At 72.1% G+C, this 57,671-nt stretch carries 46 protein-coding genes and 2 pseudogenes; 25 read left to right on the top strand and 23 right to left on the bottom strand.

Translation table 11 applies throughout. The features are described 5' to 3' along the window. The first annotated feature begins 142 nt into the window (after positions 1-142). The 7 genes from V5O40_RS13210 (at position 143) to V5O40_RS13180 (ending at position 8,784) form a co-directional block, all read left to right on the top strand. A complete protein-coding gene (locus V5O40_RS13210) occupies positions 143-1,207 on the top strand; it encodes a BMP family lipoprotein (RefSeq protein WP_332905723.1) in 1,065 nt (354 codons plus the stop codon). Between the two features lie 160 nt (positions 1,208-1,367). Next, positions 1,368-3,113 (top strand): ABC transporter ATP-binding protein, encoded by a 1,746-nt coding sequence (locus V5O40_RS13205; RefSeq protein WP_332905722.1) that lies wholly within the window; start codon positions 1,368-1,370, stop codon positions 3,111-3,113. A gap of 60 nt (positions 3,114-3,173) precedes the next feature. Then, positions 3,174-4,502, top strand: coding sequence for an ABC transporter permease (locus V5O40_RS13200; protein ID WP_332905699.1), 1,329 nt, complete (start codon positions 3,174-3,176; stop codon positions 4,500-4,502). Between the two features lie 3 nt (positions 4,503-4,505). After that, a complete protein-coding gene (locus V5O40_RS13195; RefSeq protein WP_269739885.1) occupies positions 4,506-5,786 on the top strand; it encodes an ABC transporter permease in 1,281 nt (426 codons plus the stop codon). 15 nt (positions 5,787-5,801) lie between these two features. Beyond that, positions 5,802-6,506: a cytidine deaminase gene (locus V5O40_RS13190; protein WP_332905698.1), complete on the top strand. Its 705-nt coding sequence runs from the start codon at positions 5,802-5,804 to the stop codon at positions 6,504-6,506. A gap of 210 nt (positions 6,507-6,716) precedes the next feature. Continuing rightward, the gene (locus V5O40_RS13185; RefSeq protein WP_332905697.1) at positions 6,717-7,997 is read left to right on the top strand and encodes a thymidine phosphorylase; all 1,281 of its coding nucleotides are present in this window, start codon (positions 6,717-6,719) and stop codon (positions 7,995-7,997) included. A 106-nt stretch (positions 7,998-8,103) separates the two neighbouring features. Continuing rightward, positions 8,104-8,784, top strand: a complete 681-nt coding sequence (locus tag V5O40_RS13180) for a DUF4272 domain-containing protein (protein WP_269739882.1) — start codon at positions 8,104-8,106, stop codon at positions 8,782-8,784. Here V5O40_RS13180 and V5O40_RS13175 read toward each other — a convergent pair. Then, on the bottom strand, positions 8,781-9,689 hold the full coding sequence (locus V5O40_RS13175; RefSeq protein WP_332905696.1) for a putative RNA methyltransferase: 909 nt from the start codon (positions 9,687-9,689) through the stop codon (positions 8,781-8,783). The genes V5O40_RS13180 and V5O40_RS13175 overlap by 4 nt on opposite strands. Before the next feature lie 143 nt (positions 9,690-9,832). On the opposite strand from V5O40_RS13175, the gene V5O40_RS13170 reads away from it, so the two are divergent. Then, positions 9,833-10,912, top strand: coding sequence for an adenosine deaminase (locus V5O40_RS13170; RefSeq protein ID WP_332905695.1), 1,080 nt, complete (start codon positions 9,833-9,835; stop codon positions 10,910-10,912). An 18-nt stretch (positions 10,913-10,930) separates the two neighbouring features. On the opposite strand, the gene V5O40_RS13165 is transcribed toward V5O40_RS13170, so the two are convergent. Next, positions 10,931-11,275, bottom strand: a complete 345-nt coding sequence (locus V5O40_RS13165; protein ID WP_332905694.1) for a hypothetical protein — start codon at positions 11,273-11,275, stop codon at positions 10,931-10,933. Between the two features lie 460 nt (positions 11,276-11,735). On the opposite strand from V5O40_RS13165, the gene V5O40_RS13160 reads away from it, so the two are divergent. From V5O40_RS13160 to V5O40_RS13145, 4 genes are all read left to right on the top strand, one after another. Then, positions 11,736-15,200 (top strand): nitrate- and nitrite sensing domain-containing protein, encoded by a 3,465-nt coding sequence (locus V5O40_RS13160; RefSeq protein WP_332905693.1) that lies wholly within the window; start codon positions 11,736-11,738, stop codon positions 15,198-15,200. After that, complete coding sequence (locus tag V5O40_RS13155) at positions 15,197-15,601, top strand: roadblock/LC7 domain-containing protein (RefSeq protein WP_013731521.1); 405 nt, start codon at positions 15,197-15,199, stop codon at positions 15,599-15,601. Before V5O40_RS13160 ends, V5O40_RS13155 begins: the two co-directional genes overlap by 4 nt. A gap of 100 nt (positions 15,602-15,701) precedes the next feature. Continuing rightward, positions 15,702-16,079 carry a DUF742 domain-containing protein gene (locus tag V5O40_RS13150; protein WP_091634396.1) on the top strand — a complete coding sequence of 126 codons (378 nt, stop codon included), beginning with the start codon at positions 15,702-15,704 and terminating at the stop codon, positions 16,077-16,079. A gap of 1 nt (position 16,080) precedes the next feature. Continuing rightward, entirely contained in the window at positions 16,081-16,674 is a 594-nt protein-coding gene (locus V5O40_RS13145; RefSeq protein ID WP_155215169.1) for a GTP-binding protein, read from the top strand. 96 nt (positions 16,675-16,770) lie between these two features. On the opposite strand, the gene V5O40_RS13140 is transcribed toward V5O40_RS13145, so the two are convergent. The 3 genes and pseudogenes from V5O40_RS13140 to V5O40_RS27940 all read right to left on the bottom strand — a co-directional run. Continuing rightward, positions 16,771-17,988, bottom strand: coding sequence for an ABC transporter substrate-binding protein (locus V5O40_RS13140; protein WP_332905692.1), 1,218 nt, complete (start codon positions 17,986-17,988; stop codon positions 16,771-16,773). A gap of 149 nt (positions 17,989-18,137) precedes the next feature. Next, positions 18,138-20,456: a transposase gene (locus V5O40_RS13135; RefSeq protein ID WP_332905691.1), complete on the bottom strand. Its 2,319-nt coding sequence runs from the start codon at positions 20,454-20,456 to the stop codon at positions 18,138-18,140. Between the two features lie 634 nt (positions 20,457-21,090). Further along, positions 21,091-21,543 (bottom strand): annotated as a pseudogene (locus V5O40_RS27940) (hypothetical protein); the annotation flags it as partial. Positions 21,544-21,622: 79 nt separating this feature from the next. On the opposite strand from V5O40_RS27940, the gene V5O40_RS13125 reads away from it, so the two are divergent. After that, the gene (locus V5O40_RS13125) at positions 21,623-21,964 is read left to right on the top strand and encodes a PadR family transcriptional regulator (protein ID WP_332905689.1); all 342 of its coding nucleotides are present in this window, start codon (positions 21,623-21,625) and stop codon (positions 21,962-21,964) included. Between the two features lie 2 nt (positions 21,965-21,966). On the opposite strand, the gene V5O40_RS13120 is transcribed toward V5O40_RS13125, so the two are convergent. From V5O40_RS13120 to deoC, 10 genes and pseudogenes are all read right to left on the bottom strand, one after another. Next, on the bottom strand, positions 21,967-22,638 hold the full coding sequence (locus tag V5O40_RS13120; RefSeq protein WP_332905688.1) for a permease prefix domain 1-containing protein: 672 nt from the start codon (positions 22,636-22,638) through the stop codon (positions 21,967-21,969). 66 nt (positions 22,639-22,704) lie between these two features. Beyond that, positions 22,705-24,525, bottom strand: a complete 1,821-nt coding sequence (cydC, locus tag V5O40_RS13115) for a thiol reductant ABC exporter subunit CydC (RefSeq protein ID WP_332905687.1) — start codon at positions 24,523-24,525, stop codon at positions 22,705-22,707. A 156-nt stretch (positions 24,526-24,681) separates the two neighbouring features. Continuing rightward, entirely contained in the window at positions 24,682-26,355 is a 1,674-nt protein-coding gene (gene cydD / locus V5O40_RS13110; protein WP_332905686.1) for a thiol reductant ABC exporter subunit CydD, read from the bottom strand. Continuing rightward, complete coding sequence (gene cydB / locus V5O40_RS13105; protein WP_332905685.1) at positions 26,352-27,359, bottom strand: cytochrome d ubiquinol oxidase subunit II; 1,008 nt, start codon at positions 27,357-27,359, stop codon at positions 26,352-26,354. The genes cydD and cydB overlap by 4 nt, the downstream gene beginning before the upstream one ends. A 10-nt stretch (positions 27,360-27,369) precedes the next feature. After that, a complete protein-coding gene (locus V5O40_RS13100) occupies positions 27,370-28,623 on the bottom strand; it encodes a cytochrome ubiquinol oxidase subunit I (protein WP_332905684.1) in 1,254 nt (417 codons plus the stop codon). A gap of 116 nt (positions 28,624-28,739) precedes the next feature. Beyond that, positions 28,740-29,645, bottom strand: coding sequence for a M56 family metallopeptidase (locus tag V5O40_RS13095; RefSeq protein ID WP_332905683.1), 906 nt, complete (start codon positions 29,643-29,645; stop codon positions 28,740-28,742). Between the two features lie 222 nt (positions 29,646-29,867). Then, positions 29,868-30,219 (bottom strand): annotated as a pseudogene (locus V5O40_RS13090) (BlaI/MecI/CopY family transcriptional regulator); the annotation flags it as partial. Positions 30,220-30,895: 676 nt separating this feature from the next. Beyond that, positions 30,896-31,720: an aldehyde dehydrogenase family protein gene (locus V5O40_RS13085; RefSeq protein WP_332905682.1), complete on the bottom strand. Its 825-nt coding sequence runs from the start codon at positions 31,718-31,720 to the stop codon at positions 30,896-30,898. Beyond that, the gene (locus V5O40_RS13080; RefSeq protein ID WP_332905681.1) at positions 31,713-33,170 is read right to left on the bottom strand and encodes an aldehyde dehydrogenase family protein; all 1,458 of its coding nucleotides are present in this window, start codon (positions 33,168-33,170) and stop codon (positions 31,713-31,715) included. Before V5O40_RS13080 ends, V5O40_RS13085 begins: the two co-directional genes overlap by 8 nt. Before the next feature lie 5 nt (positions 33,171-33,175). After that, positions 33,176-34,135: a deoxyribose-phosphate aldolase gene (gene deoC / locus V5O40_RS13075; protein WP_332905680.1), complete on the bottom strand. Its 960-nt coding sequence runs from the start codon at positions 34,133-34,135 to the stop codon at positions 33,176-33,178. Between the two features lie 134 nt (positions 34,136-34,269). Between deoC and upp the strand changes: the two genes are divergently transcribed. Beyond that, positions 34,270-34,902, top strand: a complete 633-nt coding sequence (gene upp / locus V5O40_RS13070; protein ID WP_332905679.1) for a uracil phosphoribosyltransferase — start codon at positions 34,270-34,272, stop codon at positions 34,900-34,902. A gap of 53 nt (positions 34,903-34,955) precedes the next feature. Further along, complete coding sequence (locus V5O40_RS13065) at positions 34,956-35,645, top strand: GOLPH3/VPS74 family protein (RefSeq protein ID WP_269739865.1); 690 nt, start codon at positions 34,956-34,958, stop codon at positions 35,643-35,645. 51 nt (positions 35,646-35,696) lie between these two features. Here V5O40_RS13065 and V5O40_RS13060 read toward each other — a convergent pair whose 3' ends face one another. Further along, on the bottom strand, positions 35,697-37,388 hold the full coding sequence (locus V5O40_RS13060) for a phospho-sugar mutase (RefSeq protein WP_332905678.1): 1,692 nt from the start codon (positions 37,386-37,388) through the stop codon (positions 35,697-35,699). Positions 37,389-37,436: 48 nt separating this feature from the next. Next, positions 37,437-39,569: a serine/threonine-protein kinase gene (locus tag V5O40_RS13055; RefSeq protein ID WP_332905677.1), complete on the bottom strand. Its 2,133-nt coding sequence runs from the start codon at positions 39,567-39,569 to the stop codon at positions 37,437-37,439. Positions 39,570-39,777: 208 nt separating this feature from the next. Here V5O40_RS13055 and V5O40_RS13050 point away from each other — a divergent pair, with 208 nt between their 5' ends. Both V5O40_RS13050 and V5O40_RS13045 read left to right on the top strand, forming a co-directional pair. Then, a complete protein-coding gene (locus V5O40_RS13050) occupies positions 39,778-41,361 on the top strand; it encodes an acyl-CoA mutase large subunit family protein (RefSeq protein WP_269739862.1) in 1,584 nt (527 codons plus the stop codon). A 466-nt stretch (positions 41,362-41,827) separates the two neighbouring features. Further along, on the top strand, positions 41,828-43,087 hold the full coding sequence (locus V5O40_RS13045; RefSeq protein WP_332905676.1) for an amidohydrolase: 1,260 nt from the start codon (positions 41,828-41,830) through the stop codon (positions 43,085-43,087). On the opposite strand, the gene V5O40_RS13040 is transcribed toward V5O40_RS13045, so the two are convergent. Then, positions 43,044-44,006, bottom strand: a complete 963-nt coding sequence (locus V5O40_RS13040; protein ID WP_332905675.1) for a DUF4349 domain-containing protein — start codon at positions 44,004-44,006, stop codon at positions 43,044-43,046. The genes V5O40_RS13045 and V5O40_RS13040 overlap by 44 nt on opposite strands. Positions 44,007-44,120: 114 nt before the next feature. On the opposite strand from V5O40_RS13040, the gene V5O40_RS13035 reads away from it, so the two are divergent. The 3 genes from V5O40_RS13035 (at position 44,121) to V5O40_RS13025 (ending at position 46,504) form a co-directional block, all read left to right on the top strand. After that, on the top strand, positions 44,121-44,753 hold the full coding sequence (locus tag V5O40_RS13035; protein WP_332905674.1) for an MBL fold metallo-hydrolase: 633 nt from the start codon (positions 44,121-44,123) through the stop codon (positions 44,751-44,753). Between the two features lie 3 nt (positions 44,754-44,756). Next, entirely contained in the window at positions 44,757-45,680 is a 924-nt protein-coding gene (locus V5O40_RS13030) for a hypothetical protein (RefSeq protein WP_332905673.1), read from the top strand. Between the two features lie 86 nt (positions 45,681-45,766). Further along, positions 45,767-46,504 carry an SCO6745 family protein gene (locus V5O40_RS13025; protein WP_332905672.1) on the top strand — a complete coding sequence of 246 codons (738 nt, stop codon included), beginning with the start codon at positions 45,767-45,769 and terminating at the stop codon, positions 46,502-46,504. A gap of 93 nt (positions 46,505-46,597) precedes the next feature. Here V5O40_RS13025 and V5O40_RS13020 read toward each other — a convergent pair whose 3' ends face one another. Then, a complete protein-coding gene (locus V5O40_RS13020; RefSeq protein WP_269739856.1) occupies positions 46,598-47,053 on the bottom strand; it encodes a gamma-glutamylcyclotransferase in 456 nt (151 codons plus the stop codon). Positions 47,054-47,159: 106 nt separating this feature from the next. On the opposite strand from V5O40_RS13020, the gene V5O40_RS13015 reads away from it, so the two are divergent. Further along, positions 47,160-48,563, top strand: coding sequence for an NAD(P)H-quinone dehydrogenase (locus V5O40_RS13015; protein ID WP_164446144.1), 1,404 nt, complete (start codon positions 47,160-47,162; stop codon positions 48,561-48,563). Here the strand turns inward: V5O40_RS13015 and V5O40_RS13010 are convergent. Next, positions 48,497-49,141, bottom strand: coding sequence for a DUF998 domain-containing protein (locus V5O40_RS13010; RefSeq protein ID WP_332905671.1), 645 nt, complete (start codon positions 49,139-49,141; stop codon positions 48,497-48,499). The two genes, V5O40_RS13015 and V5O40_RS13010, sit on opposite strands and share 67 nt — an antisense overlap. 531 nt (positions 49,142-49,672) lie before the next feature. Here V5O40_RS13010 and thrS point away from each other — a divergent pair. Then, positions 49,673-50,893: a threonine--tRNA ligase gene (gene thrS / locus V5O40_RS13005; RefSeq protein ID WP_332905670.1), complete on the top strand. Its 1,221-nt coding sequence runs from the start codon at positions 49,673-49,675 to the stop codon at positions 50,891-50,893. 12 nt (positions 50,894-50,905) lie between these two features. Here thrS and V5O40_RS13000 read toward each other — a convergent pair whose 3' ends face one another. Both V5O40_RS13000 and V5O40_RS12995 read right to left on the bottom strand, forming a co-directional pair. Then, positions 50,906-52,345: a GuaB1 family IMP dehydrogenase-related protein gene (locus V5O40_RS13000; protein ID WP_332905669.1), complete on the bottom strand. Its 1,440-nt coding sequence runs from the start codon at positions 52,343-52,345 to the stop codon at positions 50,906-50,908. A 14-nt stretch (positions 52,346-52,359) separates the two neighbouring features. Next, the gene (locus tag V5O40_RS12995) at positions 52,360-52,956 is read right to left on the bottom strand and encodes a LysE/ArgO family amino acid transporter (RefSeq protein ID WP_332905668.1); all 597 of its coding nucleotides are present in this window, start codon (positions 52,954-52,956) and stop codon (positions 52,360-52,362) included. A gap of 70 nt (positions 52,957-53,026) precedes the next feature. Between V5O40_RS12995 and V5O40_RS12990 the strand changes: the two genes are divergently transcribed. Continuing rightward, entirely contained in the window at positions 53,027-53,923 is an 897-nt protein-coding gene (locus V5O40_RS12990; protein WP_332905667.1) for a LysR family transcriptional regulator ArgP, read from the top strand. 14 nt (positions 53,924-53,937) lie between these two features. Here V5O40_RS12990 and V5O40_RS12985 read toward each other — a convergent pair whose 3' ends face one another. After that, positions 53,938-55,692, bottom strand: coding sequence for an acetyl/propionyl/methylcrotonyl-CoA carboxylase subunit alpha (locus tag V5O40_RS12985; protein WP_332905666.1), 1,755 nt, complete (start codon positions 55,690-55,692; stop codon positions 53,938-53,940). 185 nt (positions 55,693-55,877) lie between these two features. On the opposite strand from V5O40_RS12985, the gene V5O40_RS12980 reads away from it, so the two are divergent. Then, complete coding sequence (locus V5O40_RS12980) at positions 55,878-56,837, top strand: ATP-binding cassette domain-containing protein (RefSeq protein WP_332905665.1); 960 nt, start codon at positions 55,878-55,880, stop codon at positions 56,835-56,837. 17 nt (positions 56,838-56,854) lie between these two features. Then, positions 56,855-57,610, top strand: a complete 756-nt coding sequence (locus V5O40_RS12975) for an ABC transporter permease (protein WP_281566010.1) — start codon at positions 56,855-56,857, stop codon at positions 57,608-57,610. Positions 57,611-57,671: the final 61 nt, after the last annotated feature.

Below are 57,671 nucleotides of genomic sequence, written 5' to 3'. Positions count from 1 at the left end.
TCGGTCGGCAGGTGGGCGCGGGCGTACGCTCTGCTCCCGTAACGTGGGACGCCGGCGGCAAGGCGCAGGCCGGCTCAAGGGCTGCCACCGCGTACCACGCGGTGTGCAATGGGAAGGAGACGTCTTGCGCTCGGTGCGTGGGATGCGGATCGCCTCGATCATCGCGGCGGGTGGGCTCGTACTGAGCGCCGCCGCCTGTGGCGAGGCTCCGGATGAGGACAACAACGCCGGCTCCGGCGGCGAGGCGTACAGCGCCTGTATGGTCACCGACGTCGGCGGCATCGACGACAAGTCGTTCAACGCCTCGGCCTGGCAGGGCCTGGAGGACGCCAAGGCGGAGAACGACAACATCGAGATCAAGTACGTCGCGTCCAAGGCCGAGGCGGACTACGAGCCGAACCTCACCCAGTACGTCAACCAGGACTGCGACTTCATCCTGGCCGTCGGTGGCCTGATGGGCGACGCGACCAAGAAGATCGCCGAGGCGAACCCGGACCAGCAGTTCGGCATCGTCGACGCCGACCCGGCGGTCGCCAACGTCTACCCGATGCAGTTCGACACCGCCCAGGCCGCCTTCCTCGCCGGCTACGTCGCCGCCGGCATGAGCGAGAGCGGCAAGGTGGGCACCTACGGCGGCCTGAAGATTCCGCCGGTGACCATCTTCATGGACGGCTACGCCGACGGGGTCGCCTACTACAACGAGGCCAAGGGCAAGGACGTCCAGGTCCTCGGGTGGAACAAGGAGACCCAGAACGGCTCCTTCACCAACGACTTCGTCAAGCAGGACGAGGGCAAGAAGGTCAGCGACGCGCTGGTCGCCCAGGGCGCGGACATCATCATGCCGGTGGCCGGCGGCGCCGGCCTCGGCACCACCGGGGCGGCCCAGGCCTCCGGCGGTAAGTACAACACCATCTGGGTGGACGTCGACGGCTGCGAGAGCACCCCGAACTGCCCGGCGATCATCACCACCGTGGTGAAGAACATCCCGGGCGCGGTCAAGGAGGCCGTGCTCAAGGCCGCCGGTGGCGAGCAGCTCCAGGCGGACCCGGGCTTCATCGGCACCCTGGCCAACGACGGCGTCTCGCTGGCCCCGTACCACGAGTTCGACGACAAGGTCCCGGCCGAGCTGAAGGCCGAGGTCGACAAGTTGAAGGCGGACATCGCCGCCGGCACCGTCAAGGTCGAGTCGGCCGCCCAGCCGAAGTGACCCGTCGCCGGCCGCCCCCGGTGAGACGATCACCAGGAGCGGCCGGCGAGCAGAGCACACCTGATCCGGCCGCTGCGGCGCGGGGGAGACCCGCCGTGCCGCAGCGGCCGGTCCGCGCCACCGGTCCGGCCGACGCCGCGCCCGCTCGCCAGCAGCTACGCTGCACCATCGCTTCGCACTCCAGGAGGTTGCGCTGAGACTCGAACTGCGCGGCATCACCAAGCGGTTCGGTGATCTGGTCGCCAACGACCACATCGACCTGACGGTGGAGCCTGGAGAGATCCACGCCCTGCTCGGCGAGAACGGCGCGGGCAAGTCGACCCTGATGAACGTGCTGTACGGGCTCTACCAGCCCGACGAGGGCGAGATCCTGGTCGACGGCAAGCCACTGAAGCTGCGCGGCCCCTCCGACGCCATCGCGGCCGGCATCGGCATGGTGCACCAGCACTTCATGCTGGTGCCCGTCTTCACCGTCACCGAGAACATCATGCTCGGCGCCGAGCAGGTGCGTGGCGGGATCGCCGGGTTCCTGGACCGGCGCCGTGCCCGGCGCGAGGTCGCCGAGGTCTCCGAGCGGTACAACCTGCGGGTCGACCCGGACGCGGTGATCGAGGATCTGCCGGTCGGCATCCAACAGCGGGTCGAGATCGTCAAGGCGCTCACCCGCGACGTCGACCTGCTCATCCTGGACGAGCCCACCGCCGTGCTCACCCCACAGGAGACCGAGGAACTGCTGACGGTGATGCGGTCGCTCAAGGCCGCCGGCAAGTCGATCGTCTTCATCACCCACAAGCTCGGCGAGGTCAAGGCGATCGCCGACCGGATCACGGTGATCCGGCGCGGGAAGACCGTGGGCACCGCCTCGCCCGAGGCCAGCCGGGACGAGCTGGCCGCGCTGATGGTCGGCCGCACCGTCCGGCTCACCGTGGACAAGGCCCCGGCCACCCCGGGCGAGCCCGTCCTGGAACTCTCCGGCCTGGTCGTCGACGACGACCGGCAGGTCCGTGCGGTGGACGGCGTCGACCTGACCGTACGCGCGGGCGAGGTGCTCGGTGTCGCGGGTGTGCAGGGCAACGGACAGACCGAACTGATCGAGGCGATCATGGGCCTGCGTCCGGTGCTCGCCGGCACGATCACCCTCGACGGGCAGCGGATCGACGGCTGGTCGACCAAGAAGGTGCTCCGGGCGGGCGTCGGCTACGTGCCGGAGGACCGCAGCGTCGACGGCCTGGTCAAGGAGTTCACCGTCGCGGAGAACCTGGTGCTGGACGTGTACGACCGGCCACCCTTCGGTCGGGGTCTGTCGCTGCGGCCGGACGAGATCGCCAGGGCCGCGCGGGAGCGGATCGAGCAGTTCGACGTACGCACCTCGTCGGCGGAGGCGCCGGTCGGCACCCTCTCCGGCGGTAACCAGCAGAAAGTGATCGTGGCGCGGGAACTGTCCCGACCGCTGAAGCTGTTCATCGCCGCCCAGCCCACCCGGGGGGTGGACGTCGGCTCGATCGAGTTCATCCACAGCCGGGTCGTCCACGAGCGCGACGCCGGCACCGCCGTGCTGGTGGTCTCCAGCGAACTCGACGAGGTGATCGGACTGGCCGACCGGATCGCGGTGATGTACCGCGGACGGATCATCGGCGTGGTCGGCCCGGACACTGCCCGCGAGGAGATCGGCCTGCTGATGGCCGGCATCACCCCGGACCAGGAGGGTGGCTCCCCCGGCGCCGGACCCGCCGCCGAGGGCGGACCGACGGCGACCGTCAACTCGGACCCGGCCGCCACCACCGATGCGGACGCGGTTTCCGGTACGGGCACTCCGGCGACCACCGATCGTGACGTCGCGGCCACCACCGACGGCGTGGCGCCGGCCGCCGAGGGCCCCGGCAGCGAGGACGAGAAGAACCGATGAGCGAGCGAAACACCAGGTACGGCGGCCTCGTGGCGGCACGGAGCGAAGCGGAGTCCCGCCATGAGTGACCCGAACGCCGCGCAGCAGGGATCCCCGGACAAGGAACCGGCGAGTGAGGACCAGGCCACCCGGACCGCGCGCGGCAACACGGAGCGCGCCGAGGCGGCCACCACGCCCGGCGATTCCGGGCCTCGTCCCACGCTGGGGCGGCTCTTCCTGGAGAACCTCTGGGCCGCCAACACCTTCACCGTGACCCTGCTCTCGCTGGTCCTGGCGATGGTCGTGGGCGCCGTCCTGATGATCATCTCCGATCCGGAGGTGCTGGCCACCTACGGCTACATCACCGCCCGCCCGTCGGACGCGATAAACGCCAGTTGGACGCTGGTCAGTGAGGCGTACGCGAACCTGTTCAAGGGTTCGGTGTTCGATCCGGCGGCGACCACCGTCAACGCGGCGTTGAGCCCGATCTCGGAGACACTCACCTACACGGCGCCGCTGGTCTTCACCGGTCTGTCGGTGGCGCTGGCCTTCCGTGGCGGCCTGTTCAACATCGGTGCGCAGGGGCAGGCGACGATGGGTGTCATCCTGGCCGCGCTGGCCGGCTTCCTGCTGCCGCTGCCGCCCGGGCTGCACCTGCTGGTCGCCGTCCTGGCCGGTGCGCTCGGCGGGGCGATCTGGGGTTTCATCCCGGGCATCCTGAAGGCGCGGACCGGTGCCCACGAGGTGATCAACACGATCATGCTCAACTACATCGCGGTCTACTTCCTCACCTGGCTGATCGTGCAGAACGGGGTGCAGGACCCGAGCCGCACCGACGCGATCAGCCGGCCGGTGGACGCCTCCGCCCAACTGCCTCGACTCTTCGGCGACGGGCTACGCGCCCACGCCGGCATCATCCTGGCCGTGCTGGCCACCTGGGCGGTCGCCTGGCTGCTCAACCGCTCCACGCTCGGCTTCGAGCTGCGGGCGGTGGGCGCCAACCCGGACGCCGCCCGTACCGCCGGCATCAGCGTCACCCGGACGTACGTCCTGGTCATGGTCTTCGCCGGGGCGCTGGCCGGTCTCGGCGGCTCGCAGATGGTGCTCGGCACCACCGCCGCGGCCCTGACCCCACTGGTGGTGGCCCAGATCGGCTTCGACGGCATCCTGGTCGCCCTGCTCGGCCGGGTGAAACCGTGGGGGGTGGCGCTGGCCGCGCTGCTGTTCGGTGCGTTGCAGGCCGGCGGCAACCGGATGCAGTCGTACTCGGGAATCTCACTGGAGTTGGTCACCGTGCTCCAGGCCCTGATCGTCATCTTCATCGCCGCGCCGGCACTGGTGAAGGCGATCTTCCAGCTCCGGGCCGCGCGCACCGCCCGGTTGCAGACGAGCCTCGCGAAGGGCTGGTGAGGCATGTCCACCACGGCTGTTCCCGACGTCGCGGTCGCGGCGGTCGACGAGGGCTTCTGGACCCGTAACCGCAAGGTCGGGCTGGTGCTGCTGACCCTCGGTCTGCTGGCCACCGTGCTGTTCGGTGCGCTCGCCACCGGCGAGCAGGCCCGCTTCACGCTCAGCGAGGACGCCGCGGGCGCCGCACTGGAGGTCAACGGCACCGTCGGTGCGATCGTCTTCGGCCTGATCGCGCTCGCCGCCGGCGGCTCGATGCTCGCCGGCCTGCCGAAACGCTGGTTCGTGCCGGTGCTCGCCGTCGGCCTGGTCGCGTTCGTGCTGTCGTTCCTGTGCTGGCAGGTCTCCGCCGCACCGACCGGACAGAACTTCATGCCGCTGGTCAACATCGTGCGGGGCACCTTCCTGCTCGCCCTGCCGCTGATCTTCGGATCGCTGGCCGGTGTGCTGTGCGAGCGGTCCGGCGTGGTGAACGTCGCCATCGAGGGGCAACTGCTGATGGGCGCCTTCAGCGGCGCGCTCTTCGGCAGCATCTCCGGCAGCGTCTGGGTGGGACTGCTCGCCGCGGCCGTCGGCGGCTCACTCATCTCGCTGCTGCTCGCCGTGTTCAGCATCCGCTACCTGGTCGACCAGGTGGTCATGGGCATCGTGCTGAACCTGCTGGCGGTCGGCATCACCGGTTTCCTCTACGAGCGGCTGATGCAGACCGACGCTGCCCGCTACAACAGCGCACCGCGTTTCAGCAACTGGGAGATCCCGCTGCTGTCGGACATCCCGCTGCTCGGGCCGGCGCTGTTCCGGGGCAACATCTTCCTCTACCTGGCGCTGCTCCTGGTGCTCGTGATCCACATCGCGCTCTTCCGGACCCGGTGGGGCCTGCGGACCCGGTCGGTCGGTGAACACCCGACCGCGGCCGACACCCTCGGCGTGCGGGTGCTCGGCCTGCGCTACCGCAACGTGATCATGGCGGGTGCCGTCGCCGGCATCGGTGGCGCCTCCTACACACTGGCCCTCTTCTCGTTCACCAAGAACATGATCGGCGGCAAGGGCTTCATCGCCCTGGCGGCACTGATCTTCGGCCGGTGGAGCCCGACCGGCGCGCTGCTCGCCGCGCTCTTCTTCGGCTTCGCCGACCAGTTGGCCACCTACCTCGGCGCGATCAACAGTGTGATTCCCGGCCAGTTCCTGGCCATGCTGCCCTACCTGGCGACGATCCTGGCCGTGGCCGGGCTGGTCGGCCGGGTCCGGGCACCGGCCGCCGACGGCAAGCCGTACATCAAGGGCTGACCCAGGGAGCGGACCATGGAAATCGACTGGGAGCGGCTGCGGGCCGCCGCGACCGAGGTGATGCGGCACGCGTACGTGCCGTACTCGAAGTTTCCGGTCGGTGCCGCGGCGCTTGTCGACGACGGCCGGGTCGTGGTCGGCTGCAACGTCGAGAACGCCGCGTACGGCGTGGTGCTCTGCGCCGAGTGCGGGGTGGTCTCCTCACTGCACGCCACGGGCGGCGGCCGGATCGTCGCGCTGTCCTGCGTCGACGCGACCGGCGAGCCGCTGATGCCGTGCGGACGCTGCCGTCAGTTGTTGTGGGAACAGGGCGGGCCGGAATGTCTCGTCGAGGCCAGGGGCGGGCCGCTGCGGATGGCCGAACTGCTGCCGCACGCCTTCGACGTGGCCGACATCGAGGCGGTCACCGGGGAGCGGCCGGTGCCGGTGGTACCCGACCGGCTGGCCGCCTGGCGCGGCCGGGGCACCGTCTTCGTGCACCCCGACCTCTCCGCGGGCCAGCAGGTCTGGACGGCCTACTGGGAACGCTCGGCCGGTGACGACGCGGGCGCCGAGACCGGGGTGCTGGAGGAGGGCCCGAGCTGGGACGACCCGGCGGAGGCGATCGGCTGGGGGCTGGCACGTACGCCTCGGGTGGTGGTGGTCGACGCGTCCGGCACGATCTTCTGGGCCGGTGAGGGTGAGCCGCCTACGGAGATTCCGGTTCGGTGGTCTTCTTGATCTTTGGTTGCGGCCCGGGCCGGGGCCGACCGTACCCGGCTCCGGGCGGTCAGGCTTGATCCCTCCGCCGGGCACGGTCGGCCCCGGCCCGTGCGTGGTGCGGTCCGTGCGTCCATTGCTGCGGGTGTCGCCTCCACATCGTGCGCTACGTGCGTCCGTTGCGACCGGTGGGCGGCTTGCCGGCTGCGTGAATAGTGATTGGACTCAAAGGTGAGTGGTTTTGCGGCGGTTGACGTTATTCGGGTCAAGCGGGACGGGGGGGTGTTGTCGGACGGGCAGATCGACTGGGTGGTGGACGCGTACACCCGGGGGGCGGTGGCCGACGAGCAGATGTCGGCGCTGGCCATGGCGATTCTGCTGAACGGGATGACCGGCCCGGAGATCGCCCGTTGGACGGCCGCGATGATCGCCAGTGGCGAGCGGCTCGACCTCTCTTCGGTGGCGCGGCCGACCGTCGACAAGCACTCGACGGGTGGGGTCGGTGACAAGATCACTCTGCCGCTCACCCCGCTGGTGGCCGCCTGCGGAGCCGCGGTTCCCCAACTGTCCGGGCGCGGTCTCGGCCACACCGGCGGCACGCTGGACAAGCTGGAGTCGATCCCGGGCTGGCGGGCGGCGCTGAGCAACGAGGAGTTCACCGCCCAACTGCGGGACATCGGCGCGGTGATCTGCGCGGCCGGCTCCGGGCTCGCTCCGGCCGACCGCAAGCTGTACGCGTTGCGTGACGTGACCGGCACCGTCGAGGCCATCCCGCTGATCGCCAGCTCGATCATGAGCAAGAAGATCGCCGAGGGAACCGGGGCGTTGGTGCTCGACGTCAAGGTGGGCTCCGGCGCGTTCATGAAGTCGGTCGACGACGCCCGGGAGCTGGCCCGGACCATGGTGGATCTGGGCGGCGCGCACGGTGTGAAGACCGTCGCCCTGCTCACCGACATGTCCACCCCGCTCGGCCGGGCGATCGGCAACGGCATCGAGGTGACCGAGTCGGTGGAGGTGCTCGCCGGTGGCGGACCGGCCGACGTGGTGGAACTGACCCTGGCGCTGGCCCGGGAGATGCTCGACGCGGCCGGGCTGCCCGATGCCGACCCCGCCGCCGCGCTTCGCGACGGGCGGGCGATGGACGTCTGGCGGTCGATGATCCGGGCGCAGGGCGGTGACCCGGACGCCCCGATGCCCGAGGCGACCGAGGTCGAGGTGGTCCGCGCCGACACGGACGGTCACGTCGCCGCGGTCGACGCGTACGCCATGGGGGTGGCCGCCTGGCGGCTGGGCGCGGGTCGGGCGCGCAAGGAGGACCCGGTGAGCGTGCCGGCCGGGGTGCTGCTGCACAAGCGCCCCGGCGACCCGGTGCGAGCCGGTGACCCCCTCTACGAGCTGCGGGCCGAGCGGTCGGAGCTGATCCCGGCGGCGCTGGCGGAGGCCGCGCGGGCGGTGACCGTCGCCGCTGGACCACCGGCCGCGACGCCGTTGGTGATCGAACGCGTCGAGTGACGAAACCCGGGCCCCGGCCATGGTGTCGGAGCGTGATGACCGCTATTGTCGCAGGCCAGGGGGGACCGTCGGCGCCGAGACGTCGTTATCAGACAGGGATGTTGCCGTGATCGTGCCTGCCCCCGACCCCCGCGAGGTGCGTGAGGCGAGCCTGGAGGAGCTGGCCCGGTTGCGGCTGCCGTTGCCGCCGCCGCAGTTTCCGTTGGTCTGGGAACCGGGCGATGACATCGAGCTACGACCGACGGCGGAGATCGAGGCGCGGATCGCGGTGCTGCACCTGATCCTGGCCCGGTGCTTCGGCATGCCACCGCAGGCTGCGATGAGCTGGCTGCTCGCCTCGCATCTGGTGGAGATGGTCACCCCACCGGAGTTCCAGTTCGTCACCGGCGCCAAGGGCGACCACCGCTCCTTCGTGCTGCATCACGACGCCCTGTTCTCGCTGGCCTGGGTGCTCGGCCTGACCAAGCAGCTGGACCCCACCATGCCGGCCGACGACCGGTTGGTGGAGCGGCTGCCGCACATCGCCGAGGGGGAGACCTTCCGGCAGTGGCGGTCCCGGATCCTGGCCGCGCCGCAGCATCCGGCGGACGCCGCGGCCCTGCTCGACCTGCACTACTGCCTGGACTGGTCGTACCTGGAGGTGAGCCGCGCCGGCCGCAGCCTGCCCGGGTTGGTGGACGCCAACGCGATCGGTCAACGTCGGTGGGCGCTTGAGTGGGCGGTGATCCTGCGCGGGCCGTACCACGACGAGCCTCCCGGGTGGGAAGAGGTCGACCTCTCCACCTAGGGCCGGTACGTCCCCAGCCGCACCGCGACGGTCACCCGGACCGGCTCGCCGAGGGTGTCGATCCGGGCGGCCAGCCCCGCCGGGTCGGTGTGCCAGGCGCTCGGACCCATGCCGACCAGGGTGGTCACCTCCGTGCGGGACAGCGTCAGCTCCCGCCGGTGCACGGTCGTCGACTCCTCGGTGAAGTGCCCGGCCAGGCTGGCCGCCACCCGGTCCGCCTTGGCCGGGTCGACCCGGAGCAGATCCAGTGCGGCGACCAGTTCGGTGAGATGGTCGTCGGCCGGGGTCACCACCAGCAGCCGTCCGCCGGGGGCGATGACCCGGCGGAACTCGGCGCCGTTGCGGGGTGCGAAGACGTTCAGCAGCAGTGCCGTCGAGGCGTCCGCCAACGGGAGTCGCTGCCAGGTGTCGGCCAGCGCGGCGGTGATCCCCGGGTGGGCGCGGGCGGCCCGGCGCAGCGCCGGTTTGGCGATGTCCAGCGCGAGACCGACGGTCCCCGGCACGGCGGTCAGCACCGCCGCCAGGTGCCGGCCGGTGCCCGCGCCCGCGTCCACCACCAGCGGGTACGCGCCGGCAACCGGGTCGGGGGCGGCGTCTGCGAGGCCAGCGTCGGCGGCGGTGGCGAGGGCGGCGTCGGCGAGGCCAGCGTCGGCGGCGTCGGCGAGGGCGGTGGAGATGACGTCGTAGTGCCCGGTGGACAGGAATTCCGCCCGAGCGGCGACCATCTCGGCGGTGTCGCCGCTGTGTGGTGCCCGGCCGGTGAGCAGATTGACGTAGCCCTGCCGGGCGATGTCGAAGCTGTGCCGGCGCGGACAACGCAACGACCGGGATCCGCCGACCACGGCCTCGGTGAGCGGGTCGTGGCAGACGGGACAGCGCAGCCGGGCCACGACGCGGGAATCCATCACGGCTGTCTCACGCGTCGAGTCTAGGGCGTACGTCGTGGCCGTCCCGGTGGCCGAGAGCCCCGACACACGCCCTGCGCGGGTCGCCGACCGGACGGGGCGACTAGGGTCGGGAGCATGGGTTGTGAGCGGGACGAGTGGCGATGAGCACGGTAGTCGGGTACGAGGACATCGTCCGGGCACCGAAGGCGTTGTTGCACGATCATCTGGACGGCGGCCTGCGCCCGGCGACGATCGTCGACCTGGCCGCAGAGATCGGACACGTTCTGCCCAGCACGGATCCGGCGGAGTTGGGGCGCTGGTTCGTGGCGGCGGCCGACTCGGGCTCCCTGGAGCGCTACCTGGAAACCTTCGCGCACACCGTCGCCGTGATGCAGACCGGTGCCGCACTGCGCCGGGTGGCTCGGGAGTGCGCCCTCGACCTGGCCGCCGACGGGGTGGTCTACGCCGAGGTGCGGTTCGCTCCGGAGCAGCACCTGGAGCAGAACCTGACCCTCGACGAGGTGGTCGAGGCGGTGCTGGCCGGCTTCGTGGAGGGCAGCACGCTCGCCGCCGAGGCCGGTACGCCGATCCGGGTGGGCACGCTGCTCACCGCGATGCGGCACGCGGCTCGTTCGCAGGAGATCGCCGAGCTGGCCGTACGGCACCGCGACCACGGTGTGGTGGGCTTCGACATCGCCGGTGCGGAGGCGGGCTTCCCGCCCACCCGCCACCTGGACGCCTTCGAGTACCTCCAGCGGGAGAACTTCCACTTCACCATCCACGCCGGTGAGGCGTTCGGGCTGCCCTCCATCTGGCAGGCGATCCAGTGGTGTGGCGCCGACCGCCTCGGCCACGGGGTCCGCATCGTCGACGACATCACCCCCGGCCCGCGGCCCCAGCTCGGCCGGCTGGCCGCGTACGTGCGGGACAAGCGGATCCCGCTGGAGCTGTGCCCGTCGTCCAACGTGCAGACCGGTGCCGCCGCGTCCATCGCGGAGCATCCGATCGGGCTGCTGCGGGATCTGCGTTTCCGGGTGACCGTCAACACCGACAACCGGTTGATGAGCGGCACCTCGATGTCCCGGGAGATGGCGCTGCTCGTGGACGCGTTCGGCTACGGCTGGCGCGAGCTCCAGTGGTTCACGATCAACGCGATGAAGTCTGCCTTCATCCCCTTCGACGAGCGGCTACGGATCATCGACGAGGTGATCAAGCCGGCGTACGCGAAGTTGCTGGGCTGAGCGGACGTCCGGACCGGGTCAGCCGGCCTGTGGCGGATGGCCGGCGGCGAGCAGACCCGCCACCCGGCGCAGCACGTCCCGTCCCCGGGCGGCCTCCGCACCGAGCCCGGTCTGCCGACGCAGCACGGCCGGCTCGGCGCGTAGCAGCGCCAGGCCGCGCAGCAGCAGGACCCGGGGGCCCTTGCGCTGCTCGGCGAGATCCCGGGCCAGCCGGCGGAGGAAGGTCGCGCTGCGCGGCCGACGCAGGGCGTACGCCCCGGCGAGGAGCCCGCGTCGCCGGCACTCTCCGACGATCTCGGCGGCGAAGATCCCTTCGGCCACGAAAAGTGGCGAACTGGTCAGCTCGAAGCGCCGAGTGGCCACCCGCCGATCCTCATTGATGGCGTACACCGGCACGTCCGCCCGGCCGTGCCGGACCAATTGGTCAATAACCTCCACCGCTGCCTGGGCGTCCCACGAATCGGGCGACTCCCAATCGATCTGACCGTTCCGTCTCGGTAACGTTGGGTCATCGCCGTCCTTGTAGAAATCGTCCAAACAGAGCACTGGCAGCCCGGTTTGCTGCGCTATATACGACTTTCCGGAGCCGGAAGGACCGGCCAGGAGGACGACTCGGTGCGGACTGCTCATTACTTCTAGTAACTCCGAACAGACGGAACGCGATCAAATTGCATCAACATCTCATCACACCTCCGGCTGGGGCCAACCTGGGCTTTCTCTTTCCGTGGCGGCGTGATGGAATCTCGGATGGTCCGACCCGCCGGGTCGGCTGCTGGGCGTTGTCCGGGGGCAACGCGGACGCTGCAATCACGAGGGCGGTGACGTGAGCAAACGGCCGAAGACGGCAGGTTCTCTCCTGTCGCGTCTGCGCCGGCCCGCAGGTCGGCTCCGCGACATGCCGATCTGGTCCAAGCTCGGTCTCATCATGATCGTGCCGACCATCGCCACGGTCGTCGTGGGTACCAGCGGTCTGGTCGACCACCTGGACGCGCTCAACGACGCGAACCGCGCCGGCGACCTGGCCGAACTCATCAGCCACTCCGGTGAGCTGGTGGACGGCCTGCAGGACGAGCGGACAGCGGCCGTGCTGTTGCTGGGTCTGGATCCGCAGCGGAGCACCGCGGCGCAGAAGGAGGCGGCGGCCACCCGTTACAACGAGGTCGCGGCGCGGGTCGACCAGGACAAGGCGCCCTACTCTCGGCAGCGGTCCGACCTCACTGACCTGCCGGTCAGCCTGAACGGGCTGCTCGGCCAGATCGACGACGGGCTCGGTGACCTGCCGGGTGCTCGCAGCCAGGTGCTGAACGGCAAGTTCCGGATCACCGACGCGCTCCAGTCCTACGACGAGCTGATCAACCAGCTGCTCACCATTCGTGACTCGGCCAGTCAGCTGGCCGGTGACAACGACCTGAGCGACCGGATGCGGGCCGCCGCCGCGGTCGCCCGGGAGAAGGAGTGGCTCTCCGTCCGCCGGGTGGTCGTGCACCGCGCGCTGATCGCGGGCGGCATGAGCTCGACCCTGCGCACCGACTACATCTCCAGCGAGACCGGTCAGCAGCAGGCACAGCAGAGCTTCGACGCGGTGGCCACCGAGGCGGAGGCCGAGTTCCACGCCCAGACCATCGGCGGTGGCGACCGCCGGCAGGCGACGATCTACATCAGCCAGGTCAACGCCGACAACTCGCAGAACCTCGCCGGCATCTCGTTCACCCCTCAGCAGTGGGACGAGGCGTTGGTCGCCAACGGCAAGCTGATCCGCTCGGTCGAGTCGAAGTTCGACTCCGACGTGGTGGAGCAGGCCGGCGAACTGCGTTCCGAGGTGCAGCGCACGGTCTTCCTGGAGACCGGCCTGCTGCTCACGATGCTGCTGCTGGCCATCTTCCTGGCCTTCCTGGTGGCCCGGTCGATGGCCCGTTCGCTGCGTGAGCTGCGTCAGGGTGCGCTCTCCATCGCCCAGTACGGGCTGCCCCAGGCCGTGGCCCGGTTGCGTGATCCGCAGGTCACCGGGCAGCTCTCGCCGGTGCAGCTGGCCAACCAGATCGCCGAACCGCTGCCGGTGCGCAGCAAGGACGAGTTCGGCCAGGTGACCGAGGCGTTCAACGCGGTCCACCTGGAGGCGGTCCGGACCGCTGCGGAGCAGGCCGCGCTGCGCTCGTCGGTCGCGACGATGTTCGTCAACCTGGCCCGTCGGTCGCAGATCCTGGTCGACCGTCTGATCGGCCACCTCGACCGGTTGGAGCGCGGCGAGGAGGACCCGGACCGGCTCGCGGAGCTGTTCCAGCTGGACCACCTCGCCACCCGGATGCGCCGTAACGACGAGAACCTGCTGGTCCTCGCCGGCGCCGACTCGACCCGCGTGCAGCGCGAACCGGCCGCCCTGATCGACGTGCTGCGGGCCGCTCAGTCCGAGGTCGAGCACTACACCCGGATCGAGTTCGGGGTGATCGACCGGGACATCGAGGTCGCCGCGCACGCGGTGAACGATCTCGTCCACCTCGTCGCCGAGCTGTTCGACAACGCGACCGCGTTCTCGCCGCCGGACTCCCAGGTGCTGGTGGAGGCTCGCCGGGTCGGCGACCGTGCCTCGCTGTACGTCGAGGACCGGGGCATCGGCATCAGCGGCGAGCAGTTGGTCGAGCTGAACGAACGGCTGGCCACGCCACCGCAGGTGGACGTCGCCGTCTCGCGGATGATGGGTCTGGTCGTGGTCGCCCGCCTGGCCTCCCGGCACGGCGTCAAGGTCGAGCTGCGTCCGGGCAGCGACCGGGGCACCGTCGCCGAGGTCACGCTGCCGCCGACCGTGCTGGTGCCTCGGGCACTGTCCGGCCGTGGGCAGCAGCAGCCCGCCGCGCTGCCGGCCGCTGCCGGCCCCTCGTCCGGCCCGACCCCGGCGTTCGGTGCGCTGGCGGCGCTCGGCAACGGCGCGCACCCGCCGGTCCCGCCCGCCGCGCGTACTCCCGGCAGCTCGGGTAACCAGGTGACCCTCGGCGGTCGGCCCTTCGATCCGGCCAGCCGCAACGGCTCCGGAACGCCGACCACCGTGGGCGGCGGCAACCTGCCCGCCTGGTCGGACCTGACCGGTGCCAGCGGCACCGGCGGCAACGGCAACGGCAACGGCTTCGCCCCGCTCACCTCGAACGGTCACCCGATCGACCCGCTGCCGCAGCGTCGGTCCACCGACGAGCCGGGTGGTCAGCCGCCGTCCATCCCGCGTCAGCTGCCGAGCAGCCCCGAGGCCGGGCCGTACGCTCCGCCGGTGCCCCCGGTGTCGTCGCCCCCGGTCTCCGGTACGCCGTACTCGGCCCCGCCGGTCTCGGCGGCCCCGGTCTCCGGTCACCCCGTGTCGGCCTCGCCGGTCTCCGGCTCACCCGTGTCGACTCCGCCCGGCAACCCGCTGCCGCAGCGGCCGGTCTCGGCGGCACCCGGCGCCGGCACGTCCTCGGCTCCTCCGGCGTGGCCGCCGGTGGCCGGGGAATCGGCTGCCCCGCCCGTGCCCGAGCGGCTGGCCGCCGCCCTGGACATGACCACCGAACTGCCTCGGGTGCAGCGTCAGACGCCGGCTGCGCGTCCCGCCCCCACGCAGAACCAGCCGACCACGCCGACGCCGCCGCAGGCCCAGAACCGGCAGCGGTACGCCGACGAGACGATGGAACTGCCGATCTTCCGGGAGCTGGAGTCGGCGTGGTTCCGTACCCGCCGGCCGGGTCCGGAGGAGTCGGCGGGTGCGCGTCAGTCGGCCACGGCCGGCGCGACGACCCAGCAGCTCTCCACGGTCGACGTCGTCAATCGGCCAGCCCAGCAGACCCAGACCGGGACGACAGGTAACGCACCGATGGCACAGACTCCGACGGGGGCGGGCGCGTCCGGCGGGAACGGCGCGGCAGCGGGTGGCGGGCCTCGGCCCGGCGCTGCCGACAGCGCGCCCGCGCACGGCCCGACACCGCAGGAGAACATCTGGCGGACCGCTGCCGACGACGGCTGGCGGGCGGCCACCGCCGCCAGCCAGGCGCCACCGGCTGGCACCACCGAGACCGGGCTGCCGAAGCGTACGCCGATGGCACAGCTCGTACCGGGCGCGGTGGAGAAGCCCACCACCTCGGTGCAGCGCCGTAACCCGGAATCGGTACGCGGTCTGCTCTCCGCCTACCACCGGGGTGTCCAACGGGGACGTAGTCACCCCTCGGACAGCAACCCGACCGGCCCGGACGGAACTCCGGGCGGGCAGCAATCCTCGCAGTCTGGCTCTGGCCCGGTGGCCGGGAGCGGGCAGAAGGAGCAAGAAGGATGACTAGTACGCAGGATCTCGGTTGGCTGCTCGCCAACTTCGCCGATCGGGTGCCCGGTGTCGCGCATGCGGTCGCCGTCTCCGCGGACGGCCTGCTCCTGGCGTCGTCCCGAGACCTTCCGCGGGACCGGGCGGACCAGCTGGCGGCGATCGCCTCCGGCCTGGTCAGCCTGACCCAGGGCGCGGCCCGTTGCTTCGAGGGAGGCGCCGTTCTGCAGACCGTGGTCGAGATGGACAATGGCTTCCTGTTCCTGATGTCGATTTCCGACGGCTCGTCGTTCGCGGTGCTCGCCGCGCGTAGTTGCGACGTGGGACAGGTTGGTTACGAGATGGCCCTGCTCGTCGACCGGGTGGGCGACGCCCTGACCCCACAGCCGCGTACGGCTGTGGGGATGATGGGCTGATCGTCGCGCCGGCCGGTGGGGGCAGGCGGGGCGAGAACATTGCATACGACGGGTAGCACCGGTCCAACCGGTGCCGGGTACGAAGGAGGTGAACGGCAACATGGCTGATCGTGACGAGCCGACCGGCGCGCTGGTCCGTCCATACGCCGTGACCCGCGGTCGTACCCGTCCCCGCCTCGACATCGCCCTGGAGGCGCTGGTCGAGACGACGGTGCGCGGTCGGGCCGCTGCCACTGGCAATGGTGGCCAAGGCCGTGAGCACCAGTACATCGCCGCGCTGTGTGACGGACGCGTGCAGTCGCTCGCGGAGATCGCGGCGCGCATGCAGCTTCCGCTCGGCGTGGCCCGGGTGCTCATCGCCGACATGGCGACGGACGGCCTGGTCGCGGTCCACGAGCCGACCATCCTGGACGACTCGGACGACGCGGTGGGCACTGAATTGCTGGAGAGGGTGCTGAGTGGACTTCGCAGGCTCTGACATGTCGCACCGGCCGCCGGCCCCGAGCGGGCGCGTGACGTCGGCGAAGATTGTTATCGCCGGTGGATTCGGCGTCGGCAAGACGACGCTGGTCGGCTCGGTCTCGGAGATCACGCCGCTGACCACCGAGGCCATCATGACCTCCGCCGGAGTCGGCGTCGACGACACCCGGCAGGTGCCGGGCAAGACGACGACCACGGTGGCCATGGACTTCGGCCGTATCTCGATCGATCGCGACCTGATCCTGTACCTGTTCGGTACGCCGGGTCAGACCCGCTTCTGGTTCATGTGGGATGAGCTGGTCCGGGGTGCGATCGGCGCGGTCGTGCTGGTGGACACCCGTCGGCTGGCCGACTGCTTCGCGGCGATCGATTTCTTCGAGCACCGGCGGCTGCCGTACCTGGTGGCCATCAACTGCTTCGACGGGATGCAGTACCACGACCCGCAGGACGTCCGGGAGGCGCTCGCCATCTCCAGCGACGTGCCGGTGGTGGCCTGCGACGCCCGGAACCGGGAGTCGACCAAGCACGTGCTGATCTCGCTTGTCGAGTACGTGCTCACGATGCGTCGCTCCCGGGCCGTCGCGCCCGCCTGATGATCGGCACCAGCGCCCGGTGACGGCTACCGCCGACGCCGGGCGCTGGTTGGTGACCGGATGACGACGGTGGACGCCGCAGGGCGCGCACCGTCGTCAGCTGAACCGGTTCCAGGCCCCGCCGTCGACGCGGTAGACCCCCAGCGAGTGGCGGTCCATGCCGCTGTGTCGGATGGGGGTGAACGAGTACATGCCGGCCAGCCCGTCGGTGACCTGGTTCTGCAGGTACGCCCGCAGCCGACCACGGTCCACACTGTCCGCCAACCGGGCCGCCGTGCTGATCAGCAGCAGCGCGTCCGAGGCGTACGGAGCGAAGCCACGGTAGCTTCCGTGCGCGCGGATGTACGCCGAGACGAGGTCGCGGTAGGCGCGTCCGGTGGCGCTGCTGTTGGCGATGGTGGAGCCACCCAGCGAGGACGGATGGATGGCGTAGGCACCCTCGACGGCGGCCAGATTGGCAGTCTCGAGGGTCTCCTCGGCCACCGCCCCGGCGTCGAAGAACAATTCACCGTCGTGTCCGGCGGCGCGTAGCGCCCGCGCGGCGGCACCGGACGTGGGCGCGGTAGCCCACACCACCACACCGTCGGCGCGGGCCGCGACGGCCTCTTCCGCGGCTCGGGCCAGGCCAGTCTTGCCGGTCGGCAGCCGCACGGTGCGGGCCAGACCCACCTCCGCGGTCCGCAGCGCGCCCCGCATGGCCCGGACACCCGAATCGCCGTGCAGCCCGTCCTCGGCCAGCAGCACCACCTGGCGTAGCCCTTCGGCGCTGACCAACTGGGCGAGCCGCCGTGCCACGTCCCCGGCGTCCGGAGTGACCTTGTAGACGTAGGCCCGCTGGGCCAGCGGCACCGCGATGGAGTCGCCGAACGCCAGCGACACGAACGGTAGCCGGAGCTTCTGCGCCACCCCGATCACCGACATCGAGGTTTCCGCCAAGGTGGCTCCGAGCAGGGCGTGCACGTCGTCCCGGCGGCCCAGTTCGGTCGCCTGCTGGGCGGCCAGCCGGGGGTTGCTGCGATTGTCCAGCACCTCGACGCGGACCGTCCGGCGGAGGTTGCCGACCGCCACGCCCTTCTCGTTGAGGGCCGCCGCGCTGATGGCCAGCGCGCGTTGCTGGAGCACCCCCAGCGCGGCACCTGGACCGCTCAACTCAAGCGTGGCACCGACGACCAGCTCGTGACCGGGAGTGGGCCGGGTGACGGCGTTCTCCCGCCCGCCGTCCCGCCCGCAGGCTCCCAGCAGCAGCGTGCCCGCCGCTGCGGCCAGTACGCCGCGTCGAGTGACCACGCAGGGGCCGGTTACCGGTGTCGCCATGAGTCGCCTTCCCGCCCGGCGACCTGCCGCCGGCTGTTCCGCGGGTATGCTTCCGGCCCCGACGACCCGGCGTCAAATTATCCGGCTGTGGGCAGAAACACGCAGGTGAAGGGCCATGAGCCTGCACCGTTGTCGCCGCCGTGCGGACGTCAGGAGCGGTATCCGGCGGAGCGGTACTCGTACTCCCGATCGTCGTCGCGATCGCCGGTGTCGCGGCTGAAGTCCCAGCCGCCCGCGGCCTCCCGCCCGGGGCGTCCGCCGACCGCGAACCCACCGATCTCCTGCCCCCGGCGCCAGCCCCGGAAGTAACCGGTCGTGTTCTCGGCCAGGCTGGCGGCGTCGCGGACTATCCGCAGCGGACGCTCCTCCCGCAACGGCGAGCCGGGCACCAGGTTGGCCTGGGGCACCCGCTTGGGTAGCCCGGCGTTCGTCTCGGCACCCACCGCCGGGCGTGCGGCCTGCTCGGCGGCCTGCCAACCGGTGTCGGCCATTGTCGACCAGTCCAGGTCGGCTTCCTCGCCGTGGCCCACGAACCACGCGGAGCGGGCCTGCGCGAAGATCAGTAGATCACCGTCGCCCTCGTCGGAGACCGGTGGCGGCCGGTGCTCGATCGGCGGTTCCGCCGCACGGCGGGCCGGTGGGAGGTCCAACCGCTCCGCCCCCCGGTTGCCGCGTTCGGCGCCGCCCCGGTCGACGAGCCGTAGCGGCGGTTGCTCCGGTGGCTGCGGGGCTCCGTTGCGCAACGCCCGGTCGGCCAGCGGCGGCGGCTCGACGAGCCGCAGGACCGGCGGTTCCGGCGGTAGATCGTCGGCGAGCCAGGGCGGGGTGACCCGGCGGTCGGCGCCGTGGTCGACGGGGGCCTCGGGCGCGCCACGCCGACCCCGGTCCTCGTAGGAGCCGACGACCGGGTTGCGGGGCGTGGTGTCGGCCGGGTTGTCCGGGTTGTTCACCAGCGGCCAGTTCGAGCGGGATCCCGGAGGAGCGGTCTTCTCCTGCTCGGGGCGGGCCGCCGGCACCGGAACGCTGAGGTCGGTGGCGCTGAAGCCGCCGGTCGGTGGTTCGCCGTTCGTCTTCGGCCGGGGCGGGATGACCGTCCGCTGACGCTCGGCCCGGGCGTTGTTGATCGCCGCGGTGGTGAGGGTCGGCCGGAACGGCTCGCCCGCTTCTGCGGGCGGGATCGCGCCGCGCTGCGTCGGCGCGATCGGCGTGATCCCGGGCGGTGGCGGGGGTGGCGCCGAGATCGGCCGGTTGGTCGGACCGTCCACCCGGGACGGGCGCGACTCGGCGCGCGACGGCGCGGCGGGCGGACCGGCCATGGCGGCCGGCGTAACGGGCGCGGGCGCGACCGGTGGGGGAGTCACCGGCGCGGGCGCCACCGGCGGGGGACCGAGGGGGCGCGGGGCGGCCGGCGGGGCGTTGCCCGGCACCGGCTCCGGTCGGCTGCGCCGACCACCGGCCGGCTCAGGGCCACCGGGCCGCACCGACCGCAGGCCGGTCTGGGCGCCGGGCGCGCTCGCCGACAACTCACCGACCTGTTCGCCGCGTCGCGCGGCGGCCCGCCGGCCGGACGCCGGTGCCGGCCCGGCGGTGCGGGCACGCAGGGCACCGACGAGCGCCTCGCAGCCGGCGTCGCAGGCCCGCACCGAGGCGACCGCCTGCCTGATGGTCTCCGCGGCGGCCGACGTCAGGGCTCGGTTGACGGTGGCCCGTCGCGGCGTCTCGGAGATGGCGACCCGTAGTGCGGTGACCGCTTCGTCGATCGCCTCCGCGTCGCCGGCTCCGTCGGCGGCGAGCTGGGCGGTGACGGCATCCGCGGTGACCGCGGCGTCGCGGCCCCGGCCGGCGGCGTCGGTGAGCATGCCCGGCTCGGGAAGTGCGTCCAGCACGGCCAGCGGGATCGGCTCGGCAGGGTCGGGGTAGGCGCGCAACGCGGCCGGGTACAGCTCGCGGAGCACCTCGCGCAGGGCTACCGCGGCGGAGTGCCGCCCGCTGGCCAGCGCGGCGTGTGCGGCGAGGATCTGCTTGTACCCGGCGAGGTCGCGAGGCGCCGGCAGGGTCACCGCGGACAGTGCGCCGGCCTGCAGCGACCGGGCGAGACCGACGGCGCGCCGAACGGCCGGCGGTGACTGCATCTCCTCCAGGGAGTCGTCATCGGCGAACCGTTCGGCGAAGTCGTCGACAGAGTCGTCGTCGGCGATCGCCAGCGGGCGACCGGCGGCGCTGAGCAGGGAGGTGATGGTGTGGTCGTCGCTGTCGGCGGCGATCGCCGCACCGCTCGGCCCGCCGGAACGTTCCACGAGTAGCGTGACCAGCCGGGCGTAGCCCGTCGGGTCGTCGCCGATCTCGCAGACATGCAGCAGACGGCCTGCGTCGTCGACCACAGCGGACGTCAGCGCCGATCCGGTCGAGACCGGTCGGTCGGCCGGGTCCGCCGAGGTCAGACCGCAGTACACGCGCACGAGCGCCACGGCGTCGTCCTCCTCCCGGGACTCAGGGCTTTCTCTGCCAGAGACTGATGGTCCCTGGTGCGGGTCAGTCGCGCCAGTCCACGACCGCAGAGATCTTCCCGACAATGGTCCGCCAACCCAGGCTTGCGGTTTGTGCCCCGATCTTCTTCAGCCTACGCCGTCCCATGAAGCCGCCGATGCCGCCGCCGACCGACGCCCGGAGCGCCTCGTCCAGGTCGTCGAGACTGGAGCCGGTGGCCAGCATGTCCAGCACCGCGGGCAGCCGCAGGGCGTACGCCAGGTCTCGGGCGACCTCGCCAGCCTCGATGAGCAGCGTCGGGTCCCAGGTGTCGTGCCCGCCGCGGAGGTTCTCCACGACGAGATCGAGCTCGTAGACGTCATCGTCCAGCGGCGCGATGTCGGCCGGTTCCACCCGTTCGGACAGTTCATCCCAACTGTCCAGCTGAGACAGGTCATTGGGGGCGCCGGAACGGACGAAGCTGACGAGCGACTCGGGCGTCTTGAACAGCAGCAGCCGGCCCTTGTGGGTCAGGAAGATCGGCACCTCCTCGTCACCGGCCTCATCGGCGGTGGCGTCGTCGGCGTCGTCCTTGTCGGCCTTGCCGTCCTCGGTGGCGTCGTCGTCGCGCTGTGCCCGCTGCTCCTCGTCCTCGCTCTCGGCGAACTCCCGGGCGACGTCCTCGTCGAGGATGACGACGTCACCCTCCTCGACGTCGTCCTCGGCCGGGCCGACCTGCCGACGGGCGAGGAAGGGGTCGTCGGCGTCCCGCTCCGCCACGTCGGTCGGGGTCAGCTCACGGGCCGACCGGTACGCGCGCAGGGTGAAGCCGGTGCCGGCCGGCAGGGCGATCTCCACCGGGTCGATCCGCAGCTCGTCCCAGAGTGCGCGGTTCGCGGTCTCCGCCGCGGCGGCGTCGGGCGCGGCGTCGGCCGGCTCGGCGACGTCCGGCTCGCTGGTGCCGGTCGTGTCATCGAGCTCGGGCTCGTCGGCGTCCGGCCGTTGGGGCGACTGGCGTGCCACGGTGACCTCCGTGTGCGTCGGGCTACCACCCCCGGCGCTGATGCCGGTGAGTGACTCTGGGCACATACCCTAGTTGGCTGCGCTCGGTAACCGCTGGCCGCACCCCGGTGGCTCGCCACCCGGATAACAAGTAGCGTGTCTACGCATGAACGCCCAGGCGCTGCACGGACACCTCGACGCCCTGCTGCTGGCCGTGCTGGAACGGGGCGCCCTGCACGGTTACGCCGTCATCGAGGCACTGCGGGCGCGCAGTGAGGGTCGCCTGGACCTGCCCACCGGCACCGTCTATCCGGCGCTGCGACGACTTGAGCGGGCCGGTCACGTGGTCAGCGCGTGGAGCACCGTGAACGGGCGGGAACGGCGTACCTACGAGCTGACCGACAGCGGCCGGCGGGCGCTGACCGACCAGCGTTCCGGCTGGCGTGAGTTCAGTGCCACCGTCGGCCGATTCCTGGAACCGGGCACCACCCCCACCACGACGGGCTGACGTCAGCGGGTGGCCAGCAGCCAGGTGCGGGCGGCGCTGCCCAGCCACACATGGGCGGCGGCGCCGACGACCATGCCGATGATCATCGGTGGCCAGCTCAGGGCCGCGTCCCACAGCAGGATCGACCAGGAGAACAGCCCGATCCCGGCCACGGCGCCCAGCAGGGCGGCGACGGTCAACGCGACACCGGCGCCGCGCGCCAGCGCGGTCAGTGCCGGACACGCCGAGCGGGCGGTGGCCGCGACCAGCGCCAGCCCGGCCAGGCCGAGCAGGAACGCCCCGGCCCAGATCCACTCCACCGACTGTGACAACAGCAGGTAAGCCGAGGGCGGTGGGGGGCCGCTGCTCCAACTCGATCCGTGCCAGGTCAGATCACCGGCGATCGAGCCGGTCGCGGCGAAGGCGACCATTCGCAGCGACAGCCCGCGCAGCGCGGCCACCGCGAGTTCGGCCTGGTAGGCCGGGGCCAGCTGATCCGGCGTACCGAAGTCGGCGACCGCCTGTCGCGACGCCTCATCCGCCGGCAGGCCACTGTCCCGGTACGCCTCGACGGCGTCGAGCAGCCCGTGCCGGGCCTCGGTCATCAGGTCGGCCCGCAGCCGGCGTGGCCCACGGAGCCGACCGGCCAGCTGCCGCAGGTGCTCCTCGACCAACATCTCGTCCCGGGCCGACATGGCCCCAACCCTGCCATGCCAGCTCGTGTTCCGGCCTCGGGGACATCCCGGAGGCGGCCCGACGGATCAACCCGACAGAGCGAGGTATCCGTGCTCGGCGGCCTGCTGCAACACCCACTGGTCCCGGTACCACCCGGGGGTCGCCACGAGCGCCGCGTGCCGGCCCCGCTGCACGACCCGGCCCGCGTCCAGCACCACGATCTCGTCGAGTTCGGCGAGACCGCTGAGCCGGTGGGTGATCAGCAGTACCGAGCGCCCGGCGGGAGTCGCGGCCAACGTGCTGGCCAGCACCCGGTCGGCGGCGACCGGGTCGAGACCTTCCGTGGGTTCGTCGAGCACCAGTACGCCGGGCGCGGCCAGCAGGGCGCGAGCCAGCGCGAGCCGCTGACGTTGACCACCGGAGAGCTGTCCGCCCTCCTCGCCGACCACGGTGTCCCAACCGTCCGGCTGAGCCCGGACCCAGTCCGACAGCCCGGCGGCGGTGGCGGCGGTGAGCAGCGCGTCCTCGTCCGCGCCCGGCCGACCGAGCAGCATGTTGTCCCGCACCGTGGCGTGGAAGACGTACGCCTCGGCGAGCAGTCCGCCGACCAGGCGAGGCAGCTCCTGGGACGGGTGAGCCGCCACGTCCCGCCCGTCCAGGGTGACCCGGCCGGCGGTGGGGGACACCGCGCCGGTCAGGACGGCGGCCAGGGTGCTCTTGCCCGCCCCACTCGGACCGACGACCGCGACCCGGCGGCCGGGTGGCAGCTCCAGGTCGAAGCCGTCGAGCGCGGCGGGAGCGCCGTTCCGGTAGCGAACCGTCACCCGGTCGAACCGGACCGACGGCGTCGGCTCGAACGACCGCCCGCCAGCGGGCGTGCCGGACGGCCCGGTCTCGGCCGTCTCGGCGGTCTCGGCGGTCTCGGCACGGCCGGCGTCGTCGGCTGCCAGGAGGTGGGCGACCCGGGCCAGTCCGGCCCGCAGCCCGGTCCATTGCCGGGCCGCGCCGACCAGCGCGAGGGCGATCTCCACGGCGGCCAGTGTGCCGACGGCCAGGACGCCGACCAGCACCTCGTCCACGCCGGCGCCGAGGGCCACGTACACCACCGCACCGGCGGTGAGGCCGGCCACCAGCACGCCGGCCGCGTCGACGGCGAAGCCGAGGGCGGCGAGCCGCCGCTCCAGCCGCGCCAGTCGGCGGGCCCGTCGCCCGGCGGTCGCCAGCGCGTCCGAGGTCGCGCCGAAGGCGGCCAGGTCGGCGGCGCCGTGGGTGAGATCGACCGCGTCGGTGGCGAGCGCTCCGCGCAGTGGAGCCACCTCGGCGGCGGCCCGTCGGGTCAGCGCGGTCGCCAGCACCGGCAGGGCGACGGCGGCCACCAGCAGCCCGGCGGCGAGCGCGAGCGCCGCCGGCGGCGAGACCAGCGCGGCCAGCCCGACAGCCAGTACGCTCACCAGCCCGGCCGCGGCGGCCGGCACGACCACCCGTAGCAGCAGGTCCTGTACCGCCTCCACGTCGGAGACCAGCCGACTCAGCGCGTCCCCACTGCGGGGCGGGTTGCCGCGCCGGGTCGCCAGGGTGTCGAACACCCCGGCCCGGACATCGGTGACCAGGCGTAGCACCGCGTCGTGCCCGGCCAGTCGTTCGGTGTAACGCAGCACCCCGCGGCTCACCGCCAGCGCCCGTACCGCCACGATCGCCACGGTGAGCCGGTCCAGCGGGGGTTGACCGGCGGCGGTCATCAGCAGCCAGATGGCGGTCGCCATCAGGGCCAACCCGGCAAACTCGGTCGCCGCGGCGAGCAGCCCGGCACCGACCAGGCGCTTCAGGTACGGCCGGGCCAGCCGAAGCACGACCAGTTCTGGCAGGGGCCCACCGATCCCGGCGATTCGCTCGCTGCGCTCGCTCATCGCGCCACCTCGCTTCGCTCGGCGTCACGACGAGGCACCACCGCACCGAGCCCGATGATTCGCTCGCTGCGCTCGCTCATCGCGCCACCTCGCTTCGCTCGGCGTCACGACGAGGCACCACCGCACCGAGCCCGATGATTCGCTCGCTGCGCTCGCTCATGGGTGTTCCCCGGCCGGTATCGGGGTCAGCTCGGTGACCCGGCCGTCCTCGACCCGCAGGATGCGGTCGACGTCGGTCAGCAGGGCGGGCCGGTGGGCCACCAGGAGCGCGGTGCGGCCGGCGACCAGTTCGCGGGTGGCCGACAGCACAGCTGCTTCGGCGGCGGCGTCGAGGCGTGCGGTCGGCTCGTCGAGCAGCACCACCGGGGCGTCCCGCAGGAACGCCCGGGCCAGCGCCACCCGTTGCCGCTGTCCGCTGGACAGGCCGTGCCCCCGCTCGCCGAGCGTAGTGTCCAGTCCGTCGGGCAGGGCGGCGACCACCTCGTCCAGCGCGGCGACGTGGACCGCGGCGGCGAGGGCGGTAGGGGTGGCGTCGGGGGTGCCGAGCCGGATGTTGTCGGCCAGCGACGCCGCGAAGAGGTGGGCCCGCTGCGGCACCCACGCCACCTGTCGCCGCCAGCCGTCGAGGTCGGCGTCGGTCAGGTCGACCCCACCGACGGTGACCCGACCGCCGGTCGGACGGACGAAGCCGAGCAGCAGGTTGAGCAGGGTGCTCTTGCCAGCGCCGCTTGGTCCGATGATCGCGATACGTTCGCCGGGCCGGATGGTCAGCGTCACGTCCCGCAGCGCCGTGGTGCGCTCGTACGCCACCGTCACCGATTCGAAGCGGATCTCGGCGCGCCCGTCCGGTCGCGTGCCCACCCGACCCGCCGACGCCCGGGGTGCCGAGCCGGAGAGGGTGAGCGCCTCGCCCAGCGCGGTGAGCCCTTCCATGCTGGCGTGGAACCGGCTGCCGGCCGCCCGCAGCGGCAGGTACGCCTCCGGAGTCAGCAGCAGCACCAGCAGTGCGGTCTGCAGCGCCAGACCACCGCCGAGCAGCCGGATGCCGACCGGGACGGCGACCAGCGCCACCGACAGGGTGGCCACGAGTTCGAGCACCAACGCGGAGAGGAACGCGATCCGCAGCGTCTTCATGGTGGCGATCCGGTGACCGTCGGCCATCCGCCGTACCGCGTCGGTCTGCGCCCGGGCCCGGCCGAACGCGCGCAGCGTGGGCAGCCCGGCCACCATGTCCAGGAAGTGGCCGCCGAGCAGCGACAGCCGTCGCCACTGCCGCTCGGTGGCGGCCTGCGCCTGCCACCCGAGCAGCGCCCCGAAGATCGGGATGAGCGGCAGCGTCAGCGCGATGATCACTGCCGAGCTCCAGTCGGCGAGGAACACCCGACCCAGCACCGCGACCGGCACGGTGACGCTCAGCACGAGCTGTGGCAGATAACCGGTGAAGTAGGCGTCGAGCGCGTCCAGCCCCCGACCGGCGAGAGTGGCCAGTTGTCCGGCCCGCTGGCCGGCGACCCAACCGGGGCCGTGCCGGGCGACCGCGCCCAGCAGATCGGCCCGCAGCGCCGCCTTGACCGTGGCGGCCACCCGTGCGGACACCGCGCCCTGCGCCCAGACCACGAGCGAGCGGGCCGCGACGGCGGCCACGAAACCGCCGAGCGCGGCCCGGTCCAGGCGCCCGGTGAAAGCGGTGGCCAGCAGCACGGCCAGGGCGGTGGCCTGCGCCACGACGAGCCCGGCGGCGAGCACGCCGAGCAGCGTGAGCAGGGCGAGGTCGCGTCGGGCCGCAGGAACCCGGCGCAGCAGCCGCGGGTCGAAGGGGCGACGGTTCACCAGTACACCGGTGCCCTACCGTCGGTTCGTCCTCGGAAAATCCACACGCACATCGCCTGGAAGCCTAGTAGGGCCGGCAGCAGCGGTACCGTCAGCCAGCCCAGCAGCCGCAGGGTCGGCCCGCTGGCGGCCGCGTCGGTGACCGTCAGTGAGGCGCTCGGTTCGACGGTCGAGACCAGCACGTACGGCCAGAGGGTCGCCCCGACCAGCAGCACCGGCAGGGCCAGCGCCGTCGCGGTGGCCGCGAAGGCCACGCCGGGCCGTTGCCGTCGGAGCGCCGCCCGCGCCGCCAGCAGGGCCACCACCAGCAACACCACCAGCAGTACGCCGACCGCGGGGCGCTGCGCGGCGGCGCGTACCCGGTCGGAGAACGCACCGACGACGGCGGCCGTGCCGACCGCGACGGTCGCGGCGAGGAGCAGACGGCGGGCCAACGGCCGGAGCCGGTCGCCCTCGACGGCGGGTGACCGGAGCGCGAGGAAGGTCGCCCCGTGTGCCACCACCAGCGTCACCAGGGCCAGCCCGGTGGCGGCGGCGAACGGGGTGAACAGGTGTGTCACCCCGGCCACGTGTCCGTCGGGCCGCAGCGGTACACCCTGGAGCAGCCCGGCGAGCACCACGCCCCAGCCGAGCGCCGCGAGCAGGCTACCGACCACGATCACTCGATCCCACGCGGTGCGGGCCCGTCCGCTGCCCGGACGGCTGCGTAGTTGCACCCCGGCGGTCACCAGGATCACCCCGACGAGCGCGGCGGCCACCGCCGGGTAGCTGCCGGCGAGCAGTTCCCCCTCCAGTAGCGGGAAAGCGCCGAACAGGATGCCGGCGGCGGCCACCAACCACACCTCGTTACCGAGGAAGAAGGGCCCGACCGCGTTGAGCGCGGCGCGTCGGCGGGACGCGTCGGCGCCACCGGCGAGCAGCAGGCCGACGCCGTAGTCGTAGCCGGCGAGCACCAGGTAGCCGGCGAAGAAGAGGCCGAGCAGGGCGTACCAGGCGAGTTCCATTTCCGGCTCCTCAGGCGAACGCGGGTTCGGGGCGGGAATCGTCGGCCGGCGGTTGGGCCGGCGGGCGGCCGAGCGCCGGATCGGCGGCACCCCGGGCGGCGTGCCGGGCGAGCAGCACCCAGTTCGTGACGGCGAGGGTGCCGAGCAGCAGGGTGAAGCCGACCAGCGAGGTCGCCATCAACCAGGGGCTGACCGGGGAGACCGCCTGGTCCACCGGCAGCAGCCCGTACGCCACCCAGGGATGGCGGCCGACCTCGCGGGCGATCCAGCCGAGGATCAGTGCGATGAACGGCAGGGGCAGGGCGAGCATCAGCAGCCAGAGCGGGAACCGGAGGCGGATGATCCAGTCCCGCCAGAGCAGTGGGACGAGCAGCCAGAGCAGGCCGAGGGCGAAACCGATGAGGATCATGAAGCCGAGGCCGACGTCGGACAGCGCGGGCGGCAGATAGTCGCCCGGGCCGAACCTGGCGGTCCAGTCGGCGATCAGCGCGTCGGCTTCCGGGTTACCCCCGAACTTGGTGGGCTGTATCCCGCCCACCGGCCCGAACTGGGCGAAGCCGAACCCCTGCACAAGAGTGATCGACAGCGCGGCGGTGACCAGCCCGATCCGCAGCGAGGTGCGGAACAGCGCGTGGTCGATGGTGCGCCGGTCGAGGTGCCACGCGCTGACCGCCGCCATCAGCAGCCCGCCGGTAAGCAGGGCCGCCGACACCACGTGCCCGAGCGCCATCCACAGCGCCGGGTTGGTCAGCAGCGCCGGGAAGTCGGTCAGCTGGGCGACGCCGTCACGTACCTCGTATCCGACCGGATTCTGCAACCAGGAGTTGGCCACCATGATCCAGAAAGCCGAGACGTACGCGGTGATCGCGACACCGTAGAGCAGGGCGAGGTGCGCGGCGCGACGCAGTCGGTGCCAGCCGAAGATCCACATGCCGAGGAAGGTCGACTCCAGGAAGAAGGCGGCCAGGGTCTCGATGGCCAGCGGGGCACCGAAGACGTTGCCGACGTAGCGGGACAGTCCGCTCCAGTTCAGCCCGAACTGGAACTCCATCACGATGCCCGTGGCGATGCCGAGCACGTAGTTGATCACGTAGAGCTGGCCCCAGAATCGGGTCAGCCGCTCCCACCTGGGGTTGCCGGTCACCACCCAGGCGGTCTGCATCCCGACGAGCAGGGTGACCAGGCCGAGTGTGACGGCCACGAAGAGGAAGTGGACCGAGGCGGTCATGGCGAACTGCAGACGGGCGAGGAGCAGGGTGTCCATGGCGGCTCTTCCGGGACGGGGGTCGATGCAGCATAGGGAGCCTACCTGTAGAGAAACTACGTATGGGTCCGTGGCGAGAGCCGAACCGGCATGATCAGGGTTAGTTCAGGGGTCTGTCAGCTGAGGAAGAGTGAGACCGGCAGGGCGGCCACGGTCGCCGTCACGGCCAGCGAGGTGGCGCCGAGCAGTCGGGGCGGGCGGGCGGTGACCAGCAACCGCTGCACCCGTACGTCCAGGTCCCGGTCGCCCATGCCGAGCGCGCCGGCCGGCGTGATCCGGTTCCCGGCGGCGGCGAACCGGCGCAGCGCGCCGGCCAGCGGGGCCTCGGCGTGCAGCTCGCGGGCCTTGTCGTCGGCGCGCATCTCGACCAGCAGGGAAACCCGCTCATGCGCCTCGCGGACCCAGCGGAACCAGGGCAACGCGCGACAGAGAGCGGTGAACGGCAGCAACACCAGGTCGTGCCGCTCCTGCGCGTGCGCCCGCTCGTGGGTCAGCACCGCCGCCAACTCGGCCCGGTCGAGCAGGCTGAGCGTGCCGGCACTCACCACCACCCGTGGCTTCACCCCGGGGAGGCAGTACGCCGCCGCACCCGGGTGGTCGAGCACCAGTGCGCCGGGCACGGTGGGATCCCGCCGGGCGACCAGGGTGAGCAGGTCCCGGTGCCGGCGTTGGGCGCGTACCGCGCCGTGGATGCTGCGTACCGTCGTGGTCAGCAGCACCGCCCCGATGCCGAGACCGACGCCGACCAGACCCAGGTGCACGGCACCGAGGCCGGCCGGCAGGGTGCCGTGCCGAAGATCGCTGACCAGCGCCAGCAGGGCGCTGCCGGTGCCCCGCTGGTACGGGGCGAGACCCAACGCGATCGGCAGACCCATCGCGGAGAGACCGACCCCCAGGCCGATCGCCTGCCAGCACAGGATCGCCACCCGAGGACTGCGCCACGTCCAGGTGGAGCGGGCCAGCACCTGGGCGATCAGCCAGCAGGCCACCATCGAGGCGGCGAAGTGCAGGGTGTGCGCCACGGCGTCGCCCCTACCGCTCCACGGCGGGGTGTGACGCCCCGTCGGCCGGTGGCGACTCGACCCGATTGGTCAACCCGCGTGCGGCGCTGTCCACCGACTGCCCCGGCGCGTCGCCTGTCGTCCGGTTCTGCCCGGGTGCCTCGCTTGCCGTCGGGGCCCGCCGCAGTACATCACCTGCCGGATGCACCTGCCCGGGAGCATCGACCGTCAGCCCGGCCTCCGTCGTGAGTGCCGCGCGCAGCACGTCCGCCTCGGTGCCGGTGACCGAGCGGGCGAACCGGACCAGCGCCGCGTCCCGGCTACCACCCAGGTCCAGCGCGTCGAGCATGAGTTGGGCGATATACGCCTCCCGGCTGGCCGAGGCGCGGTACCGCCACGCCCGCCCTTCCCGCTCGCGCTGCACCATGCCCTTGCCGGCCAGCCGGTCCAGCACGGTCATCACGGTGGTGTACGCCAACTCGCGTCCGTCCAACGCGTCGGCCACCTCACGCACGGTGACCCCATCCGACGTGCCGGGGACCCCGTCCCACAGCACGTCCATCACCGCACGCTCAAGATCCCCCAGCCGAGTCACCCCCCAATCCTACCCCCCGTAGTAGACCCACCCCACCAACACCCACCCCACCCCAATGCACACCCACCCCACCCACCCCACCCACCCCAAGCACACCCAACCCCACCCACACCGGCCCCCGCGCGCACCTCACCCACGCCCCCGCGCGCACCTCACCCACGCGCCCGCCCACCGCAGCAACTTCAGGGATGGTGCTGCCTCGTCACCCACTCGACCCAGCAGTTTCCGGGAAGTTGCCCGGACCTTGAGCGAGCACCCGGGGCGACAAAGCAACAGGGGGGAGGAACGGAAGAGGGGACGGGCAAGAGGCGGAACGGGAAGGGGCGAGAGACGGAGACGGCGGACCGGGGAGCCGGGCACGTCGGTCTCGACGCGGCGCTGCGCCAGCACCGACCCGCCGTGGTAGCTGACCACGCCCAGCGACGGGAGCCGGGAAGGACGGGGGACCGGAAAGGACGGCGGACCGGGGACCCGGACGCTGGGCAGCGCCCCGAGAGCCGTGAACCACGGACGGTCCGTGCGCACGTCAGGGTTTCCGGGGAGCCCCGCCCGCGCAGGGATCAAGCCTGACCGCCCGGAGCGGGCGGGGCTCCCCGGAAACCCCAGGAGCGGAGGCTCCCCGGAAGGAAACCCCACCCAAGCGAGGCTTCCCGGAAATCCCAAGAGCGGGGGAGAGTCAGACCCCCTTGGGGTGCCAGACGGTCTTCGTCTCCAGCAGGGCCGTCATCCGGCCGAGCCCCGGATCCGCCGACCAGTCGTGACCGTCCGCTGCCGGCCGGAGCACCCGCTTGAGGTTCTCCGCCGCCTTGACCTCCAGGTCGGCCGCCAGCTCAGCGTCGGTCACGCCGGTCAGGTCGAGGGCGTTGACGTCCATGTGCGCGGCCAGCGTGGGCACGGTCTCGGGCCACCGGCCGGTGAGGATGTTGACCACCCCACCGGGCAGGTCGGAGGTGGCCAGCACCTCGGCCAGGGTCACCGCGGCCAGTGGTGCCGTCGGGGAGGCGGCCACCACCACCGTGTTGCCGGTGACGATCGCCGGGGCGATCACGCTGACCAGCCCGAGCAGGGCCGGTGTCTCGGGGGCGACCACCGCCACCACGCCGGTCGGCTCGGGCGCGGACAGGTTGAAGTACGGCCCGGCGACCGGGTTCGCGCCCCCGTACACCTGCGGGAGCTTGTCCGACCAGCCGGCGTACCAGACCCAGCGGTCGGTGGCCGCGTCCACCTCGTCGCCCGGTACTCCGAGCGCGACGAACTGCTCGCGCCGGCCCTCCAGCATCTCGGCGACCCGGTAGAGGATCTGACCCCGGTTGTACGCGGTCGCCCCGGCCCAGCCCTTCACCGCCGCGCGGGCGGCCACCACGGCGTCCCGCGCGTCCTTGCGGGAGGCCAGCGACACGTTGGAGTCCTGCACGAGATACGACCGTCCCGACTCGCTACGCGGGAACTTCCCGCCGATGAAGAGCTTGTACGTCTTGCGTACCGCGACCCGCTCAGACATTGAGGTACGCCTCCAGCCCGTGCCGGCCGCCCTCGCGACCGTAGCCCGACTCCTTGTAGCCGCCGAACGGCGAGGTCGGGTCGAACTTGTTGAACGTGTTGGCCCACACCACCCCGGCGCGCAGCCGGTCGGCCATCCACAGGATCCGGGAGCCCTTCTCGGTCCAGATCCCCGCCGACAGCCCGTACGGCGTGTTGTTGGCCTTCTCCACGGCCTCGGCCGGGGTGCGGAAGGTCAGTACGGACAGCACCGGGCCGAAGATCTCCTCGCGGGCGATCCGGTGTGCCTGGGTGACCCCGGTGAAGATGGTCGGCGCGAACCAGAAGCCCCGCTCGGGCAGTTCGCACGGCGGTGACCACTGCTGCGCGCCCTCGGCGGTGCCGGCCTCGGTCAGCTCCCGGATGCGGGAGAGCTGGGCGGCCGAGTTGATGGCACCGATGTCGGTGTTCTTGTCCAGCGGGTCACCGAGGCGCAGTCGGGCCATCCGCCGCTTGAGTGACTCCAGCACCTGCTCGGCGACGGATTCCTGGATCAGCAGCCGGGAGCCGGCGCAGCAGACGTGCCCCTGGTTGAAGAAGATGCCGTTGACGATGCCCTCGACCGCCTGGTCGACCGGGGCGTCGTCGAACACGACGTTGGCGGCCTTGCCGCCGAGTTCCAGGGTCAGCTTCTTGCGGCTGCCGGCGACCGCGCGGGCGATGGCCCGGCCGACGTCGGTGGAGCCGGTGAAGGCGACCTTGTCCACGTCGGCGTGCTCGACCAGCGCCCGGCCGGTCTCGCCGGCGCCGGTCACGATGTTGACCACACCGGCCGGCAGGTCGGCCTGCTGGCAGATCTCGGCGAACAGCAAGGCGGTGAGCGGGGTGGTCTCGGCTGGCTTCAGCACCACCGTGTTGCCGGCGGCCAGTGCCGGAGCGATCTTCCAGGCCAGCATCAGCAGCGGGAAGTTCCACGGGATGACCTGCGCGGCCACGCCAAGAGGCTGAGGGTACGCACCGCTGTGCTGGCTCGCCGGCCTCCGGCCGAACCCGGCGTACTCCAGCTTGTCGGCCCAGCCGGCGTAGTAGAAGAAGTGGGCGGCGACCAGCGGCAGGTCGACGTCGCGGGACTCCCTGATCGGCTTGCCGTTGTCGAGTGACTCCAGCACGGCCAGCTCACGCGAGCGTTCCTGGATGATGCGGGCGATCCGGAACAGGTACTTGGCCCGGTCCCGGCCCGGCATCGGACCCCAGACCTTCTCGTACGCCTTGCGGGCCGCCCGGACCGCGCGGTCCACGTCCTGCGCGCCGCCCTCGGCGATCTCGGCCAGCACCTCCTCGGAGGCCGGGTTGATCGACTTGAAGCTGCCGCCGTCGGCCGGGTCGACGAACTCCCCGTTGATGAAGAGCCCGTACGAGGGCTTCAGGTCTACCACCGAGCGCGACTCGGGTGCGGGTGCGTATTCGAACATCGCGGTCAGTCCAGGGTGAAGTAGTCGGGGCCGGCGTAGACGCCGGTGGTCAGCTTGGTGCGCTGCATCAGCAGGTCGTTGAGGAGGCTGGAGGCGCCGAAGCGGAACCAGTCCGGGTGCAGCCAGTCCGGGCCGACGGTCTCGTTGACCATGACCAGGTACTTGATCGCGTCCTTGGTGGTCTTGATGCCACCGGCCGGCTTCACGCCGACCTGTCGCCCGGTGGCGGCCCGGAAGTCGCGGACCGCCTCCAGCATCACCAGGGTCACCGGCAGCGTGGCGGCCACCGGCACCTTGCCGGTGGAGGTCTTGATGAAGTCGCCGCCCGCGAGCATCGCCAGCCACGAGGCGCGGCGCACGTTGTCGTAGGTGGCCAGCTCGCCGGTCTCCAGGATCACCTTGAGGTGGGCGTTCCCGCTGGCCTGCTTGGTGGCGACGATCTCGTCGTACACCTCGGCGTAGCGGCCGGCCAGGAAGGCGCCCCGGTTGATCACCATGTCGATCTCGTCGGCGCCGGCCTCGACGGCGGCACGGGTGTCGGCCAGCTTGATCTCCAGCGGTGCCTGGCCGGACGGGAAGGACGTGGCCACGCTGGCCAGATGCACCGCAGATCCGCGCAGCACCTCGGCCACGTGCGGGACCATCGCGGGGTAGACGCAGACCGCGCCGACGTGCGGGCAGGACGGGTCGGCCGGATCGGGCCGCAGCGCCTTCGCGGCGAGCGCCCGTACCTTGCCCGGGGTGTCCGCGCCCTCCAGCGTGGTCAGGTCGACCATCCGGATGGCGAGGTCGATCGCCTCGGCCTTTGCGGTGGTCTTGATGGATCGGGTGCCGAGTTGGGCTGCCCGCTGCTCCGCGCCGACCTGGTCCACGCCCGGTAGGCCGTGCAGGAAGGTCCGCAGAGCGGTCTCGGATCGTCCCAGCTCGGAGAGGTCCGAGCGGGCCGACGTCGCTGTCGCCGTCATGCCCCGAAGTCTACGCAGGTTGACGCCGCGTGATCTTGGTCACTGGGTTCGCCGGAGCGCGCAGGGGTGAGCGAGGTCGCTGGTCGAGGCCGGGGCCCGCGCGTCGGTATCCGGGACGGGTAGGTTGAGCGATCGTGGACGTACTCGTCATTGACCACCCGCTCGCCCAGTCCCGGCTGACCGCCATGCGGGACGCGCGCACCGATTCCTCTACGTTCCGGGCGGCGCTGCACGAACTCACCACCATGCTGGTGTACGAGGCCGCCCGTTCCTTCCCGGTGGAGACCTACCCGGTGCAGACGCCCGTGACCGCCACCGAGGGCACCCGGCTGGCCAACCCGCCGCTGCTGGTGCCGGTGCTGCGGGCGGGTCTCGGCATGGCCGACGCCGCGCTGGGGCTGCTGCCCGAGTCCTCGATGGGCTTCGTCGGGCTGGCCCGTGACGAGGAGACCTTCGAGCCGCGGGCCTACATGGAGTCGCTACCCCGGGACCTCGCCGGCCTGCCGGTGCTGGTCCTCGACCCGATGCTGGCCACCGGCGGGTCCCTGGAGCACTGCTGCCGGCTGCTGGCCGAGCGCGGCTGCACCGACATCACCGTGCTCTGCGTGCTCGCCGCGCCAGCCGGCATCCAGCGGTTGGAGCGTTCCGGGCTGCCGCTGCGCCTGGTCACCGCTGCCATCGACGACGGTCTCAACGACAGCATGTTCATCGTGCCGGGCCTCGGCGACGCCGGTGACCGGCAGTTCGGCGGCATGCCCCGCTTCTGACGCCCGGCGGTTTGTGGTGCGGGTGATGCCGGCACCGGCTACCGTCTCGGGCCATGACTGGTGTGCCGCTCGCCGAGGAACTGCTCCTGCTCGCCTACGACGACGAAACGGGTAAGGCGACCCTGCCGCGGATCAGCCTCGACCTGGGGATGGCCGCCGCCGTGCTCATCGAGCTGGCGCTGGCCGGGCGGATCGCGTACACCGACGGGGCCCTGACCGCGGTGGACCCGACGCCCACCGGCGAGCCGGTCACCGACGCGGTGCTGGCCAAGATCGTGGCCGACACGCCGCACAGCCCCTCCTCCTGGGTGCAGCGGCTGCGGCACGGCCTGCGCGACCGGATTCTCGGCGACCTCTGCGAGCAGGGCGTCGTCCGGGACGTCGACGAGACCGAGCTGGGCTTCATCCACGTGCACCGTTACCCGGTGGTGGACCCGACGGTGGAGGAGGAGACCCGGCAGCGGCTCGCCGTGGTGCTCACCGGCGCCGCTCCGGACGAGCGCACCGCCGCACTCGCGACCCTGGTCGCCGTGCTCCGGATGGAGTCCGCCCTCGGGGTCACCGGCGAGGACGCCGACGCCGCCCGCCGCCGGCTCGAGGAGATCGCCAGCGGCGCCGGCTTCTCCGGCGAGGTCAACCTGGAAGACTCCGTGATCCGCCCCTCCGTAGCCCTCGTCGTGGCCGCCCTAGGCCGCGCCGTCGAACACGCCCTCGGCCCACGCCGCCCGCACGAATCAGGTTGATCATGAGGTTGGCGGCACTCCTGGAGATCAACTTTGCCGCTAACCTCATGATCAACCGGGTGGGACGCCGAGGGCGTGGGCGAGTTCGGTGCGGAGGGTGGTTACGGCGGAGGTCGCGCGGGTGCGGGCCGCCGCTACGTCGCCCTCGGCGACCGGTTCCACCACTTCGAGGTACGCCTTGAGCTTCGGTTCGGTACCGGAGGGGCGGACCACCACCCGGGCCGCCGCGGTACGCAGGATCAGCACGTCGGCGTCGGGGAGCAGGTCCTGTGTCTCGGTGACCGGCTGGCCGAGCAGGGTGGTCGGGGTGGTGGCGCGGATCCGGGCCATCGCGTCGGCGATCAGGCGCAGGTCGTCGACGCGTACCGAGAGCTGGTCGGTCAGGTGCACGCCGAACTCGGCGGCCAACTCGTCCAGCCGGTCGGTCAGCGTGCGCCCCTGTGCCTTGAGGCCGGCGGCCAACTCGGCCACGGTCAGCGCCGCGGTGATGCCGTCCTTGTCGCGTACGTGGTCCGGGGCGACGCAGTAGCCGAGCGCCTCCTCGTAGCCGAAGACCAGTGGCTCGCTGCCGTCACCGGCCCGGACGATCCACTTGAACCCGGTGAGCGTCTCCCCGTACGGCAGCTCGCGCGCCGTGCACATCGCCCGTAGCAGTGACGACGAGACGATCGTGGTGGCGTACCGGCCGGTGACCCCGCGTCGCATCAGGTGATCGGCAAGCAGTACGCCCACCTCGTCCCCGCGCAGCATCCGCCAACCCGGTCCGTCGGGCCCGCCGGCAGGGTCCCGGACCACGACGGCACAGCGGTCGGCGTCCGGATCGTTGGCGATGGCCAGGTCGGCGTCGGTGCGCTCGGCGAGCGCGACCAGCCGGTCCACCGCGCCCGGCTCCTCGGGGTTGGGAAAGCTGACGGTGGGGAAGTCCGGGTCCGGCTCGGCCTGGTCGGGCACCACCCCGGGCGTCGGAAAGCCGGCGGCGGCGAACGCGGCGGTGAGCACCGCCGCACCGACACCGTGCAGCGGGGTGTACGCCACGGTCAGCTCCCGGGGCCCGCCCGGGGTGACGACACCGACCGCCCGCGCCACGTATGCGGCGACCAGGTCGTCACCGAGCACCTGACCGGCGGGGCCGAGCGGCACCTGCCCCAGCGGACCGACCGCGCGGATGGCGGCCTCGATCCCGGCGTCGGCCGGCGGCACGATCTGCGCACCGGCACCCAGTTCCCCGCCCAGTTCGGCACCGAGGTACACCTTGTAGCCGTTGTCCTGCGGCGGGTTGTGGCTGGCGGTCACCATCACCCCGGCCACCGCCGACAGGTGCCGCACCGCGTAGGCGAGCACCGGGGTGGGCAGCGGGCGGGGCAGCAACAGGGCCGGGCGGCCCGCTCCGGTGGCCACCTGGGCGGTGCGTTCGGCGAACTCGCGGGAACCGCGCCGGGCGTCGTACCCGATCACCAGCGGGCCGGTGCCGCCCTGGTCGGCGAGCCAGGCGACCAGGCCGGCGGCGGCCTGGGTGACCACCGCGAGGTTCATCCCGTTGGGGCCGGCCCGCAGCGGCCCGCGCAGCCCGGCCGTGCCGAAGGTGAGCGGCCCGGCGAACCGGTCGGCCAGCTCCGGCGCGCTGCCCGGCAGTTGGTCGAGCACCGCCCGCAGCTCCGCCCGGCCGGCCGGGTCGGGGTCGTCGGCGAGCCAGCGTTCGGCCCGCTCGCGGATCGTGTCGAGGTCAGTGGTCTCCGCCGCCATGGCCTCTTGATAGCACGGCGGCGGATCTCCCCGGGCGGCTGCCCTGACTCAGCCGGCCGCCGTGAGCTGGAACGACTTGAGCATCGCCGCGTAGATCGGCTTGCTCTCCTCGAAGCGCGCGTCGGTCGAGGTGAGGTAGAACGAGTAGAGCCGGCCGTCGTGGGCCACCCCGTGCCAGATGCCGTGCCGCATCTCGGCGCCCTCGCCGCAGGTGTACTCGAACTCGGCCGAGGGCTTCCCGGCCAGCTCCTTCTCCGTCATGGCCACCTGGGTGTACGGCTTGGCACAGGAGGCCGACCGGGTCTTCAGGCCGTTCTCGGCGACCTGCGCCCAGCGGACCGAGGTGCCGCTCCACTTCTCGTTGAGGATGCGTACCCGACGGCCGCTGTCCTCGGGGTCGGTGTAGTCGATGTAGACCCCACCGGCGGGCGCGGCCCGTTTCCAGCCCTTGGGCACCAGCATCTGCACCCCGCGTGCCGAGTGCTCCTGCATCTCGATGCCGGGGCCCTCGTCCGTCGAGGTGGACGGCTCGGCGACCGGGGTGGTGGGCGTCTCGTCGCCGCCGCTGGCGAAGGCCACGATGCCGACCAGCAGCAGTACCGCGAGGCCACCGGCCGCCGCCAGCTGCATCTTGCGGGGCCAGCCCTTCACGGTGTCGACCACCCGGGTGCCGGCGGCCTTCGCCCGGTCCACCGGGCTGGTGCCGCCGCCGGCGGCGGGGGTCGGCGTGCCGTACGGCTGGTTCGGTGCGGCCGGCCACTGCGCGGCACCGTAGGCGCCGACCTGCTGGGTCGCGTCGGGCTGCGGGCCGTAGCCACCGACCCGCTGGGTCGCGTCGGGCTGCGCGCCGTAGCCACCGAGCTGCTGGGTGGCGTCGGGTCCGGCGCCGTAGCCGCCGATCCGCTGGGTCGCGTCGGGCTGGCCGCCGTAGCCGAAGACCTCCGGCCCGACCCGCTGGGTGCTGTCCGAACCGATCCGCTGGGTCGCCTCGGCACCGCCGTAGGTGCGGCCGGCGGGCGGGGACATGGCGGTACCCCGCTGCGCGGGACGGGCCAGGGCGTCGGCGCTGGTGTCCTCCATCGCCGCGGCGCCGGCCGCGGCGGCCTGGCCGGGGCGTTCGCCCCGACGCAGCGCGGCCAGCCGGTCGGTGAGCGACTCGCCGGGCCCCAGCATCGCGCGGCCGCCGATCTGCCCGGACGGGGTGGGCTTGGCCGGGGCGGCCGGCGCGCTGATCGGCGCGGGCTGCGGCACCGGCATCACGGAGTACTGGTCGGTCATCGAGTTGACCCCGGCGGCGCTGCTGCTCAGCGGACCGGCCAGCAGCTCGCGCAGCATGGCGCGGGCGGTGTGCACGTCGAGTCGGCGGGCCGGGTCCTTCTCCAGCAGACCCATCAGCACCCGGGTCAACGGGCCGCTGCGCTGGGGCGGCGCGGGCGGATCCTCGACCACGGCGTGCATGGTCTCGATCGGGTCGCCCCGGTCGAAGGGCGGCCGGCCCTCCACGGCGGTGTAGAGCGTGACGCCGAGGGAGAACAGGTCGCTGGGTGGGCCGAACTCCTGCCCCATGGCCCGCTCGGGCGAGATGAAGTGCGGTGAGCCCAGCACCATGCCCGGGGTGGTGAGCTGCACGTCGGTGGGCATCCGGGCCACGCCGAAGTCGGTGAGCACGCAACGGCCGTCCGAGCAGATCAGCACGTTGGCGGGCTTGACGTCGCGGTGCAGCACGCCGATCGCGTGGGCCACCTCGAGCGCGCCGAGCAGCGCGATCCCGATCTTGGCGACCACCCGCTGGGCGATCGGCCCGTCCTCGATCACCATGTCGGCGAGGCTGCGGGCGTCCAGCAGCTCCATCACGATCCACGGCCGGCCGGCCTCGGTGACCACGTCGTACACCTGCACCACCGCCGGGTGCGCGATGGCGGCTGCGGCGCGGGCCTCGCGCAGGGTGCGTTCGTACATCGCGTCGCGGTCGCTCGGCGCCAGGCCGGGTGGGAGGACGACCTCCTTGACCGCCACGTCACGGCGCAGGAGCGTGTCCGTGGCCCGCCAGACCGTACCCATGCCACCGTTGCCCACCGCCGAGCGCAGCGAGTACCGGTCGCCGATGACGGTGCCGGGTGTCGCGCGTCCGTTGGTGGGAGTGCTGACTGGTCCGCCGCTCCACGTCGGGATCTGAGTCACAGAAAAGCCACCGGGGGAAGTCGAGAGGGCTGGGACACAACCCCCCTATCTTGCTGGTTCAGGCGCCCGATGCGAAAGCCGGCGCGGCGGACGTTTCCACTACTCGACGGTACGTGTGCGGCCACTCACCTCTTGTCGCCGCAGCGCGGGCGTGATGTGGGGTACCCCTAACCCGTCGGAGGCCCGCCGCGCGTCCTACCATCCGTTGATGAGCGAACCGCGGTCAAGCGAGTCCGGTTTCCCGATCAAGGGCGTCTACACGCCCGACGATCTTCCCGGCGACCTGGACTCCCGGCTCGGCGCACCGGGTGAGTTCCCGTACACCCGTGGGGTCTACCCGACCATGTACACCTCCCGTCCGTGGACGATGCGCCAGTACGCGGGCTTCGGTACCGCCACCGAGTCCAACGCGCGTTACCACCAGTTGTTGCGGGCCGGCACCATGGGCCTGTCGGTCGCCTTCGACCTGCCCACCCAGATGGGGTACGACTCCGACGACCCGATCGCGCACGGCGAGGTGGGCAAGGTCGGCGTGGCCATCGACTCCATCGAGGACATGCGGCTGCTGTTCGACGGCATTCCGCTGGACAAGGTCTCCACCTCGATGACGATCAACGCGCCCGGCTCGGTGCTGCTGCTGCTCTACCAACTCGTCGCCGAGGAGAACGGGGTGCCGGGTTCGGCGCTCAACGGCACCATCCAGAACGACATCCTCAAGGAGTACATCGCCCGGGGGACGTACATCTTCCCGCCGAAGCCCTCGCTGCGGCTGGTCGCCGACACCTTCGGCTACTGCCGCAGCGAGGTGCCGAAGTGGAACACCATCTCCATCTCCGGCTACCACATGGCCGAGGCCGGCGCCTCGCCCGTGCAGGAGATCGCGTTCACGCTCGCCAACGGGGTGGAGTACGTCCGGGCGGCGATCGCCGCGGGGCTGGCCGTGGACGACTTCGCCCCCCGGCTGTCGTTCTTCTTCGTCGCCCGCACCACCCTGCTGGAGGAGGTGGCGAAGTTCCGGGCGGCCCGGCGGATCTGGGCCCGCGTGATGCGTGACGAGTTCGGCGCGAAGAACCCGAAGTCGATGATGCTGCGCTTCCACACCCAGACCGCGGGCGTGCAGTTGACCGCCCAGCAGCCCGAGGTGAACCTGGTCCGGGTGGCTGTGCAGGGGCTCGGCGCGGTGCTCGGTGGCACCCAGTCGCTGCACACCAACAGCTTCGACGAGGCGATCGCGCTGCCCACGGAGAAGGCGGCCAGGCTGGCGCTGCGTACCCAGCAGGTGTTGGCGTACGAGACCGACCTGACCGCCACGGTCGACCCGTTCGCCGGCTCGTACGTGGTGGAGGCGATGACCGCCGAGATCGAGACGGCGGCGGACGCGCTGATGGCCCGGGTCTTCGAGCACGGGTCGGCGGTGGACGCGATCGAGGTCGGCTTCCAGAAGCGGGAGATCGAGCAGTCCGCGTACCGGATCGCGCAGGAGATCGACTCGGGTGAACGGGTGGTGGTCGGGCTCAACCGGTTCACGATCGACGCCGAGGAGCCGTACGAGCCGCTGCGGGTCGATCCGGCGATCGAGGCGGCGCAGGCCGAGCGGCTGGCGAAGCTGCGGGCCCAGCGGGACTCGGCGGCCGTGGAGCGGGCCCTGGTCGAGCTGCGGGAGGCCGCCGCCGGCACCGCGAACGTGCTGTACCCGATGAAGGCGGCGCTGCGCGAGCGCGCCACCGTCGGTGAGGTGTGCGGGGCGCTCCGCGAGGTCTGGGGTCGTTACCAGCCCACCGACCGGTTCTGACCGGCGGCTCGTGCCGAGCCCGGTCCGTCGCCGAGCGTGTCGAACGGGCCGCACCCGGGTACTCCGCTGTCGGTGATCACCCAGACGCACACGGTGTGCGGTCGTCGGGGTGCGGTGCGTGTGAACGTCCTCGGGTGATCGTTGCAGTGCGTGGTCGGGAAATTGTCGTACCGTCAGTTCATCGGCACGACTAATGCGACAATTCGGAACGGCGACGCGGGTTCCGAGAAGATTCTCGGCGCTCTCGGCACGATTACGCGTTGTAGGAGGTGAGGGGTGGATGACGGCGTATGACCGCGATCTACCTGCTGCGCCGCCCGCCTACGGACGCTCTCAGCAGGGCATACGTGACGCTGCGCGGTCCGATCATCACTGGAACGAGGTTGCGCAGAGTCACCGTCGGGGGTCTACGCTGTCTGCTGTTCCCGATGATCCATCCATTTCTAGTGATCGAAGAGAATTCGACGTGACGAGTGCGTTGACGATGCCTACCGGTCACCAACTGGCGCCGTCCTGGCCGGACGGGCCGACCGGTTCCCAGCCCCTGCCCTTCGAGTTGGACCACCTGCTCGCCCTCCGGGTACCGGGCCTGATCGCCACGCGCCGTCACATCCACTCGCACCCGGAGCTGTCCGGCGCGGAGTTCGAGACCGCGGCCCTGGTCGCACGGGAACTCTCGCTGGCCGGATTGCAGCCGCGCCTGCTGCCCAAGGGCAACGGGGTGATCTGCGACATCAACGGCCGCCCGGACGGTCCGGTGATCGCGCTGCGCGCCGACATCGACGCGCTGCCGCTGACCGACGTCAAGGACGTGCCGTACCGCTCCACGGTCGACGGGGTCTGCCACGCCTGCGGTCACGACGTGCACACCACGATCATGTTGGGCGTCGGCATGCTGCTCGCGCAGCTGGCCGACCTGGGCGAGCTGCCGGGCCGGGTCCGGCTGATCTTCCAGCCCGCCGAGGAGATCCTGCCCTGCGGCTCACTCGAGGTGATCGAGGCCGGTGGTCTCGACGACGTGGTGCAGATCTTCGCGCTGCACTGCGACCCGAACCTGCCCGTCGGTCAGGTGGGCCTGCGGGTCGGTCCGATCACCGCCGCCGCCGACAACGTCACCGTCCGGCTCACCGGACCGGGCGGCCACACCGCCCGCCCGCACCTGACCGTGGACCTGGTGGACGCGCTGGGCCGACTGATCACCGAGGTGCCGGCCCTGGTCAGCCGCCGGGTGCCGGCGAACAGTGGACTGCTGCTGGTCTTCGGACACGCCTCCGCGGGCACCCGCTACAACGTCATCCCGTCCGAGGCGTCCGCCTCCGGCACGCTGCGGGTGATGGACCGCGACACCTGGGAACTGGCCCCGAAGATCGTTTCGCAGGTGGTCCGGGACGTCATCGCGCCCACCGGGGCCACCGTCGACCTGGAGTACCTGCGCGGTCGCCCACCGGTCTGCAACGACGCGCGGGCCATCGGGGTGCTGAACGCGGCCACCGCCGCCGCGCTCGGCCCGGAGGGCATCGCGGAGACCCCGCAGAGCATGGGCGGCGAGGACTTCTCCTGGTATCTGGAGTACGTCCCCGGTGCCCTGGCCCGCCTCGGGGTCGGCCGCTCCGGGCCGAACGTGGATCTGCACCGGGCGTCGTTCGACGTGGACGAACGGGCCATCCCGGTGGGCGTACGCCTCATGGTGCAGACCGCGCTCCAGGCACTGGCGGCGGCACGCTGACACCCGGCGGTGGTGGCGCGCCGACCGGCGCGACCAGCGCCGGCACCGCCGGTCGGTTCCGGCGCCGACGACGGGCCAGCCACCACAGCGCCCCCAGCGGTACGCCGAACGCCAGCAGCCACGGCAGGATCGCACCCAGCACGGTGAGCAGGATGGTCATCGAGGACAGGAAGACCTGCCAACCACCCTTGAGACCGACCAGGAAGCCGATCTGGTCCTCCTCCTCGGCGCTGGTGACGCCCGGACCCACCAGGGTGACCGTGATGGTGGACAGCGCGGTGAGGTCGCTCAGCCGCCGCTTCTTCGCCTCCAGCGACGCGAGGTCGGCCTCCCGGCGGGCCAGTTCGTTCTCGATGCTCACCAGGTCGCCTATCGAGTCGGCCTGGGCGAGCAGCCGTCGGGCACTCTCCACCCGGGCCCGCTGGCTGGCGATCCGGGCGTCGAGGTCGATGGTCTCCTCGGTGACGTCCTGCGTGCCGATCTCCCGGCGCTCCTGGGTGCCGAGACCCGCCAGTTCCTCCACGACCGCGTAGAACCGCTCCGCCGGCACCCGTAGTTCGAGGTCGGCCACCGCGTCCGCGTCGGTACTGCGGCGTTGGTCGCCGCCGACGAAGCCGCCGGCCCGGGTGGCCGCCGCGGCGGCGTCCCGGGCGGCGATGTCCACATCGTTCACCTGGACCCGGATCGATCCGGTGTAGATGATGGACCGCTGGTCGACCCGGGTGTCCGCCGCCGCCCCGGCCCCGCCCTGCGCGTCACCGCCGGCCTCCGCCGGGGCGCCCCCGCCTTCCTGGGCCGGCGCGGCGGCGCTGTCGGTGGTCCCCGAGTCGCTGCCGCTGCCGCAGCCGGCGAGCATCAGCAGCGCGGCCAGAGTCGCCACCGCCGCGGTCCCGTGCCGGCGGGCTCTTCGCATCTCCATCCCCGTTCCCCTCTCTGCTGCCCGAGCGGGCAATGGCTCGGACGCCACACACCACCGCGCGGGTTCCGGCAGACTGCGCTCAGGACGTCACGAATCGATATGGGAGGCATCACGATGCGGCTCACCAAGTACGCCCACTCGTGCCTGCGGGTCGAGCACGACGGGGGAGTGCTGGTCATCGACCCGGGGATGTTCAGTGAGCCGGCGGTGGCGTTGGACGGGGCCGACGCCGTACTGATCACCCACGAGCACCCGGACCACCTCGACGCGGCGGCGGTGCACCGGCAGTTGGCGCGGCGCCCCTTCGTCATCCACGGCCCGGCGTCGCTGGCCGGTGCCCTCGGTGACGCGGCCGACGTGCTGCGTCCGGTGTCTGCCGGCGAGGCGTTCACCGCCGCCGGCATCCCGGTACGCGCCCACGGCGGCCGGCACGCGGTGATCCACCCCGACATCCCCGTGATCGACAACCTCGGCTACCTGCTCAACGACGTCGTCTATCACCCGGGTGACGCCCTGTACGTCCCGGACGAGGTCCAGGTCGACACCCTCTTCGCCCCGATCCACGCCCCCTGGTCGAAGTTCTCCGAGGTGGTCGACTTCATCCGGGCGGTGGCGCCGCGTCGGGTCTTCGCGCTGCACGACGCCCTGCTCAACGACAACGGCTACGCGGTGCTCGACCGGCAGTACACGGCGCTGTCCGGCAGCGAGTACCAGCGGCTGGAGCCGGGCAGCCGGATCGACGGCTGAGCGATGCCCGGCCCGCCTCCCGACCTCGTCGAGCGGCTGTACCGCACGCCGCCGGACCGGTTCGTCGCCGTCCGGGACGACGCCGTGGCACAGGCCCGCCGCGCCGGTGACCCGGGCACCGCCCGGGAGATCGCCCGGCTGCGCCGACCCACCGTGGCCGCCTGGCTGGTCAACCTGCTCGCGCTGGAGCGACCGGAGCTGGTGGCCGAGCTGGCACAGCTGGCCGAAGCGTTGCGGGAGGCGCAGCGGGAGCTGCGCGGTCCGCGGCTGCGGGAGCTGTCCGCGCAGCGGCGGGCCGTGGTCGGCGCGCTGGTCGCCGAGGTGCGCCGGCTCGCCGCCGGCGTCGAGGGTGCCCCGTCGGGCGGGAAGCTGCCACTGGCCGAGGTGGAGGCGACCCTCAACGCCGCGCTCTCCGACGTCGAGGTGGCCGAGCAGGTGCGCTCCGGGCGGCTGCTGCGTCCGGCCCACTACGCGGGGTTCGGCGAGGTACCCCGTCCGCAGCTGCGCCTGGTCACCGGCGACGAGGAACCGCCGCCCGCCGCGCCGGTCCGGCAGCGCCCACCGGACCGGGGTGCGCTGCGCGCCGAGCAGGCGCAGCGGGCCGCCCGCGCCGAACGGTCCCGTCGCCGCAGGGCGTTGCAGAAGGAGCTGGACCGGGCGCGTACCGACCAGGATCGGGCCGAGACGGACCTGGCCGGCGCGGTCGAGGCCGAGCGCGAGGGGACAGCCGCGCTGGACGCCGTCGAGGCGGAACTGGCCGAACTGGAACGCCGCCGGGCCGTGGCCGAGCAGGAACTCAGCCGCTCCCGGCTGGCTCGGCGGGCCGCCGAACGATCGGTGAGCGCCGCCCGTCGACGGGCCGGCGAGGTCGAGGCCGCCATGGAGGCACTGGACGCCGAGGAGGGGGATGCCGACGCCGACGATTGACCGGCAGACTGGTCCCCCATGGACGGACCTTCGGGTGGATCCTTCACGTACCCGGCGTCGGGTGGACCACGTGCGGGCGGGGCGGGATGACGCCGGAGCAGGTCGCGGCGGCCAGCAAGCCGGCGGTGCTCATCCTCGGGGAGGCGTACACCAGGTGCCCGACCACGCTGCGTCGGGCTCGGCTGCTCGGCATCTCCGGGTGGGCCTTCTACGTCACCGGTCGGGCCGGCGCGCTCGGTGACGTGCGGGCCGAGACCGTGGCGGCGGCGCTCGGCTTCATCGCCCCCGACGCCGTCGCCGACGGCTGGGACGCCGCCGCCCGCACGGTCCGGCCCGCCGAGGTGGCCGCCGCCAGCCTCGCCGAGTGCTGCCGGTGGGGTGAGGAGGTGCTGGGTGACCTGCCCCGCGTCGACCGCCTCGCGGTGCTCGTGGAACGGGCCGTCGCAGCGGCCGACGCCAGTGCGATGCCACTGTTCGCGGCGTGGCGGGCCATGCCGTCGGACGCGGCGACGGCCGGTGCCCGGGTCGCCGCCGGCCTACGCCTGCTGCGCGAACACTTCACCGGGGCGCACCTGGTGGCCGTACGCGCCAGCGGGATGACGCCGCTGGAGGCGGTGCTGTCCGGCCCGGAGGGGGCCAGCGGGGCGATGGCCTGCGGCTGGCCGCCACCGTACCCACCGGTCGGACCGCTGGTGCGGCGGCGGCTGTGGGCCGAGGCGATGACCGACCGGCTCGTCGCCCCGGCGTTCACGGCGCTCGGTCCCGCCGACGGTGCGGAACTGGTCGAGCTGCTGACCCTGGCACGGACCCACGCACAGCGCTGAGAACCGGGCCATCCCGGGACGATCTTCCCGAGACCCGGGGTCGGCGCCCGGCGCCATCACCACCGGTAGCAGACTGGAGCGGTGGGAGACGAGCTACGCCGACGCGGTGCCGGTGGGCCGGGACCGCAGGTCGGTGACGTAGTCGTCCGGCGCGCCCGCCTTCTCGGCGGCGTTCGCGATCTCCGAGAGGTACCAGGACGTGGGCAGGCCGCCCTCGTAACCGTCGAAGACGTAGACCCAGGCGGTGACATCGCCGTCCAAGGTCGAGACGCGGACGGTCAGCTTCCGGTACGTGCCGGAGGTGACCCCCTCGATCTCGTCCAACTGGGCCGCGTCGTACGGGTGGATGTCGTAGAGCGCCACGAACACCCGGTCGCCGGGCGACTCGACCACGGTGCTGACCGCGCCCTCCCAGCCGATGACATCCTCACCGGCGAAGGTGAGCCGCCAGCCTTCCAGCCAGCCGATGCCCACCATCGGGGAATGCGGACAGTAGGCACGCATTCGCGCGGGGTCCAGGTTCGAGCCGTAGGCGGCGTAATGACGCACGGCGATGACGATAGCCCGGCCGGAGCGTGGGGGAGAATACGACGGTGCGTGTCGGACGCGCCGGGGAGAAGAAAGTCACTGTGAGCATGGAGGAAGGGCGGTCGTGGTGAGCCGGATCGTGATCATCGGCGGGGGGCCGGCGGGCTACGAGGCGGCACTGGTGGCGGCCCAGTTGGACGCCGACGTCACAGTCGTGGAGGCCGAGGGCGCCGGTGGCGCCTGCGTGCTGTCGGACTGCGTACCGTCGAAGACGTTCATCGCCAGTTCGGAGGTGGTGACCGGCTACCGCGACACCGAGGTGTTCGGGGTGCACTCCGACGGGCTGGAGGCGGTCACCGTCGACGCCCAGGCGGTCAACGACCGGGTCAAGCGGCTCGCCCTGGCACAGTCCGCCGACATCCACGCGAAGCTGGTGAAGGCCGGGGTCACCTTCGTGTCCGGGCGCGCCCGGCTCGGCGAGGACACGCTCGGTCACACCCACCGGGTGATCGTCACGCCGGACGGCGAGGAGGCCGCGTACGCCATCGACGCCTCGACCGTGCTGATCGCCACCGGTGCCACACCCCGCCAACTGCCCACCGCGCTGCCCGACGGTGAGCGCATCCTGACCTGGCGGCAGGTGTACGACCTGCCCGAGCTGCCCGAGCACCTGATCGTGGTCGGGTCCGGCGTCACCGGTGCCGAGTTCGCCAGCGCGTACCTCGCGATGGGCGTCGAGGTGACCCTGGTCTCCAGCCGCGACCGGGTGATGCCGCACGAGGACGCCGACGCCGCGCAGGCGATCGAGCGGGTCTTCCGGACCCGGGGCATGAGCATCCTGAACAACTCCCGCGCCGAGGGCGTCCGACGCACCGCCGACGGCGTCGAGGTCGAGCTCTCCGACGGCCGTACGGTCACCGGGTCGCACGCCCTGATCGCGGTCGGTTCGATCCCCAACACCGCCGAGCTGGGCCTGGCCGAGTACGGCGTCGAGTTGGCCCGGGGTGGCTACGTGACGGTGGACCGGGTTTCCCGGACCAACGTGCCCGGCATCTACGCGGCCGGCGACTGCACCGGCGTGCTGCCGCTGGCCAGCGTCGCCGCGATGCAGGGCCGGATCGCGATGTGGCACGCGCTCGGTGAGGCGGTCCGGCCGTTGCGGCTGCGTACCGTCTCGGCGAACGTCTTCACCGACCCGGAACTGGCCACGGTCGGGGTCTCGCAGGACGAGGTGGACGCCGGCAAGGTGCCGGCGCGTCAGGTGATGCTGCCGCTGGGTGGCAACGCCCGGGCGAAGATGGACGAGATCCCGGACGGCTTCGTCAAGTTGTTCTGCCGCCCGGCCAGCGGTCAGGTGATCGGCGGAGTGGTGGTCGCACCGAAGGCCAGCGAACTGATCATGCCGATCACGCTGGCCGTGGAGAACAACCTCACCGTCAACGAACTGGCGCAGACCATCACCATCTACCCCAGCCTCTCCGGCTCGGTCACCGAAGCCGGCCGCCAACTGATGCTCCACGAGCTGGAGTAGGCGATGACGGTGAGCAGGGCCACCTCGGCGAGGATGAGGAAGCGCTCGATGAGGCCGTAGTAGGCGCGGTCGCCGGGGTAGGCGGACCAGGCCATGACCGTGGCCAGCAGCAGGCTGGTCACGGTCAGCACCCGCAGCCAGCGCCCGGCCCGGGCACCGGCGGGCAGCCGGGCGGCGAGCAGCCAGCCGGCCACCGGCAGCGCCACGAAGGCGATCACCGAGGCGTACCGGTGCACGTGAGCGGCCGTACCCATCTCGGTGCCGGGCGGGTTGGTCGGCACCAGACCCGACACCAGCAACCCGCCCGCCCAGGCCGCCAACAGCCACTCGGCGGCGGCGGATCGTCGACCGCGCGGTGGACCGAGTCGGCCCAGCGTCGGGATGAGTACGGCGGAGGCGGCGGCGAGCAGCAGCATGGCCACGTGGATGATCCCGCCGGAGTCGGAGACGGCGTAGTCGCTGACGGTCAGGCTGACCGGATCCAGGTCGTCGACCCCGGCGTGACCGATGACGGTGAGCACCGCCGCGACGACGATCCCAGCGAGGGCCAGTGTCCCGTGGTGCCGGATTCCAGGCATGTCTCAGCCTGTCGTCGCGGGTACCTCGGGCGGATCCGGGACGAGCACCGAAATCCGACCCCGGGACCACCCCGACGGGTCATCCGGTTTTCCCCGGGTGACCGGCTGCTCCGGATGGTCGGGCACCCGGCCGGCGGTACTCCTGACCGGATGCGCGGCGCACGCGTGCGGGGTACCCGTGACATATCGATGGTGGTTGACGGCGAGGCGCGGTCGCCGAAATCTCCCTCGGCGGCGTACCGTTGTCGGCGCGCGGCCCGGCGAGCGTCGGGTCCCCCGTTCCTGACGCCCGGGCCGCCGCCGGGCCGCTGGCAGGTCCCGTGCCAGCGGCCCGGTCAAAAGAGGTGCGGCGGTGCGCGGGGCGGGCGTACGCTTCCGCGCATGTGCAGTGCGGTGCTGACGACGACGCCGGGGAAGCCTGGCGCGCCGCACTGACGTCTTCGTCTATCGAGTGCCCCGGGCGATCCGCCCGGGGCACTCGTGCGTCGTGGGTCAGGGGTCGTGTCGGGGCGTACCGCCAAGGAGCCTGTCATGATCGACCACCGCCGGCTGGGCCGGGACCTGGACCTGTTCGCCACCGATCCGCTCTGCGGTGCCGGCCTGCCGATCTGGCTGCCGGCCGGTGCCGCCGCCCGGCACGCCGTCGAGGAGTACCTGCGTGACCTGGAACGCCGGGCGGGCTACCAGCAGGTGTACACCCCGCCGCTGGGCCGGCGGGAGCTGTTCGAGGTCTCCGGGCATCTCGGCTACTTCGCCGCCGAGATGTTCCCCGCGATGCGGCCGGGGGAGGGCGACGACGAGTTGCTGCTCCGGCCGGCGCTCTGCCCGCACCATGCCCTGGTGTACCGGTCCCGTGGGCGTTCCTACCGGGAACTGCCGCTGCGGGTCTCGGAGATCGGGGGCATGTACCGCGCGGAACGTTCGGGAGTGCTCGGCGGGCTCTCCCGGGTGCGCGCCATCACCCTCAACGACGCGCACAACTTCTGCACCCTGGAGCAGGTTGGCCAGGAGGTGTCGGAGATCCTGCGGCTGATCCGGACCGCGCACGCGGCGCTGGGCGTGCGGCCGGCGGGGGTACGGCTGTCGCTGCGCGGGCCGGGGGAGAAGTACGTCGGCGACGACGCGCAGTGGGCGCGGGCCGAGGACCTGCTCCGCGCCGCGCTCGACGGGGAGCCGTACACCGAGGTACCAGGCGAGGCCGCCTTCTACGGTCCGAAGATCGACATCCAGGTGCGGGACGCGGCCGACCGCGAGTACACCCTCTCCACCGTCCAGCTCGACTTCGACAAGCCGGAGCGGTTCGACCTGGCGTACACCGACGGCGATGGTGCCCGCCGGCGTCCGGTGATGGTGCACCGCAGCCTGGCCGGCAGCATGGAGCGGCTGTTCGCGTACCTGATCGAGGTGCACGGGGGGGCCTTCCCGCCCTGGTACGCGCCCGTGCAGTTGGTCGTCCTGCCGGTCGGCGACGACCAGGCCGAGGCCGCGGCCGACCTGGCTCGGCAGGCCACCGAGGCGGGACTGCGGGTCGAGGTCGACCACGCCGGCTCGCTCGGTGCCCGGGTCCGCGACGCGGTACGCCGCCGGATCCCGTACGCCGCCGTGGTGGGTGCCCGGGAGGCGGCCGACGGCCGGGTGGCGTTGCGGTTGCGCGACGGCCGCTCGCTGGAGCCGCAGCCGGCGGCCGAGGCGATCGGGCTGATCGCCTCGGTGGTGGCCGCCCACTCCGGAGACCTGCTGCCCGGCAGGTAGCCGGCACGGCCGTCACCAACTGGTCGGCAGGGGCATGCCCTCGGTGTAGCCGGCAGTGCTCTGCACGCCGATCAGCACCCGCTCGTGGAACTCGTCGAGGGTGCGCGCACCGGCGTAGGTGAAGGCGCTCCGCACCCCCGAGATGATCTCGTCGATCAGGTCCTCCACCCCGGGACGGGTCGGATCCAGGTACATCCGGGCCGACGAGATGCCCTCCTCGAAGATCGCCTTGCGGGCGCGGTCGTAAGGGCTGTCGTCGCCGGTACGCGCGCTCACCGCCCGCGCCGAGGCCATGCCGAAACTCTCCTTGTAGCGCCGGCCCTCCTCGTCGGTGAAGAGGTCACCGGGGGACTCGTAGGTGCCGGCGAACCAGGAGCCGATCATCACGTTGGACGCCCCGGCGGCCAGCGCCAGCGCCACGTCCCGAGGGTGCCGCACCCCACCGTCGGCCCAGACGTGGCGACCCAGGGCCCGCGCCGCCGCCGCGCAGTCCAGTACCGCCGAGAACTGCGGCCGACCGACTCCGGTCATCATCCGGGTGGTGCACATCGCGCCCGGACCGACACCCACCTTGACGATGTCGGCACCCGCGTCGACCAGATCGCGTACCCCGTCGGCGGTGACCACGTTGCCGGCCGCCACCGGCACGGCCGGGTCAAGGCCCCGTACCGTCCGCAGGGCGGAGATCATTCGCTCCTGGTGGCCGTGCGCGGTGTCCACCACCAGGGTGTCCACCCCGGCCTCCAGCAGCGCCTTCGCCTTGCCCGCCACGTCGCCGTTGATGCCCACCGCCGCCGCGATCCGCAGTCGACCGTGGGCGTCCACCGCCGGCTTGTAGAGCGTCGCCCGCAGCGCACCGGGACGGGTGAGCACGCCGACCAGGCGGCCCGCGTCGTCCACCACGGGTGCCAGTCGCCGCCGGCCCGCCGAGAGCCGGTCGAAGCCGGTACGCGGATCCGCGTCGACGGGCACCGTGTGCAACTCGGTCGACATCACGTGCCGCAGTTGGGTGAAACGGTCCACGCTGACCGTGTCGGCCTCGGTCACCACCCCCATCGGGCGGCCGTCGTCGTCCACCACGATCACCGCACCGTACGCCCGCTTGGGCAGCAGGTGGATGGCGTCACCGACGGTGTCGTTCGGGCCTAGCGCGATCGCCGTGTCGTGCACCAGGTGCCGCTGCTTGATCCAGGCGACCACCTCCGCCACCACGTCGATCGGGATGTCCTGCGGGATCACCGCGATGCCGCCGCGTCGGGCCACCGTCTCGGCCATCCGCCGGCCGGCGACCGCCGTCATGTTCGAAACGACCAGCGGGATGGTGGTACCGGTGCCGTCACCGGTGGCCAGGTCCACGTCGAGGCGCGAACCCACCTCCGAGCGGGCCGGTGCCATGAAGACGTCGTTGTAGGTCAGGTCGTACCCGGGATTCACGCCGTTGAGGAACCGCACCCGGCCATCATGACTCAGCTGAGTAGCAGGGCCACCGCCACTGCGATCATCACCACCGCGATCACGCCGTCGAGCACCTGCCAGACCCGCCGGCGTGCGAGCAGTGGGGCGAGCCGGTACGCGCCGGCTCCGAGGGCGGCGAACCAGAACACACTGGCGCTGGCCGCGCCCACCCCGAACAGCCACCGGTGCGGGTGCTGCTGGGCGACGCCGCCGAGGAGCAGCACCGTGTCGAGGTAGACGTGCGGGTTGAGGTAGGTGAAGGCGAGGCAGGCCAGCAGCGTCGGGCCGAGCCGGGCCGGGGGCCGGTCGGCCGGCGTGAGCGCGGCGGGCCGCAACGCCCGGCGGGCGGCGAGTGCCGCGTACCCGAGGAGGAAGGCCGCCCCACCCCAACGGATCGCGGTGAGCAGGACCGGGCGGCCGGCCACGATCGAGCCCACCCCGGCGATGCCCACCCCGATCAGCAAGGCGTCGGAGAGCGCGCAGGTCAGCACCACCGGCACCACGTGCTCCCGGCGCAGGCCCTGGCGCAGCACGAACGCGTTCTGCGCGCCGATGGCGACGATGAGGGCGATGGAGAGGGAGAAGCCGGCGACGACGGAGGTGAGCATGCGGCCGACGCTAGAGGTGCCTCTTTCCTGAGTCCAGCTAAAGATTCTTCAGCTGGTTAAGCTCACCTACATGAGTGGCGTCGACTCCACCCAGCTCCGTACGCTCGCGGCCGTCGTCGCCGAGGGCAGCTTCGAGGCGGCGGCCCGCCTGCTGCACGTCACGCCGTCGGCGGTCAGCCAACGGATCAAGGCGCTGGAGGAGACCGTCGGACAGGTGCTCGTCCGCCGCCATCGGCCCTGCGACGCCACCGAGGCCGGTCGCCCACTGCTGCGCCTGGCCGGCCAGCTCGCGCTGCTGGAACGGGAGGCGCTGGCCGACGCCCGAGGCCCGCTCGGCGGCGACCGGGGGCGTACCCGGGTCGCCATCGTGGTCAACGCCGACTCGCTCGCCACCTGGTTCCCGGCCGCCCTGGCCCGGCTGCCCGAGCAGCCGGAGTTGTCCTTCGACATCCGGCAGGACGACCAGGACCACACCGCCGAGCTGCTGCGCGCCGGCACGGTCACCGCCGCGGTCACCGCCCAGCGCGAAGCCGTGCAGGGCTGCCGGGTACGCCGGCTCGGCGCGATGCGCTACCGGGCCCTGGCCACGCCCGCGCTTGTCGACCGCTGGTTCGCCGACGGGCTGACCCGCACGTCGGCGGCCGCCGCGCCGGTGGTGGTCTTCGACCGCAAGGACCGCATCCAACACCGCTTCCTGCGTACGGTGACCGGACGCGACCTCGATCCGCCCGTGCACTACGTGCCGTCGGTACCCGCCTTCAACGAATCGATCCGACTCGGGCTCGGCTGGGGGTTGATGGCCGAGCAGCTCGCCGACGCCGACGTGGCCGCCGGGCGCTGCGTGGACATCGCCCCCGGACGCGTGCTGGACGTGCCGCTGTACTGGCAGCACTGGCGGCTCGACTCGACGGTGCTGACCGCGTTGACCGCCGCCGTCTGCGCCGTCGCCGCCGAAACCCTCCGCTGACGTCCGGTCACGCCTCAGGCGATGGTGCAGATCGCCGCGCCCGCGGTGATCACCGCACCGACCTCTGCCGACAGGGCACTGACCGTACCGGCCTTGTGGGCGTGCAGGGGTTGCTCCATCTTCATCGCCTCCAGCACCACGATCAGGTCACCCTCGGCAACCGTGTCGCCGTCGGCGACCGCGATCTTGACGATGGTGCCCTGCATGGGCGAGGTGAGCGAGTCACCGCTCGCCGCCGCGCCCGCCGTGGTCCCGCCGCCCCGGCGGGTGGGCTTCCGCGCGGCTGGCGCGGCGGCACCGGCCGTACCAGCGCCGAGACCGGCGGGAAGGCTCACCTCCAACCGCTTGCCGCCCACCTCGACCACGACGGTCTCGCGTTCCGCGGGACCGGCGACGGCTCCGGCGGCGGCGGTGAACGGCGGCACGGTGTTGTCGAACTCCGTCTCGATCCACCGGGTGTGCACGCGGAACGGCTCGGCGGTGAACGCCGGGTCGCGCACCACCAGACGGTGGAACGGCAGCGCCGTGGCCATCCCCTCGACCACCATCTCGTCAAGCGCCCGGCGGGCCCGCTCCAACGCCTCGGTCCGGGTCTCACCGGTGATGATGACCTTGGCGAGCAGCGAGTCGAAGTTGCCGCCGATCACGTCGCCGGCCGAGATGCCGGCGTCCACCCGTACCCCGGGGCCGGTGGGCAGCCGCAGCGCGGTGACGGTGCCGGGGGCGGGCAGGAAGTTGCGGCCGGGATCCTCGCCGTTGATCCGGAACTCGATGGAGTGCCCGCGCGGGGTCGGGTCCTCGGTGAACCGCAGCTTCTCGCCGTCGGCGATGCGGAACTGCTCGCGGACCAGGTCGATGCCGGCGGTCTCCTCGGTGACCGGGTGTTCCACCTGAAGTCGGGTGTTGACCTCCAGGAAGGAGATGGTGCCGTCGTTACCGACCAGGTACTCGACCGTGCCGGCGCCGTGATAGCCGGCCTCCCGGCAGATCGCCCTGGCACTGTCGTGGATCTGGGCCCGCTGCGCGGCGGTGAGGAACGGTGCCGGCGCCTCCTCGACCAACTTCTGGTGGCGGCGCTGCAACGAGCAGTCCCGGGTGCCCACCACGATCACGTTGCCGTGCTGGTCGGCGAGGACCTGCGCCTCCACGTGGCGGGGCTGGTCGAGGTACCGCTCGACGAAGCACTCGCCCCGCCCGAACGCGGCGATCGCCTCCCGGGTGGCCGACTCGAACAGCTGCGGGATCTCCTCCATCGTGCGGGCCACCTTCAGCCCGCGCCCACCGCCGCCGAAGGCCGCCTTGATCGCGACCGGCAGGCCGTGGTCGACGGCGAAGGCCAGCACCTCGTCGGGGCCGCCGACCGGGTCCGCGGTGCCGGGGACCAAGGGGGCGCCGGCCCGCTGGGCGATGTGCCGGGCGGTCACCTTGTCACCCAGGTCCCGGATCGCCTGCGGGGTGGGACCGATCCAGGTCAGGCCGGCGTCGATGACCGCCTGGGCGAAGTCGGCGTTCTCGGAGAGGAAGCCGTACCCGGGATGCACCGCGTCCGCGCCGGAACGTCGGGCGACGTCGATCAGCTTGTCGATGCGCAGGTAGGAATCCGCGGCGGTGTCACCACCGAGGGCGTACGCTTCGTCGGCGAGCGTGGCGTGCAGGGCCTCCCGGTCCGAGTCGGCGTACACCGCGACGCTGCCCAGGCCCGCGTCCCGGCAGGCGCGGATGACCCGGACGGCGATCTCGCCTCGGTTGGCGATGAGTACCTTGCGCACCTGGTGGCTCCTCCCGGCGGGTTACTGACCGGGAGTTTATCGGGCACCCCGATGGCCCTAACGATCGCTCAGTGTGGGATGGCGCACTGTCCGGGCGCGGTAATTGAGCGGCGTGGTGTCGTACCGATGTGGTCGAGTGCCGGTGACGATGATGGCCGACAGCGGCCACGAGCGGGGAGCAGGACATGATCGAGACCAGAGGGCTGCGGAAGTCGTTCCGCAGCCGGGCCGGTCGGGAGACGAAAACCGTCGAGGCGGTACGCGGCGTCGACCTCGACGTCCCGGCCGGTGAGATCTTCGGGTTCCTGGGCCCGAACGGTGCGGGCAAGACCACCACGCTACGGATGCTGGCGACCCTGATCGAGCCGGACGGGGGCCAGGCCACCATCGCCGGCGCCGACCTGCTCAAGGACCCGGGTGAGGTGCGTCGCCGGATCGGCTACGTGGCCCAGGGCGGCAGCACCTGGGACGAATCCACCGGTCGCGAGGAACTGGTGCTCCAGGCCCGGATGTACGGCATCCGCAAGACCGAGGCGCAACGACGGGCGGCCCGGGCGCTGGAGGCGTTCCAACTCGTCGAGTTCGCCGACCGCAAGTGCAAGACGTACTCCGGTGGCCAGCGACGCCGGGTCGAGATCGCGCTCGGCATCATCCACGAGCCGAAGATCGTCTTCCTGGACGAGCCGACCACCGGGCTCGACCCGCAGAGCCGCGCGCACATGTGGGACGAGATCCGCCGGTTGCGCGCCGACGGAATGACGGTCTTCATCACCACGCACTACCTGGACGAGGCCGACGCGCTCTGCGACCGCATCGCGATCATGGATCACGGCGAGGTGGTCGCCGAGGGCACGCCGGCCGACCTCAAACGGGAGATCTCCGGTGACGTGGTGCAGGTCGGCCTGGACGTCACCGCCACCGGCGAGGCCCAGAAACTGCTCGACGGCGAGGAGTACGTGAACCGGCTGGAACTGCTCGACGAGGGCGGGTTGCGGCTCTTCGTCGACGAGGGCGCCACCGCCATCCCGCGGATCCTGCGCCGGGTCGACGCGGCGGGTCTCGACCTCAGGTCGATCGAGCTGCACCGCCCGAGCCTCGACGACGTCTTCCTCACCAAGACCGGCCGCTCGCTGCGCGAGTCCTGACCCGACCCGGAGATCTCATGAAGCTCGCTCGCGACACCTGGTTGATCTTCCAACGGCAGCTGAACCTGCTGCTGCGCAACCCCGTGTGGGTCTTCGTCGGTGTCTTCCAACCGGTGATGTACCTGCTGCTCTTCGCCCCGCTGCTCAAGCCGGCGCTGGGCGCGCCGACCCAGGCCGAGGCGTACAAGATCTTCGTGCCCGGTCTGCTGGTCCTGCTGGCCATCTTCGGTGGCCTCTTCCAGGGCTTCGGCCTCATCGCCGAACTACGGGCCGGGGTCATCGAACGCTCCCGGGTCACTCCGGTCAGCCGGCTCGCCCTGCTGCTCGGCCGGTCACTGCGCGACGTGGTGTCGCTGATGACCCAGGCCGTCATCATCACGCTGCTCGCGCTCCTGTTCGACCTGCGGGTGTTCATCGGTGACCTGTTGCTGGCGTACCTGATGCTCGCCCTGATCGCGCTGATGACCTCGGCGGTCTCCTACGGCGTCGCGCTGAAGGTGAAGAGCGAGGACGCCCTGGCGCCGCTGATGAACACCGTGGCCCAGCCGGTGCTGCTGCTCTCCGGCATCCTGCTGCCGCTCGCCTTCGCCCCGGGCTGGTTGCAGGGCGTCGCCAAGTGGAACCCGTTCTCCTGGGCGGTCGACGGCACCCGCGCCCTGTTCAACGGCGACATCGGCGACGACCGGGTCTGGCAGGGGTTGAGCATCATCGCGGTGCTCGCCGCAGCCGGCGTCTACTGGGCCGCCCGCCAGTTCGCCCGCAGCGTCCGCTGACCCACCCCCGCCGGTCGGTCGCCGGTCCGGCCGGGTGGTTGGCGGCCCGGGTTGCGGCATG

Origin of the sequence: Micromonospora palythoicola (genome assembly GCF_036689795.1) — a bacterium.
GTDB lineage: Bacteria > Actinomycetota > Actinomycetes > Mycobacteriales > Micromonosporaceae > Micromonospora > Micromonospora palythoicola.
Note: the sequence above shows the minus strand (reverse complement) of the source record. Positions and strands in the feature narration are given on the sequence as shown.

Coding starts and splice junctions, on each gene's coding strand:
- V5O40_RS13210 (WP_332905723.1), top strand. CDS start 143: ATGCGGATCGCCTCGATCATCGCGGCGGGTGGGCTCGTACTGAGCGCC.
- V5O40_RS13200 (WP_332905699.1), top strand. CDS start 3,174: ATGAGTGACCCGAACGCCGCGCAGCAGGGATCCCCGGACAAGGAACCG.
- V5O40_RS13195 (WP_269739885.1), top strand. CDS start 4,506: ATGTCCACCACGGCTGTTCCCGACGTCGCGGTCGCGGCGGTCGACGAG.
- V5O40_RS13190 (WP_332905698.1), top strand. CDS start 5,802: ATGGAAATCGACTGGGAGCGGCTGCGGGCCGCCGCGACCGAGGTGATG.
- V5O40_RS13175 (WP_332905696.1), bottom strand. CDS start 9,689: ATGGATTCCCGCGTCGTGGCCCGGCTGCGCTGTCCCGTCTGCCACGAC.
- V5O40_RS13170 (WP_332905695.1), top strand. CDS start 9,833: ATGAGCACGGTAGTCGGGTACGAGGACATCGTCCGGGCACCGAAGGCG.
- V5O40_RS13155 (WP_013731521.1), top strand. CDS start 15,197: ATGACTAGTACGCAGGATCTCGGTTGGCTGCTCGCCAACTTCGCCGAT.
- V5O40_RS13150 (WP_091634396.1), top strand. CDS start 15,702: ATGGCTGATCGTGACGAGCCGACCGGCGCGCTGGTCCGTCCATACGCC.
- V5O40_RS13145 (WP_155215169.1), top strand. CDS start 16,081: ATGTCGCACCGGCCGCCGGCCCCGAGCGGGCGCGTGACGTCGGCGAAG.
- V5O40_RS13140 (WP_332905692.1), bottom strand. CDS start 17,988: ATGGCGACACCGGTAACCGGCCCCTGCGTGGTCACTCGACGCGGCGTA.
- V5O40_RS13125 (WP_332905689.1), top strand. CDS start 21,623: ATGAACGCCCAGGCGCTGCACGGACACCTCGACGCCCTGCTGCTGGCC.
- V5O40_RS13120 (WP_332905688.1), bottom strand. CDS start 22,638: ATGTCGGCCCGGGACGAGATGTTGGTCGAGGAGCACCTGCGGCAGCTG.
- cydC (WP_332905687.1), bottom strand. CDS start 24,525: ATGAGCGAGCGCAGCGAGCGAATCGCCGGGATCGGTGGGCCCCTGCCA.
- cydB (WP_332905685.1), bottom strand. CDS start 27,359: ATGGAACTCGCCTGGTACGCCCTGCTCGGCCTCTTCTTCGCCGGCTAC.
- V5O40_RS13100 (WP_332905684.1), bottom strand. CDS start 28,623: ATGGACACCCTGCTCCTCGCCCGTCTGCAGTTCGCCATGACCGCCTCG.
- V5O40_RS13085 (WP_332905682.1), bottom strand. CDS start 31,720: ATGTCTGAGCGGGTCGCGGTACGCAAGACGTACAAGCTCTTCATCGGC.
- V5O40_RS13080 (WP_332905681.1), bottom strand. CDS start 33,170: ATGTTCGAATACGCACCCGCACCCGAGTCGCGCTCGGTGGTAGACCTG.
- deoC (WP_332905680.1), bottom strand. CDS start 34,135: ATGACGGCGACAGCGACGTCGGCCCGCTCGGACCTCTCCGAGCTGGGA.
- V5O40_RS13065 (WP_269739865.1), top strand. CDS start 34,956: ATGACTGGTGTGCCGCTCGCCGAGGAACTGCTCCTGCTCGCCTACGAC.
- V5O40_RS13060 (WP_332905678.1), bottom strand. CDS start 37,388: ATGGCGGCGGAGACCACTGACCTCGACACGATCCGCGAGCGGGCCGAA.
- V5O40_RS13050 (WP_269739862.1), top strand. CDS start 39,778: ATGAGCGAACCGCGGTCAAGCGAGTCCGGTTTCCCGATCAAGGGCGTC.
- V5O40_RS13040 (WP_332905675.1), bottom strand. CDS start 44,006: ATGGAGATGCGAAGAGCCCGCCGGCACGGGACCGCGGCGGTGGCGACT.
- V5O40_RS13035 (WP_332905674.1), top strand. CDS start 44,121: ATGCGGCTCACCAAGTACGCCCACTCGTGCCTGCGGGTCGAGCACGAC.
- V5O40_RS13030 (WP_332905673.1), top strand. CDS start 44,757: ATGCCCGGCCCGCCTCCCGACCTCGTCGAGCGGCTGTACCGCACGCCG.
- V5O40_RS13025 (WP_332905672.1), top strand. CDS start 45,767: ATGACGCCGGAGCAGGTCGCGGCGGCCAGCAAGCCGGCGGTGCTCATC.
- V5O40_RS13010 (WP_332905671.1), bottom strand. CDS start 49,141: ATGCCTGGAATCCGGCACCACGGGACACTGGCCCTCGCTGGGATCGTC.
- thrS (WP_332905670.1), top strand. CDS start 49,673: ATGATCGACCACCGCCGGCTGGGCCGGGACCTGGACCTGTTCGCCACC.
- V5O40_RS12995 (WP_332905668.1), bottom strand. CDS start 52,956: ATGCTCACCTCCGTCGTCGCCGGCTTCTCCCTCTCCATCGCCCTCATC.
- V5O40_RS12990 (WP_332905667.1), top strand. CDS start 53,027: ATGAGTGGCGTCGACTCCACCCAGCTCCGTACGCTCGCGGCCGTCGTC.
- V5O40_RS12980 (WP_332905665.1), top strand. CDS start 55,878: ATGATCGAGACCAGAGGGCTGCGGAAGTCGTTCCGCAGCCGGGCCGGT.
- V5O40_RS12975 (WP_281566010.1), top strand. CDS start 56,855: ATGAAGCTCGCTCGCGACACCTGGTTGATCTTCCAACGGCAGCTGAAC.